Source organism: Chitinophaga sp., from assembly GCF_035538455.1.
Lineage (GTDB): Bacteria > Bacteroidota > Bacteroidia > Chitinophagales > Chitinophagaceae > Chitinophaga.
Window position 1 is genome coordinate 1 of record NZ_DATLKJ010000021.1, and the last position, 57180, is coordinate 57180.

Here is a 57180-nt window from a genome sequence, read left to right on the forward strand (position 1 = left end):
GGTCGATTTGCCGGTGCCGGTATGCCTGGAGCGTTCGCATGAAATGGCGGTGGCGATACTTGGTATCATGAAAGCAGGCGGCGCTTATGTGCCCATTGATCCGGCTTATCCGGAAGACCGTATCCGGTTTATGTTGGAAGATACAGCTGCGACAGTTGTAGTTACCACCAGTGACCTTCAGGAACGTATACCGGCGTTTGCAGAAGCTGCGGCGATATTGCTGGATACCAACCAGGAGGTGATCAGCAAGTGTGCTGTAACAGCAATTAATGAGAAGCCGGTTCCTGGTAATCTGTCGTATGTGATCTATACCTCGGGCTCTACAGGTAAACCCAAGGGGGTGATGGTAGAGCATGCGGGCATGCTCAATCACCTTTATGCGAAGATCCATGACCTGCAACTGGATGAAGGTTCGGTAGTTGCATTGACGGCTTCCTATACTTTTGATATTTCCGTATGGCAGTTATTAGCGGCGCTGTTGTGCGGCGGCAAGACGGTGATCTATTCATCAGATCGTATTCTGCAACCGGTGCAGCTATTGCAGGGGGTAGAAGAAGATGGGGTAACGATCCTGGAACTGGTACCTTCTTATCTGAATGCCGTCTTACAGGAAGCTATCCCTGTCCATCTGTCTCAATTGCGTTACCTGCTGGTGACGGGAGAGGCGGTAAGCCAGGCGTTGCTGTCCCGTTGGTTTTCACATGCATATTATGGCCGTATTCCGGTGGTTAATGCCTATGGTCCTACAGAGGCATCTGATGATATTACACATTATATCATGGATGTAGCGCCGTCCGGCATCAATGTGCCGGTGGGCTCGCCGGTGCAGAACCTGCGTATCTATGTGCTGACAAGCGCTAACCAGTTATGCCCAGCCGGCGTTCCCGGAGAGGTTTGTGTAGCCGGGATAGGAGTAGCGCGGGGTTACCTTAACCGTCCTGATCTGACAGCCTCGAAGTTCGTGGCTGATCCTTTTCATCGGGATAGCCGGATGTACCGCACGGGGGATCTTGGCCGGTGGCTGCCGGATGGGAATTTGGAATACCTGGGGCGTATAGACGATCAAGTGAAGATCCGTGGTTTCCGCATAGAGCTTGGCGAGATAGAGAATGTCTTACAACAACATCCTGAAGTATCGCAGGCTGCTGTGATAGTGCGAACCGATGGAGAGGGGAACAAGCGGCTGGTGGCTTATGTGATGCCCGGCGCGACCTTTGATCGCGAGGCTACTGTAAGTTGGTTGAAGAGCCGGCTTCCGGAATACATGGTGCCGGCGTTGTTTGTGGCGATGGAGCAGTTGCCGTTAACAGGTAATGGTAAGATAGACCGGAAGGCGCTGCCTGATCCTGACGTCTCATCGTTGCCGGGAGGCAGTCATGTTGCGCCGCGTACGGAGGCGGAACATCTGCTGGCAGGCATCTGGCAGGATCTACTGAATAACTCACATATAGGTATATACGATAATTTTTTTGAACTGGGAGGCGATTCGATCATCACTATTCAGGTGGTGAGCCGTGTACGCCGCGCTGGTTACAACCTGCATCCGCGGGACCTGTTCCTGCACCAGACCATAGCATCGCTGGCCGGCAGGTTGCAGGCTGCGGACAACGCCGGGTCGTCCGGGGAACAGGGTGTGTTGGAGGGTACCAGCGGCCTGCTTCCGATACAGCAGCATTATTTTGATACTGTTGGGAGCGAGTTATCTCATTATAACCAGAGTGTGTTGTTATCAATTAACAAAAGCGTAGAAGAGTCGGTGTTATCATCAGCGATCAGCCGGCTGGTAGCGGTGCATGATGCGCTCCGCTATGCTTACCGTCAGGAGGAAGACGGTTGGGAACAATATTACAGCAGCTACATAGCATCGCTGGAAGTGAGCGATCTGAGCGGGATAGATGAATCTGAACTGGAAACGGCCATCGTGTCCCACAATGATCATTATCAATTGAGCCTCGATATAACGGGGGGTATTGTTTTTCGTGCAGTACTGATACAAACGCCCTCCAGCACCCTCCATAACCGGCTGTTGCTTGTTATTCATCATCTGTCGGTAGATAGTGTTTCCTGGCGTATCCTGGTGGAAGACCTGGAACAGTTATTACAGGATCAACATTTATCAATCTACAAAACAGCCTCCTATCGCCAATGGTATCAGGCGTTGGTATCCTACGGATCGCGCGAGGGGGTACAGCAGCAATGCAGCTACTGGGCAGGTTCATTCCAACAGTATCACCCGCTGCGGACTGATTATGATTGGGAAGGATTGCTAACCGGTTTGGATATCCAGGAGTGGAACGCATCACTGAGTGCCCCCCTGACAAGACAGTTGTTACAGGATGTACCGCGTGCTTATCATACAGACATCAACGACCTGTTGTTGTCTGCGCTGGCCCTGACGCTCAGTCAATGGACCAATCATGCAACAGTAGTGATCGGTGTGGAGGGTCATGGTCGTGAAGACATTGTTCAAGGTATTGACATCAGCCATACAGTAGGTTGGTTCACGAGCCTGTATCCTGTTGTGCTGGAAGTACCGCATGACAAAGATCCCGGAGTACAGCTGAAATCGCTCAAGGAGCAACTGCGAGGGATCCCTGACAAAGGTCTGGGGTATGGTGTGCTGAAATATATTAACAAAGCAGCTTCTCTGCAAGGTAATGACCCCTGGCAGATAGCGTTTAATTACCTGGGGCAGCTTGACAATGTCGTGAAAGAAGCGGAAGGAGGTATCTTCACGGGCGCTGCCGAATCATCAGGTATATCCGCTTCGGTTAATCACCCTGTACGGGAGCTGCTGTCTGTGGACTGTCTGGTACAGGGAGGAGAGCTGCACCTGAGATGGAGTTACAGCTGCCGCCATTTCGATCCGTCTACCATCACCAGCATTGCATCGGGCTTCTTATCAGAATTGAAGCGGTTGATCAGTCATTGTGTAAGTGTGGAGGTCCCGGTATTCACGCCATCAGACTATAACTTGGGGGCAGAGATCAGTTATGAGGAACTGGACCAGTTCCTGGATGCGGATTACAATGGTATTCCGCGTCGTTTGCAACTGAAAAGCATGTCGCGCCTGAGTCCTTTACAGGAAGGCATGTTGTTCCATCATTTGTACGACAATCAGGCGAAGGCCTATAATAAACAATTTACGTGCGAGCTGGTAGCTCCTGATATAGATGCATTTATTCAAAGTTGGAATCACCTGGTACAGCGCCATACCATTCTGCGCAGCAGCTTTTGTTATGATGTGTTCAGGATACCCGTACAGTGTGTTTACGGTGATGTGAAAATACCCGTGACCAGATTGGATTACCGTGGGTTTGCCAAGGAAGAGCAGCAGAGGATGATTCGCAGCTATATGGAGACCGACAGTATAAAAGGCTTTGACTTCGCCATTGCTCCGCTGATGAAGATCAGCCTGATACAGCTGGATGAGGAGCGTTATCACTTCATGTGGAGTCATCATCATATCCTGGTTGACGGCTGGTCTATGCCGATATTGCTGGAAGAACTGCTGACCAGTTATGAGCTGCTGACATCCGGAAACCAATTGTCTGTTGTTACAGAAGACCACTATGAAGATTACATCCGCTACATAGAGCGGCAGGACAGGGAAGAAGCATCAGCTTACTGGCGCAACTATCTTAGTGGCTTGGAAGAGCCCACCATGCTGCCTTTTATCGGAACATTGGCGGATCGTACAAAAGTACAGGCTGAATATGGTGATCAAATATTGCGGTTTGATACCGGGTTTACTGCCCGTATAACCCGTTACGCACAACAGCACAGGATTACTGTAAACACACTGATGCAGGGGGTATGGTCATATCTGTTGTATCGTTATACAGGGCGCGGGAATAATGTTTTCGGTGTTGTTGTGTCTGGCCGGCCTGAAAGCCTGCCGGGCGTGGAAAGCGCTGTGGGCATGTATATCAACACATTGCTGCTGCATGCCCGGATAGATTTGTCGCAGGAAGTAAGCGCAGGATTGCAGCAGATACAGGCAGAACAACTACAAAGCCGTGAATACCAATATACCGGTCTTACTGAAATACAGCGACTGTCAAATATAACCGGCGAGCTGTTTGACAGTATTATGGTATTTGAGAACTATCCTGTAAGCGAAGCGCTGGACGCTCAGCCCTGGAAGTTACAGGTGGAAAATGTGGTGGCGGAAGAGTACAGCAATTACCCGCTTACAATCGTTATTGTAGCGGGTGCACAGATAGCTGTCAACTTTAATTACAGCTGTCTGCTGGGACCAGTATACGCCCGGACGATCTCCGATCATTTCAGAATCGCCCTGGAGCAGATTGTGTCAGCAGAAAAGCTGACGTTTGGAGAAGTGGATATATTCTCTGAGGAAGAGCGTGGGCGCCTGTTACATGATTTTAATGCACATGATATTTCACTTGAACCGTCAAATATTGTACTTACATATTTTGCTGCCCAGGCGTCTTCACAACCAGATGCTCCCGCTGTAATTGCGGGAAACACCACTCTTACTTATCAGCAACTCGATGAGCAATCTTCCCGCTTTGCGCATTACCTGCGTAGCAGAGGCGTTACGGCAGGAACACTGGTTCCTGTGTGCTTGCATAGGTCGGCAGACATTATAGTGAGCATGTTGGCTGTTTTAAAGGCTGGCGGCGCGTATGTGCCCATCGATCCGGGTTATCCGGCAGAGCGTATCATATACATGCTGTCTGATACAGCGGCACGTTTACTGATTGGCAGCAGCCAGATATTTTCAGTGCTGCCATCATTGCCTGATCTTGAACTGATAGATGCTGAGAACCGCGAGGCATTATCAGCTACTTGTCCGGTAACTATACAAACAGGTGATATTACACTGGAACAACTGGTGTATGTTATTTATACTTCAGGTTCCACAGGCGTTCCCAAAGGGGTGCAAATTACGCATGGTGGCTTATCTAACATGGTAGGTTGGTATCTGAAACGTTATGGACTTACAACCGGTAATCAAACAACTGCGGTGGCAGGTATTGGATTTGATGCGTTTGGATGGGAAGTATGGCCGTCACTGAGTGCGGGAGCCACCCTGCATATCCTGGATGATGAGCAGCGTCTTTCTCCGTCAGGTCTGGCGGACTATTACGGCCGTGAAGCGATCACGCACAGCTTTCTGCCTACTGCACTGGTGCCGGAGTTTGTGGCGGCAACAAGAGGCCGGGCACTATCGCTGAAATACCTGCAGGCAGCAGGGGAGAAACTGTCGGCGTTAAATCTTGACGGTTTAAGCTATAAGATTGTCAACAATTACGGACCAACGGAAAACAGTGTTGTAGCCACTACTTATGAGTTGTCAGGCAATGAAGATGCGGCGCCGCCGATAGGTATACCGGTAAGCCATACACGAATATATATACTCAATGAAGCTGGGCAGTTATGCCCGGTCGGGGTGCCGGGAGAACTATGCATCAGTGGTGCGGGACTGGCAACAGGTTACCTCAACAGGGCTTCCCTGACAGTAGAGAAGTTCGTGAAAAATGCTTACAGTGATGCCTATGGCGGACGTATGTATCGCAGTGGAGACCTGGCTCGATGGCTGCCTGATGGCAATATAGAATACCTGGGCCGTATAGATGATCAGGTGAAGATCCGTGGCTATCGCATAGAGCTTGGCGAGATAGAGAACGTATTACAACAGCATGATATAGTGAGACAGGCTGTGGTAGCCATGAAAACAGATGATCGCGGCAACAGGCAGTTGGTAGGTTATATAGTACCGGAATATGAATTCGATAAGGAGCAGGTGACGACTTACCTGAAAAGCCGCTTGCCGGAGTATATGGTGCCCGCACTGTGGATATCATTGGATAAGCTGCCGATGACCAGCAATGGCAAAGTGGACAGGAAAAAGTTGCCGGAGCCGGATATCAACGCCTTACACGCCGGCAGTTACGAGAAGCCGCGCAATGCCGCAGAACGGGCGCTGGCAGGTATCTGGGAGGAATTACTGCGAATAGAGCGGATAGGTATATACGATAATTTCTTTGAACTGGGAGGGGACTCCATCATCACCATACAGGTAGTAAGCCGGGCCAAACGCGCAGGATACGAGTTACAGCCTAAAGACCTGTTCGTTCACCAGACTATAGAGCGGCTCGCCGTACTGCTCCGTGACAGGAAAAGCAGAATCCAGACCGCTGAAGAAGGCCTTCTTTCCGGCAGATGTGGACTGCTTCCAATACAACGGTGGTACTTTGAGCTGGAGAATTCCGCAGTGTCTCACTTTAACCAACATCTGCTTTTAACTGTTTCAAAAAATATAGACGAAACGTTTATATCACAAGCTGTCCGTGAGCTGGTACAATATCATGATGCTTTGCGGTTTACCTATAGCTGTACTTCGTCCGGTTGGGAACAATACTATGGCGCTTATGAAAGTAACCTGGAAACAGTGGATCTGCGGCATATTACATGCGACGAGTTGGCTGCTTCCATAAAGGAATACGGAGAGTGTGTGCAGAGTAGTCTCGATATAGGGCAGGGCATTGTGTTCCGTGCTGTATTGTTCCTGACTCCTCAGCAGGAGCAGCATAACCGTTTGCTGCTGGTGGTGCATCACCTGGCTGTGGATGGCGTTTCCTGGCGCATCCTGCTGGAAGACCTGTCGCTGTTGATTGCACAACCGGGCAAGCCTGTATTGTCAGTGCTTGGCAGCAAGGGCGTATCTTACCGGCAGTGGTATAAAGCCCTGGAAGCATATGGTAACCATCCGCTTGTGTCCGGACAGTATGCTTACTGGAGTGATATTGCAGCGCATTACGTTCCACTCCCGGTGGATCATACCTATGAGGGAAAGCTCACTGTCAATGATACAGGCACAGCGGTAGCAAAGCTGGATGTGCATAATACGCGGCGCCTCTTGCAGGATGTGCCGCAGGCTTATCACACAGAGATCAATGACGTGTTGCTATGTGCGCTGACAGTGGCTCTCTGTGAATGGGCGCAGATACCGCATATTACGGTGGGTCTCGAAGGGCATGGCCGTGAAGATACGGTAGCCGGACTTGATACCAGTCGCACGGTAGGTTGGTTCACCAACCTTTATCCGGTATTGCTGAAAACAGCTGCAGGTAAAGATCCCGGATATTTGCTCAAATCTGTTAAAGAACAACTCAGAAGCGTTCCTGATAAAGGTATCGGTTACGGAGTGTTGAAATATATCAACAAGGAGGAAACATTACAGCAGAAAAATCCCTGGAATGTGCTCTTCAACTACCTCGGTCAGCTGGACAATATGGTAAGCCGCGAAGGCGTACTGGGAATGGCTACTGAAGCTGCGGGCAGCAGCGTAAGGGATAATTTCCCTGCGTCAGACAGCATTTCCCTCAATACGATGATACGGGGTGGCGAACTGTATTTCGACTGGAGCTACAGCACCAGACACCATGATGCAGCCGGTATCGAAAAACTTGCGGCGCTGTATATGCAACATCTGCAAAACTTGATCACGCACTGTGTTACGAGAGATACTGCCGAATGTACGCCGGCAGATTATGGACTGAATGGAGTGGTGTCTGTGGAAGAGCTGGACGGCTTTATGGATGACGCTTATGAAGGCGTGCCAAGAAGGCAACAGGTGGAAAGTATCTACCGCCTCGGCGGCCTTCAGGAGGGGATGCTGTTTCACGATCTGTACGGCGGACAGGGAGCTTTTACAGAACAGCTTACCTGTGAGCTGTTGTCCGTGCAGCCCGATGCTTTTATCCGGAGTTGGCAACTGCTTATACAGCAACACAGCATTCTGAGGACAGGCTTTTACCATGATGTGTTTGCTGTACCTGTACAATGTGTGTATGAGAAGGTAACTGTACCAACAACCACGCTGGATTATCGCAACATGAGCGAAGAAGAGCAACAGGAAGCTATTGCAGCCTATGAATATGCAGACCGGCGCAGAGGCTTTGATCTGAAAGCAGCGCCACTGACACGTATGTGCCTCATCCGGCTTACAGATGACCGGTATCGCCTGCTGTGGAGTTTCCACCATATCATTATAGACGGATGGTCTTTGCCCGTGTTGCTGAATGAGCTGCTGGCGGCTTATGAGCTGCTGGTGGCAGGAAAGAACGTAGAGCTATCTCCGGTAGATCGGTATGAAGATTATATCCGTTATATAGAACGACAGGATAAGGAACAGACCGCTGATTACTGGCGTAAATATCTGTCGGGTGCGGATGAAGGATGCCTGTTACCTTTTATTGGCGCTACCGCAGAACGTAATAAAGGCATTGGTATGAAGGAAGCCGTGCTGCATCTGGACGCAGATGATACCGTCAGGATTGCTGATTATGCAAAGCGCCGGCATCTTACTGTTAACTCTTTGATGCAGGGCGTATGGGCGTACCTGTTATACCGCTACACCGGCCAGTGTAATGTGGTATATGGAGTTACAGTATCCGGCCGTCCGGAAGATCTGCCGGGTGTTGAAAGCAAAGTAGGTATGTTTGTCAATACGATTCCTCTGCATATTAATGTGGATACCAACGTTGATATTACCGGCTGGCTGGACCAGCTCCAGACGGCGCAACTGGAAAGCAGGCAATATCAATATTCTACGCTGAACGATATACAAAGATGGACCAACATTAAAGGAGATTTCTTCGATACGTCCGTCGTCTTCCAGAACTACCCTATCAGCGAAGCTGATATGCAGAAAGAGGTAGCGCTGGAAGTGAGCGACCTGGTGCTGCACCCGCAAACTAACTATCCGCTTACCATCAACGTTATCGCCGGCCGCGAAACCACACTGCTCTTCATTTATAACGATGACCTGCTGGATGCCGCCTGCGTGGAAATGATGATGGCGCATTTCAGACAGGTGCTGCTTCAGCTGGTCAGTGGAAAGCTGAAGCGGTGGAACGAGGCTGATCTGCTCACACCGGCAGAAACAGAGCAGCTGCTGGTAACGTTCAACAATAAAATCGTTTCTTATCCTCATCATAAAACATTGCCCGAACTGTTTCTGCTACAGGCAGCACTCACACCGGAAGCGCCGGCCGTGGTGTTTGAAAACACCGTAGTGTCGTATCGCGAGCTGGATGAACGTTCGGGAAGACTGGCTGCTTACCTGCGTAGCAAGGGCGCTGGCAGGGATATGCTGATACCGTTGTATCTTGAAAAATCGGCTGAAATGGTGGTGGCGGCATTGGGCATTATGCGCGCAGGCGCAGCCTATGTGCCGGTGGATATAACGTATCCGGTGGAAAGAATTGCTTACCTGCTGAAAGATACCGCCGCTACCCTTGTAGTAACAACAGCAGCGCTGGGTCACAAGATCAATGCATCGTCGGAAGTAACAGTGATATTACTGGATGAAGCAGCAGCAGATTTCAATCATCATTTGCCTGCACTGCCTCAACCGGCAGTACAACCTGAAGATCTGGCCTATGTGATTTATACTTCAGGTTCAACCGGACAACCCAAAGGTGTAATGGTAGAGCATAGAGGAATGCTCAATCACCTATATGCAAAGATCAATGACCTGGGGCTTACCGGAGCCAGCGTAGTGGCCTTCACTGCTTCCTATACATTTGATATATCTGTATGGCAGATGTTCTCTGCATTACTGTGCGGCGGTACAGCTGTCGTGTATTCGTCACAGCTAATGCTACAGCCGGCTGTATTGATGGAAAAGGTAGATGACGACAAGGTTACCATTCTGGAGCTGGTGCCTTCCTATCTGGCAACAATACTGCGTGAACAGATAACAGTCGGTCTGAAGAAGCTGAAGTACCTGTTGGTAACGGGAGAAGCAGTAAGTCAGCCATTGCTGGCGCAATGGTTTGCACATCCGGCATGCCGGCATATTCCTGTAGTTAACGCTTACGGGCCTACGGAAGCATCTGATGATATTACCCACTATTTTATGGAAGATGCCCCTCCACAGATGAATGTACCATTGGGGAGCCCTGTACAGAATCTGCGCATTTATGTGTTTAATAATGACCTTGAACTATGTCCGGTGGGCGTTATGGGAGAGATATGCGTTGCCGGTATAGGGGTAGCCAGGGGATACCTGAACCGGCCTGACCTTACTGCTGAGAAGTTCATTCCAGATCCGTTCCATCCCGGCAGCGGCATGTATCGCACGGGGGATCTCGGCCGCTGGCTGCCCGACGGCAACATTGAATATCTGGGTCGTATAGACGATCAAGTGAAAGTAAGAGGTTTCAGGATTGAACCGGGAGAAATAGAAAATGTGTTGCAGCAATTCGATACTGTTCACCAGGCTGCAGTGATTATAACGGTTGATGCCAACGGTAACAAGCGTTTGGTAGCCTACCTCGTGGTCAAAGAGGGTTTCAATCGCGAAGCCTTGGCCGGTTGGCTGAAAGGATTGCTGCCGGAGTATATGGTGCCTTCTTTCTTCGTTACGCTGGATGAAATGCCACTAACACCCAATGGTAAAGTAGACAGGAAAGCATTCCCTGATCCAGATGCCAATGCTCTTTTAGCCACTGCCTATGAGGCGCCGCGTAATGAACTGGAAGCTAAGTTGGCAGTCATCTGGCAGAATGTGTTGGGTGTACAACGGGTGGGCATAAACGATAATTTCTTTGAGTTGGGTGGCCTCTCTCTGCTAGTGATCGGCCTGATTTCCATCATCAGGAAAGAGCTGGGGTTGAAGGCGCATGTGAAAGATATTTTCAGTTATCCCACCATCGCGTCACTCTCTACTGCATTGAATGTTCGCGGTGCTGAAGCCGCCGGGACCGCAGAAGAGCGCATCCTGTCGCTTAATGAAGGCCCTGCCCAATTTCCTGTATTCATGCTGCCGGGAGCCGCCGGTGTTAATGAAGTATATGCTGCTCTCGGAGAGGCGTTGAATAATACCTGCGCGCTGTATGGTATCCAGATGCCTGGTGTGTTTGAAGGAGAGACGCCGCTCGCAGATCTGCGTGAAATAGCTGCCCGCAACATTACATGGATGAAACAGGTGCAACCCGCAGGCCCTTATCGTTTCATCGGACATTCGCTGGGCGGTGCAGTACTGTATGAAATGACAAAGCAGCTCGAAGCCGCCGGGGAAATGGTGCAGACCGGTATTATGCTCGACAAAGACACCAGTACCAACAGCTCTTTCAATGGAGGTGACAAAAATACGGAGGTGCTGTTTAAGCTGGTGATGCTGGTGATTGAGTTGGGAGGCATGGTCAGAAAGCCTTATCCTGAATGGGTAAGTGAACTGAAACATGCGCTTTCATTTGCTGATACAGAAAGCATCATGCCGGAGGTTACTTCCATTGTGATGAACAACATCGGTAACAGGAAGAACTATGCCGCATTTATGCTGCGGGTGGTAGCATTGGTACTCGCCAATGCCCGACTGGAGTATGTAGTGGACGGAAGTATACAGGCGGAGCTACTGGTAGTGAAAGCAGCTGAGACGTCCTGGAGTGAAAACAGCGGGAGTCTGGGCTGGGAGGCATTTACACCGCATGCGTGTCATATCACCGTTCCCGGCGATCACGACTCGCTGGTGAGCAGTGACAATGTACATGTGCTGGCTGCCCAACTTGGGGATTATCTGCAGAAGTTCAGGAATAAATAACGATTAAAAAAATCAAAGCGTTACCAGATGCAAAGATCAGAACATGTTACGGTAAAGGATATGCGAAATACATCTCTGCAGCCATTGCGCCGCCTCTTTGGTTATGCGCGGCCCTACTGGCCTGAGTTTGCCGCAGGCCTGCTTTTCCTGCTGATGTCCAGCCTGTCGGGACTTGCATTGCCACGACTGCTGGGGCAGTTGGTGGATAAGGGCAACAAGTTGGGTATGGGAGCAGAAGTGGCGCGCATTGGCTGGGTGCTGCTGGCGATCCTGCTGCTGCAGGCTGCCGCTTCCTTCTTCCGGATAGTGCTCTTCGCAAGGGTGACAGAGAAAACGCTGGCAGTTGTCCGCCAAACTGTTTACAGCCACCTGGTGAAAATGTCGATGAGCGTGTTTCTGCAGCGACGTGTAGGAGAGCTCAGCAGCAGGATCTCTGCGGATATTACGTTGCTGCAGGAAGTCTTTAACACTACCTTATCAGAGCTGATCAGGCAGCTGGTTATGGTGACAGGGGGTATCGTACTGCTGTTGATAACTTCCTTTCAGCTGACTGTTTTCATGCTACTGCTGCTGCCTGTTATGGTAATACTGGCTGGGGTGTTCGGACGGTTCATCAGCAGGTATGCGATGCAGATACAGGACAAAGTGGCAGCGTCCAACACAATTGTGGAAGAAACGCTGCAAGGGATCCTGAGCGTAAAAGCCTTCGTCAGCGAGTTCTTCGAAATTGGTCGCTATCGTCAACGCACCAACGAAATGGCGTCACTGGCTATAAAGGGAAGTAAATACAGAGGCGCGTTTGACTCCTTCGTGATTTTGGGCATCTTTGGCGCGCTGGTCGCTGTGATCTGGCGCGGCGCTACGACCGGTGTGCCTGCCGGAGAACTGTTTTCCTTCCTGCTGTACTCAGTGTTCATTGCCAGCTCCATCACAGGATTGGGGGAGGTGTACACTTCCCTGCAGAAAAGTATCGGGGCCACCACCCATCTTTTTGAGCTGCTGAAAGAGCCGGTAGAGCCGTTGACAGAAATAACCGACGTTATGCCTGAAAACGTGCTGAAAGGCGGGATTGCTTTCCGGAATGTACAGTTCCATTATCCTTTCAGAGATGACATCAACGTGTTGCATGGCGTGTCCTTCCAGGTGGGTGTCAATCAGAAGGTGGCGATCGTGGGTCCGAGTGGGGCGGGTAAAAGTACGATAGTGTCCTTACTGTTACGGCTATACGATCCTGTCAAGGGAAGTATTCTGTTCGATGACAGAAACAGTCACGCCATACCGCTGTCTGAGCTCAGGATGCAGATAGCTGTCGTGCCACAGGATGTATTCCTCTTTGGAGGAACGATTGGCGAGAACATCAGCTATGGAAAGAAAGACGCTACCACTGCGGAAATTATTGCTGCAGCGGAGAAAGCCAATGCCTGGGAGTTTATCCGCAACTTCCCGCAGAGTCTTGATACGATCGTAGGAGAGCGTGGTATGCAGCTCTCCGGCGGACAACGACAGCGTATCGCTATTGCCCGTGCTGTATTGAAAGCTCCCCGCATACTGATATTGGATGAAGCCACTTCCGCACTGGATGCAGAATCAGAAAAACTGGTACAAGACGCATTGGATAAACTTATGGAAGGCAGAACCTCAATTGTTATTGCTCACAGACTTGCCACCGTCAGAAAAGCAGATAAGATCCTGGTACTGGACAACGGCCGCATTGTGGAAGCAGGTACTCACCAGGAACTTATAAGCATGAACGGAGGCTTGTATAAAAATTTAAGTGAAATGCAGTTTGCTCACTAACCACTAACCCTTTCCCTTTTTATCATGCCTGGCTGCCTTCAGTGTTACCCGCAGCTGTTCCTCTCCACCAGCCAGGCAAAAGATTATCCGCTCATGACACCCGTTATGGTATCCTATTTTTTATTTTCTAAAACTCATATTTATGTTGAAAACGCTCGAAAAGCTATCCCGGTTTATTGGTAATACCCCCCTTATGAACCTATCCAACGATAACTCAGACATGTACGCAAAGTTGGAGTACAACAACTTCTCCGGCAGTTCCAAGGACAGAGCGGGGTATAGTATTATCTACAACGGTATCAAAGATGGCCGTATTAATGAGGACACCACCATCATAGCCTCCAGCTCAGGAAACCTCGCCATTGCGGTGGCCTCTATTTGTAAACTGCTGCATCTGAAATTCATCCCGGTTATCGATCCCAACATCAACCAGGCATATGAAAGCCTGCTCAATATTATGTCTCACCGCGTGGTGAAAGTAACGGAGCGCGATAAGACTGGCGGTTACCTGCTCACCAGGATAGATACGGTCAACAGGATGCATGAGGCGATTCCCAATTCCTTTATCGCAGATCAGTACGGTGATCCCAATAACTTTAAAGGCTACTACGGTCTCACAGAAGAGCTGATTGAGTCATTCGACAGGCTAGATTATCTATTTGTAGCGGTAAGCTCCAGTGGCGCTATCACTGGTCTCTCCAAAAGTCTGAAAGCAAAAAGACCTGAAACTAAAATCATTGCAGTGGATGTGGAAGGTTCTGTGATCTTCAATGCCCGTCCGGTGAAAAGATACATCTCTGGCCTCGGCGCCAGTCAGGTACCGCCTATCATCAAAAATGCCATCATTGATGAGGTGATCATTGTTTCACAAACAGACATTATCAAAGGTTGCTTTGAATTGCTGAATGAGCAGGTGATCTTCGCGGGGGCTTCTTCCGGCGCAGTTTATTTCGCTGCGAAGAACTATTTCAAAGAGAATAACCACATCAACAAACCTTCGTCTGTGCTCATTTTCCCGGATAAGGGACATACCTACCTCGATACTATCTATAATAAGGAATGGGGGGATCAGTTAGCGGAGAAGTTGCAGGAAAGCGCACTGGCTAAATAATCGTAACAATTTTTCAACGGCATGCGACAATGTACACATGTTTAATCCTTTCTCAATAACCGGGTCTTCAGCCATTCTTGACTGAAGGCCCGGAACTACGTCATAAGGTGCATCAGTCGGGATGTTTCAATCCATGATGCAGCAGAAGCGTATTACTTCGTGTTTGCTGTGAGCTTGTCTAATATAGGTGTTTCCCGGCCTTCCAGTGCATTCTTAACAGGTCCGTTATAGTCAAGTACCACTATTTCGTTGACACCTTTTTTCAGCCAGGGGCCTGGTATGTACATCGTCTGCGTAGGACCAATGTTCCAGAATCTTCCGAGGCAATGCCCGTTCACCCACACAACACCTTTGCCCCAGGTGGACATGTCCAGGAATGTATCGCCGGTTTGTTGCAGCGTAAAGCTGCCTTTATGAAATGCGGGAAGGCTTGTCGTACCCTTGCTGTATTTCAGGTGCGCCGGCGCGCCGTCATTGCTAAGTGAAACAGTATACACTTTCCAGTCTGTAAGTGCGGTAGGAGTGGCGCTTCCGTTTTTGATGAGCACCTGTCCGTCAAGCCCTTTCCTGTCGTGTATATATTCTCCGTAATTCACCCGACCCATTGCGTCTACGAGTATATCGAGTACATCTCCTTTTCTGGTAGCGGATAGTTTGCAGCTTCTTTCTCCTTTTCTACGGTCGAGGGTAGCTGTTTTTTTGCCGTTGATGAATACCAGCGCGTAGTCATGTACTTCCGGAAGCAACAAACTGTCTGCGTGGCCGGGAAGGCTGGTACGGTAAAGAATACTGCCATAACCCTGATCGTATACCTCCATATTTCGTACGGCCTTATCTGTTATGTGCTTCGGAAGATTGGAAAATAGTGGTGCCGCAGCTGTGGTGGTAAAGGCCGGAATGTGTATCACGGGATTGCGTGCGGGTACAGAAGGAAGTGTTTCGCCTTCCTGGAGATAACCAGATAACAGTTTTCTCAGTGTATGGAACTTCTCTGTATCCCATCCTGCTTCACTTACCGGTGCATCATAATCATAACTGGACGTCTGTGGCAGGAATGGCGCGCAATTGGCACCTGACCACATTCCAAAGGTCGTACCACCATGCACCATGTAGATGCTGAAAGATGCCTGGTGATCCAGCATATATTTGATTTCTCTGGCTACGTGATCTACGGCTCCTGTATGGTGCTTGTTGCCCCATGAATCAAACCAGCCGGGATAGTATTCGCCACACATCAGCGGGCCTTCTTTCCTTATTTCACGTAATGCTTTGAAACTCTGCTCCGGGTTGCTGCCGAAATTCACCACGCTGAAAATATCATCACGCACGTCGTTCTTCAGCTGAGATGGTCCGTCGCAGGTGAAGAAAGGAACGTTGAACCCCGCTTCTGTCAGGTAATCGCGGATAATGCCGATATATTCCTTATCGTTGCCATAAGATCCATATTCATTTTCCACCTGTGTCATGATGATCGGGCCGCCATTGGTAACCTGCAGTCGTGCCAGCATTTTCCCAACTTCCTTCATATAGTTGCGGCATCTTTCCAGATAATAAGGGTCACGGGTACGTAGCTTCAGATCCCTGTTTTTAAGCAGCCACCAGGGAAAGCCGCCAAACTCCCATTCAGCACAGGAGTAAGGGCCTGGCCGCAGGATCACATACAAACCTTCCTCCTGAGCAATCCGGCAGAAAGCGGCGGCGTCCGCGATACCTTGCCAGTTGAACACGCCAGGACGCGGTTCATGCAGGTTCCAGAATAGATATTCACACACCGTGTTCAAACCCATAGCCTTGGCCATTTTCAGGCGATGCCGCCAATATTCTTTCGGTATGCGGGTAAAGTGCATCTCACCGCAACGTATTACAAAAGGATGGCCATTGAGCAGGAAGCTTTCCTTGCCGATAGCAAAAGATGTGGGTTTGGACGGATCCTGGGCTGATGTATGTGTATGGAATAGAACCATCAAAGCCAGTAACAGACAGTGTTTTTTCATTTATATAGTTGTAATTTTTCCAGATTACAGTATTTCGTTCACTTTTTACTATTAAAAAATAACGTGAAATTATATCTTGTACAAGCGTGAAGAGATAGATTAATGAATGAATTTGATGGAGAATGTTATTTTTTGCCCGAAATATACCCCTGGAGAAAAATTGTTGAAGTGTTTTTTAAATGAAAACGGGAAACAGTATTTTTGACCCTGTGAGAAATTGACCTGTTAATACAGGTGTAACTTTTTCCAGCATGTGACGAAGTTAACCCGTAGCCCTTAACTGTGAATTACTACACTTAATCTTAATAACAAGACAATATATCTATGAGAAAATTAATGTCGACAGTTGTGCTTACAGCCTTGTTGCTTGCAAAGCATCACTATTCCAGTGGACAAGTTGTACGTGAAGTCAATGGCAATGTTGGTATTGGCGTACCTAACCCGCTCTTCCAGTTGGTATTGCCCAATGACAAGTACATCACCTGGAAAAACCCCGATAATAGTAATGAAGATGTTGGTATTAAGACCAACGCTTCAAATGATCTTACGGTGTATGCATTTGGATCCAACCGTTTTTATGTACAGTCTAAAACCGGCTATATAGGATTAGGTAATTCAGCGCCTAAGGGCTATTTGCATATCAGTGCACTGGCCACTGCAGGAGTATCGTCATTGCGGTTCGGGATGCCCAATGACGCTGGTAATCTCAATGTGCCAACAGGGGCTGCTACCGGTGCCTATGATATTGACTTTCATAACTGGCGTGATAATGTGCCAGACCAAGTAGGAGCGAGAATAAGAGCAGAGAGGGTTAACAGTTGGATGTCAGGTAATGCATTACTGCAGTCAATGGATCTGGTGTTTTATACTTCCCGTGGTGAGTGGCAGTCTGATCTTACGGAGAGAATACGCATCAAAGGAAACGGAGATGTGGCCATCGGTACCAGTAACCCGCAAGGGTACAAGCTGGCCGTTGCGGGCAGTATGATAGCAGAGAGAGTAAGAGTAAAATTGCAGGGAGCATGGCCAGACTTTGTATTTCATCATAACTACCAACTGCCTTCTTTACAGGATGTGGAAAAATTTATTCAGGAAAACAGGCATCTCCCCGATATACCCTCCGCAACAGAAGTGGAAAAGAACGGAATGGATGTAGGTGAAATAAACCGTAAACTGTTGCAGAAGGTGGAAGAGCTCACGCTGTACATCATTGAGATGAAGAAGGAAATTGAACATCTGAAACAAGGTACTGCTGACAAGGCTACACCTGGGAAATAGTATTGAATGACGTATCTTCTGAAAAATAAGAGCCAAATTATATTTGGCTCTTATTTTTGTCTTATCATCACAAAAATTTTCCTTCAGTAAAATCCTGTTTACAGAAAATTACCGGTTATGAAAAAACTATGCTTCCTTCCTGTTCTCCTCTTTGCTACCATCGCCTGGGCACAAAAGAAGACCGTGAATGTACAACTGATTAATCCTTCATCAGTGGCTGCCCCCAGAGGATATTCCCATGCAGCGGTAATAGACCTCGGTACAGCCAGAATGATAATCCTGTCAGGGCAGGTAGCACTAGATAAACAAGGTAATCTCGTTGGTAAAGACGATATGGAAAAACAAACAGAACAGGTGTTTGCCAATATTAAAAGTATTGTGGAAGAAGCGGGAGGAACGATGGGGAATATTGTGAAACTCGGTTATTACCTCACAGATGTAAAACAGATACAGGCGGTGAGAAAGGTGCGGGATAAGTTTATTAACACGCAGCAGCCTCCCGCCAGCACACTGGTGGAGGTCAGCAGACTGTTCCGGGAAGATGTACTGATAGAGATAGAAGCCACTGCTGTGATCCCAAAGAAATAAGCGTTATTACATCCACAATACTTCGATACGGTCGTTGTTGTGTACTGCGAGTTTCTTCAGTGCTCTGTTGTAGGCTATTAACGGGAGATCCGCTTCCTTTACATGGTGGATAATAGCGGAGGTTTGCAGACCGGTTTTTATTTCTTCCATCTTATCCACAACTTCACCGCTGCGTATATCTACTATTTTGGGGTACTGGTAAAGGTTCCAGCAATAATGCTGATCAATGGCAATGAAGTTGCCTGGAACTTCCTGTGGTGCTACTGCATCGGAAACAGTGCCGTTGCTGATATTCCATATAGCTATATGTGATGGCGGTACTGGTGATGCCACATCGTCGTCCAACGACTCTTCGGAACTGGCGCCCAGCAGTATTCTTTCATTGTCAATGAAAGAAGCGGAGTTGAGCTCCGTATAGTTACCCGAAATAGAATGACCGTCGTCCAGCAGAACAGGGTTGGTTATGCAGGCGTTGATGTCAAACAACCTTACTATGTCCCACGGGTGCCATGCCCAACCTTTACTAAGGAGATATTTATTGTCACTACTCACTTCCAGCCTGGAATGAAATATATCATGCGGTTCCCTGCTGTTGGACCTGGTTATCACCTCGCCGGTTTCGGCGTCTTCAAAATCAAGCTGGCGATACTTTTCCGGACAATGTATCAGATAGGTTCTGTTGTTGATGATTGCAAAAGCTGCCGGATATTCATATACATCGGCCATGTAGTAGCTGCGATTAATTTCTCTTACTATCTCTCCGTTTTTCAGTAGTAGTCCTTTTGTGCCCAACCGCTTATAGATGAATGCGTAGGCGCCGTCGGGAGAAGTAATGGCAGCATCGAAGTTAAATCCAAAATGATAGGTATTCAACTGCTCCGTGTTACCGTCCAGCGAATAGGCGGTACCTGCGGAGGCCCAGTCTACAATGCGGTCGCCGAGCCAGCTGATTGTTTTGATGTATGCATCCTTTATCGTGTACCGGTTCATCGTTTAATAGTTGTTCCCGAAGTTAATTAATCTGCTTCGGATAATGACCTTTCGTTGGTACCTGAACGTTACAAAGATGCAGATATAAAAAATCCCGCTGCCATGCAGCGGGACTCCCATTACTTAGAATTAAAACAGTTAGAACAACGGGGTGTTCAGCCGGATGAAATATACCGTATTGAAATCCACCTTGCCGGTGCGTGGCAATATCTTGGCAATAAAATTATTGTTGGTTGGATCCGGAGGCAGGATACCGAAATCATCATCATTACTCAGGGCAATGAGGCTGCTATTGATGAGCACAATGCCTTCTGGTTTGTCGTGCGGATAATTAGGGAGATCCTTGATGATGTCTACTACGATCGACTTACTTACTGTTTTGATGTTGGCGGTCTGTAACTCTGCATCAGTGAGTACTTCCAGTGTTTTTCCGTCAATCAGTTTTCCGTTGGCGCCATCGGTCGCATCTGAGACATCGGTGGCGGAGCTGAGATCTATTTTGTAGATCCTTTTGATGGTAGAAGGCTTAACTGGGTCGCCAGGAAAATCGCCATCGCGTTCAAGCACCAGGAAAGTGGTATTACTGATTGCGGTGATCTCGCTGTTGGCCGTATTTTTATCATCCAGTTTGTAGAGGTATTGTTTGGTTTGACCGCTGGCGATATCGAAAGTGAGTATGCGTGTATACAGAGAGTTCTTTACAGCATCCTTGGTAGGATTGTATAAGGGCGACTGCATAATGCCTGCGAGTGTTTTGCCATCAGGGGTAATGGTAAGTCCTTCCATACCACGGTTGGCGCGGCGTGTAGCCAGCACCTTGGGGAGTTTTCTTCCGCCGGTGCCACTTCCGAAGGGATTAATCCTTTCAATGGTCCGGCCGCTTCTATCAAGGTGCAGGATATGCGGACCATATTCATCACTGATCCAGAAAGTGCCGTCAGCGGCCACTGTGAGGCCTTCGCAGTCGATGCCTTCAGGATCATTATTCAGGGTTTTGCCACTCATGTCGAGTGCCGTTTCACCGGTGCCACCAGTACCGGCTGGATTAGGTAGTCCGGTAACAGGTGTATTGGCGGCGGATTTTATGCCGATGGTCTCTACTAATACGAGCGAATCGCCGCTGAGTTTGAACTTCCCGATCTGTGGATTGAAGCCAGGAACAGGAAACACTTTTGAGTCTTTCAATGTGCCGTCAACGTTAGGGCCGCGGTCTGTCATCAGGTAAAAGGAGCCGGGTTCACCGGGAACGGTGCAAATGGAGGAGCCGTATCCGCCATTGTAGACATTGACGCCAGCTGTGTTGGAGGCGATCACTTTTGCGCCGGCCAGCCGCGCGCTTGCAGGGAAGGTAGTGCTGCCGTTGCCGTTGTCCGGGTTATCATCTTTCTTACAGGCAAAAAGAACAACAAAGGCCAATGGGGCGAGGCGTAACATTTTCATGTATCAGTTGCATTTAATGTGCAAAAGTTATCATCGAAAATGAACGGAGTATTATCAATCTGTTATCATTGTGTTATAAATGATAATACAGCAACGGCAGCGAACCGGTTTTTTATGTTTTCCCTGGAAATTCTTTGTTTATCAGGTATTCCACTACATGCGGAGGTAATTTACTTTTGTCAACAAAAATGATACGATCTGCTTCATCAGAATGTCGTAGATAGATACCCGTTAGTTGCAGGAATTGTTCATGGAACTCAGCACTGCCCGGGCTTTTACCATCTTCATATGTAGCATATGTACTCTTCTTTATACCCAGGGTGTCAGCTATCTGTTCTTGCTTAAGCCCCATTTCCGTTCTGATGATTTTGATAAACCTTGAAACAGTATACCGGCCTTCTGAATTTTTATAGTTCATTACGCTGTCTTTTGTATTGAATTGAATGAATTTTGATTTTTTGAGAGAAAGATGCTTGCGATATTACTATTGTAATCATAATTGATTATATTTGTATTGTAATATATAATCTCCTGATTTTTAAAATTATGAGGTGATATTTTTATAATCAATTTGACTTTTAAACGCATAAATATCCTGTTCCGGCTTTTACCAGAAAAGAAATTTATCAAATGAATAAAATGGACAATAGTTACCAGGTATTATAAAACCAGGCATTGTAATAACAGGTAAGAATGGCTACAGTCGGGAGGTACCCCGGCATGGAATTTTGAGAATAAAATAAGATTGGGTCAATCATAAGTCGTTTTTGGTGCCAAACTGAAAACATAGGGACTGTCTTCGTTCTTTCGAGGGGACTAGACAGCTCCCTTTTTTGCTTGCGCAAATATCAACCAAAGGTATATATAAGTATTTGTAAAAACAAGCAAAAAAGTCTTGTAAACTATTGTAAATCAGTTTGATATAAAATGTGTCAAGCTGATATTCAAAGTGTCATATTTCTATTAACAATTATTTCTTTCGGAATAAATTAAACTTTTTACTAATTTGCTGTCCGGGTAAAAAAGCTATCTGCTTTAATCAACCATATCAACTTATGCATCGCAGACAATTCCTAACCTTATCATCTGCAAGGAAAGCGCCAGCACCAGCTGCGGGCCGCACCCCAACAGGCATTGCCCCCTATACCGGATCATGGGGGATTCAGCAGTTGATACATCTCCTCAAACGCACCATGTTCGGTGCGGCGCCGGAAAATGTTAATGCCTTCAAAAGCATGAACATGCAACAGATTGTGGACACGTTGCTTACACCGCAGTCAGATCCGCAACCACCGGTGAATAACTATGGCACTGACTCTACCGGAGTAGCGCCTGGCGCCACCTGGGTGAGAGCTGTGCTTGGAGACAAACAGACAGAAAGAGACAGAATCGAATCCTACAAATCCTGGTGGACCGGTCAGATGATTAACCAACAGGCAAGCATACACGAAAAAATGGTGCTCTTCTGGCATAATCACTTCGTGACTGAAACTGGTATGGTGAACGACAGCCGTTTCATCTATCAGTACAATCTTACATTACGTCAGCATGCATTAGGGAACTTCAAAGCCCTCACTAAAGCAGTGACGCTGGATCCCGCCATGCTAGTATATCTCAACGGATATCTCAATTCAAAAGGAGCTGCCGATGAAAACTACGCTCGCGAACTGCATGAGTTGTTCACCGTAGGTAAAGGCCCTGACTCGCATTATACAGAAGATGATGTGAGAGCCACCGCCCGCGTACTCACTGGTTTCCGCGTGGATGTAAATAACATTGTCAGCACATTCAATACTACACAACACGATCTTGGCAACAAAGAGTTTTCTTCTTTCTACAGTAATAAAGTTATCTCCGGCAAAACAGGCCCGGAGGGCGCTACAGAGGTCGATGATTTACTGAACATCATCTTCGGACAGCCAGAAGTTGCCAAATTCATCTGTCGTAAATTATACCGCTTCTTTGTATACTACGATATAGATCAGGCTACAGAAGCAAATGTAATCGCCCCATTGGCCGATGTGTTCCGTAATAGTGGTTTCGACATCAAAACTACGCTGAGAACACTTTTTACCAGCGAGCACTTCTTTGATCCGCTGAATATGGCCTGCCTTATCAAAAGTCCCGCAGACTTCTGCATCGGTATGTGCCGTGAATACGGTGTGAAATTCCCAACCGACTTTACCACACAGTATCAGCGTTGGTCTGATATACGTACACGCATGGCTCTCATGTTACAGAACATCGGAGATCCCCCTTTGGTAGCCGGTTGGGATGCCTACTACCAGGAGCCTTCCTTCCATGAGCTGTGGATCAACACGGACACACTTCCCAAACGCAATCGCCTCAGCGATACCCTGATCAGCGACACGGGATTCAACGGACTGAATATAGATGCCATCGCATTTGCAGACAAACTGCCTAATCCATCTGATCCGGTTGCCCTGGTAAATGACTCGCTCGATATACTTTATCGTGTAGGAGTTTCCGATAACCTGAAGAATGCACTTAAAACAAATATCCTCTTATCGGGTCAGTCATCCGATTATTACTGGACCAATGCCTGGAACAATTATAAGGGTTCTCCCGGCAATGCCGTATATCGCGATGATGTAAAGGTGCGGCTGCAGTCGCTCTTCAGGTACATCATGGACCTGTCTGAATACCAATTATCCTGATTGTTGAAAAACATCTTATGAAAAGAAGAGATTTTCTTAAATATACTGCCCCTGCCACTATCCTGCCTACCATCATCAACGGCTTTTCAATAAAGGCTTTCGCCAGCTCGCCTATGCTGAAAGCGCTGAGTGGCGCTGCTGTGAACAACGATCATGTGCTGGTGATGATACAGCTCACAGGAGGTAATGATGGTCTCAACATGGTGATTCCGTTGGATGTATACGGAAAATACCAGGCCGCACGGACCAACATCGCCATTCCTGAAGGCAAAGTACTGCGGCTGGACAGCTACCTCAAAGCTGGGTTGCATCCTTCCATGAAAGGCATACAGCAGCTCTATAATGAAGGAAAGGTAACCATCATTCAGAGTGTGGGCTATCCTTCTCCCAACTTTTCCCATTTCCGCGCAACCGATATATGGCTCACCGGGTCCGACTCAAACGAAGTCCTGAACTCCGGATGGGCAGGGCGTTTCCTCGATGAAGAATATCCGGGGCCTGTTGAGAATTATCCTGATGATAACAATCCTGATCCGCTTGCCATACAGATAGGATCGATTGTTTCACCAGCCTTTCAGGGACAGACCTATAGCAGGGGAATGGCCATCACCAGCGCTACAGACTTTTACAACCTGATGAACGGGATCATGGATCCTGTGCCCAATACCAAGGCTGGAAAGGAACTGGCTTACATCCGTCAGATCGCCAAGCAAACCAACAAGTACGACAAAGCCATCATGAATGCGGCCTCGAATGTAACGAGCCAGGGACCATATCCAGCCAACAACTCGCTAGCCGATCAACTGAAGATCGTTGCCCGCCTCGTTGCAGGCGGTCTTAAAACGAGGCTGTATATGGTAACTATCGGTGGCTTCGATACGCATGCCAGTCAGACAGAAGGTGGCGATACAACAAAAGGCACACATGCCAGCCTGCTTGGCGGCCTTTCGGATGCGATCAAAGCCTTTATGGACGATCTGCGCGGCCTGAAGGCATCCCGCAGGGTGGTAGGGATGACTTTCTCGGAATTTGGACGCCGTATTAAGTCCAACTACAGTATGGGCACTGATCACGGCGCTGCCGCGCCTATGATCGTCTTCGGCGATTATGTGATGCAGGGTGTGCTGGGTAATTCGCCTGCTTTACCAGATACCACTACTGTTATCGACAACATTCCTATGCAGTACGATTTCCGTTCCGTATATGCTTCTATCCTGGAACAATGGTTCTGCGTGGATCAAACAGAGCTGGGCCGCATTCTCCAGAAAGACTATCAGCGACTGCCGCTGATCAGCGGTGTGGCCTGCGGTGTGATTACCGGCCTGCCAGATGATCCAGGGGATAAACATCTTATATCCAACAGTCCCAACCCTTTTGCTCACGCCACAACGATTACCTACATTACTGGTAATGGCAATACCATGATCCAGATTTTCGATACCATGGGGCGCCTTATCAGTGTGCCTGTCAATAAAACGCATACGCCAGGAACGTATACTTTTATCTTCGATGCAGAGCAGCTGCCATCAGGTATCTACTACGCCCGTTTCCAGAATGGCTCCGTACAACAGGTAAGGCCCATGCTGAAAGTCCGCTGATCCTTATAATTCCATTAATATATTGTGCAACATTGTTGCAAATAGGTAAAGTTTATTACCTTTGCTCCTGTGTATAAAAACTGGATACAAAGGATTTTTGCAGTTATCCTGCTGGGAGTATTTACTATCAATACTATCCCACGGGAGTTTATACACCTGTTTGCCAACCACCAGGACACACCGGACCAACGCTGTGATACGGACGGGGTCACCATTTCATCCCATCACCGGCATTGTAGCTTCCTGCAGATAGGGGTAGAACCTTACGAACAATATCTTACTATATGCACAGCTCCTGTTCAGCAGGTGGTGTGGGTATTTTTTCTACAGCCGCTGCCAGAGCTGTCTCATTCCTCCCATCGGGAACTTTCTCCCCGGGCACCCCCATTCTTATTTTCCTGATTTTTACGACAGTCATCAACGTTTTGATGATTATACCTGTTATTGTGAAATACAGTAACGGCCCTTCCATATTTCCTGATCTTTTATTCTTCAGATATGCATTATTTGCGTGTTTTTATATTGAGCGTACTGAGCGCATTGCTGCTCATTCAACCATCTGTCTATGCCGGTGCTATCCCTGAAGAGGGACCTAATTCCAATGTTCTCAGCGGAAAAATAACTGATAAAAAATCTGGCAGCGTCCTGCCGGGAGCCACTATATACCTGCCAGACCTGCATGTAGGTGCAGCTGCGGACGCACAGGGTAACTATACGATTAAAAATCTTCCCAAAGGAAAATATGCCGTAGAAATACATTCTATCGGTTATTCAGCCATCACGGAAATTGTTTCCATCAACGGCACTACCAGCAGGGATTTCCAACTTTCAGAAACACTGATAGAAAAAAATGAAATAGTGATCACTGGCGCCAACCTGGCAACATCTGTCAAGAAAACACCTACTCCTATTAGTGTAATCCGCCGCGATTACCTCGATGACCAGATCTCTACCAACATTATCGATGCGATCGCGAAAGTGCCTGGTGTAAGTCAGTTATCTACCGGTCCCGCTATCTCCAAGCCCTTCATTCGAGGCCTCGGTTATAACCGCGTGGTGGTTGTAGGCGACGGCATACGCCAGGAGGGGCAGCAGTGGGGAGACGAACACGGCATCGAAGTGGACGACTACAATGTCAGTAAGATAGAGGTGCTGAAAGGCCCGGCCTCCCTGGTATATGGCTCCGACGCCCTTGCCGGTGTAGTGAATATCGTTCCTCCGACTCCGCTGCCATCAGGTAAAATAAAAGGCAACTTCGCGGCCAACTACCAGACGAACAACGGCCTGATGGCATATCATGCCGACATCGCCGGTAACAATAATGGCTTCAGCTGGGGAGCTTACATCACACAGAAACAGGCGCATGATTATAAAAATAAATACGACGATTACGTTTTCAACTCCCGTTTCAACAATACCAACTTCGGCGCCAACATTGGTATCAATAAGCAATGGGGCTACTCCCGCCTGAGCTTTACTTCCTTTAACCAGCACCTGGGACTGGTGGAAGGCGAACGCGCCAGCAATGGACATTTCATTAAGCCCGTGAATAATAACGGCACTGCAGGTGAAGAGGAAGTTACCAGCAGCGACAACACCTCTTATAGCATGACTGTACCCAAGCAGCAGATCAACCACCAGAAACTCGTATGGGATAATAGCCTTTACCTGAACAATGGCGGCCGTATCGGCCTAACATTGGGGTACCAACTCAACCAGCGTCGTGAGTATGGTGAAATATTACATCCCGATGAACCCGGGCTGTATCTGAAACTGCAAACGTTCAATTACGGATTGAAATATTACCTGCCTGAAATGAATGGCTGGCAAACTACGGTAGGCGTGAATGGTATGCAACAGAAGAACGAAAATAAGGGAGAAGAATTCCTGATCCCCGCTTACGATCTGTTTGATTTTGGGGCCTTCGCAGTGACCAGCAAAACATTTAATAAGCTGACCCTGACTGGAGGTGCTCGTTTTGATACACGTTCACTCAACTCCAAAGCGTTGTTCCTGGATGCTGACGGAAAGCCCGCCAACAGTGGTAATGCCAAGTTCGATGCATTTAAGAAGAATTTCTCCAACTTCTCTGCCAGCGCCGGCATCAGCTATGAAGCCAGCCAGCAGGTTACGCTAAAACTCAATGTGGCCAGAGGTTTCCGTGCTCCCAATATCGCAGAGCTTTCTGCCAATGGTGTGCATGAAGGCACTATCAAGTATGAATACGGCAATCAGGACCTGAAGCCGGAAGTAAGTACCCAGATAGATGGAGGCATTGACTTCAGCACACAGCATGTGTCGTTGACCGCTAATCTCTTTTACAATCATATCAATAACTTCATCTTCTCCCGTAAGCTGTTCAATGCAGCAGGTACGGATTCTATCCCTGCAAACGACAATGATGAAGGATTTTCCGCCTTCAAATATCAACAGGCTAACGCGAATCTCTATGGGGGTGAACTGATGCTGGATATACACCCGCACCCTATCGACTGGCTACATTTTGAGAATACCGTGTCGTATGTGAAAGGTACTGCTGCCAATGGTACCGATTCTACCAGGTACCTGCCTAATATCCCGGCAGGCAGATGGTTGTCTGAGTTGAAAGGCAAATTCAGGAAAGTGGGCGGCCCCTTGCATAATGCTTATGTTGGTGTTCAGATGGATATGAACTTTGCACAGAATGATGTCTTCTCTGCATATCAGACAGAAACGCCTACCGGCAGCTATACGCTGTTCAATGCAGGCTTTGGTTCTGATTTCGTGAATAAGAAAGATAAAGTATTATTCTCCTTGCATTTTGCGGTGAACAACTTTACCGATGTGGCATATCAGAATCATTTAAGCAGGCTGAAATATGCACCTGTGAATGAGGTTACCGGCCGCTCCGGTGTGTATAATGTGGGACGAAATTTCAGCGTAAAATTAGCAATCCCTATTGATTTCAAATAGTGATTTCGTACGCTCAGTTATGTTAAAGGGACTGGCTTTATAGCCGGTCCTTTTAATTTTTATTACTGTATCGTCTTGGTATAAGTAGCTTTGTTGTTCTTTATTTTGAAGAAAAAATGTTTGTTGTTGTATTGATTGGGAATATGAAAGCCCACCAGCGTATCCTTTCCTGAAACAGAGAGATAAGGCACGGGTATTGCTTTTTCAGCGCTATCCATCTTTCGGATGTAGTTGATCATCCGTTTTCCACGTTGTGTGATATGAATTGTCTGGGTTGAATCCGGTGAGATATTGAAGGATACTGTGATATCTGCTTTAGTGAACACGGCACTATCAAGCCCGGTGCCTCCGCTGATCAGCTTGAAGTCCTTTATACGCGCATCTTCCGGGATAACTTTCTCCGTTCCTTTAGGTCTTTGCTGACTATTATTCCTGCACGCTGCCACTACTAAAACGAGTATGAATAAAAATAAGGGTCTGTACACGATATACTGGTGTTTTGGTTATAAAACTACTATGATTTACTGTGATTCTGTTGATTTTTTTAGGGAGATTACCTCACCAATCCCGGTCATTATCGTCATCAGAAACATCAATAGCGTGAATGTTTAAAGGCACGGATGAGAGGTTTTAAAGGATACTAACGGAAATGAATGTACGGTTTCAGGCAGCGGGCCATGGATGTCTGTGTATGGAAGGATTCAGCTTCAGTTCCCTCGCAGACAGCTTTGCATAGGCTGCTCATCTGCATCCGTGAAATACACTGCGTATTTTATACAGTAAGCATTCGTGAACGCAGCTCTTTCAGTCTGGAATATGTATCCCGGCGGAGAAAGGTAATAACCTCATCCCGCGTTTGCCTGCCGGAAATTATCCGGTCAAATAACCCGATGGCGCCGCCAGATCCAACAACAATATGAGCAATGTCACCTCCGGGTTGTGTTGTCGGTTCTCCATTGTAATCAGTGGCCTGATGAAAGTAGAGATGACATTCCAGTGCATTCAGCTCCTCGTCGTTGACTGTAATGATTACTTTAAATAACACATGCTGCTGGTTTTTGTGTTAAAACAGCAGGCATAAAAGATGAATGACTGAATTTTTATACCGGTGGAAAGAACATTCGAGGTCTTTCGGGTGTTAACAGATGTGCACACCGGCTTATCTTGATCGCTATACTGAAAATACTATTTTTCTTTTAATGTCATGAGAATGAAGGCTCTTTTTTTTAATAAAAAACTGCTTATTACCATTTATATAATTTACGGGGCGTTATACGATTTCATTTCGTAGCTTAGCGCCACTTTTATAAGAGCGTGAGAATTGATTGTCCCACCACGTTTGCATGAGCAGTTTTCCCTCATTTCATTGATCTGGTTTTTGCAGAGTAAAGATTTTCTGACCACCATTGGTTCAGATTTTGGTTGAAAAAGAAAGGGGCTGTTTTCACAGCCCCAAATTGTTTTCACCTATAGATTTTTCTCAGTGATGATGTTCGTGTTGATGCGCGTCCTTCTGCAGGTGTGCGGTATCTTCATCATAATACACAAAGAAATATAAATATACCACCCTCGATATCCGCATCAGCCAGGGCTGGATCAATACCAGCAATACGCCATTCACACCCAGCCAGATAAAGATGCTGTTATCTCTCCACGACAACCCGAAAAATACGGCATACCAGATGAGGTTAAACACACTGAACGCCACAGACAGCGCATAACTTACATAGCCTGTCCCAAACCAGAAGCCCGTTTCCAGCTCATACTTCTGTCCACACACCGGGCAGTTGTCGTACATGTTGAAGATCTTCGAAAACTTCGCATGAAAGGGGTTCGTGTCTTTAAACATATCTCCTTTCCTGCACCTGGGACATTTCATTGTCAACAGGCTCATCATGTAATTAGGGCGTTTGGGCTGCTTTGTACTCATGGCAGCAAATTTAAGTATTTACTTTCTGATTGCTATGGATTTGACCCAAAAGCAGGAAGCCCGTCCGGAATACCTTCCAGGCGGGCTTCTCTCAATACTATCATTTAATTATCCTTCGATCATCTCACGCAACAAATCAAACAAATATCAACAGGAAAATCAAAGCATCCTTAAATCAGAGTCAGTTTACGTTCGCCAATCTGCTGGCGCCACATAGCATAATACAGCCCCTTTTCCTCCAGCAGATCTTCATGCCTGCCCGTTTCCACGATATTCCCTTTTTCCAGTACATAGATGCGGTCTGCATGCATGATGGTGCTCAACCTGTGTGCAATCATCACGGTGATATGCTGTTTGCTGGAAGTTACCTGCCGCACGGTTTTGGTGATCTCTTCTTCGGTAATGGAATCCAGAGCAGAAGTCGCCTCGTCAAACACCAGCAACCTCGGTTTGCGCAGCAATGCCCGGGCGATGGACAGACGCTGTTTTTCACCGCCTGAGATCTTGATACCACCTTCCCCGATGACAGTCTCCAGTCCTTTGTCGGCCCGTGCCAGCAAAGAGTGACAGGAGGCCTTGTGTAATGCTTCCATTACCTCGGCATCAGTGGCGCCTGGGTTTACGAACAGCAGGTTTTCTTTAATGGTCCCCGCAAACAGTTGCGTATCCTGTGTTACAAAGCCTACCTGGTGCCGCAGTTCCTCCATATCCACAGCATTGGCATCCACGCCGTTGTACAGGATGTGCCCTTCATTGGGTTTGTAGAGGCCCACCAGTAACTTCACCAGCGTGGTTTTTCCAGAACCTGAAGGCCCTACGAAGGCAATAGTTTCTCCCACCTTCGCTGAAAAGTTCACCTTGTCGAGCGCCTTGGTCGTAGCTGTCAGGTGCTTGAATCCCACACCTTCAAATGAAAGCTCGTCGATATGCCGCACCTTCACCGGGTTGGCGGGCATCTCTTCTACGGGTGTATTCAGGATGCTCTGAAAATTGAGTAGCGATACTTGTGCTTCGCGATAGTTGAGGATGATATTGCCTAACTCCTGCAAAGGCCCGAAAATAAAGAAGGAATACAACTGTAATGTCATCAGCTGACCGATGGAAACAATGTCACGGTAAATGTAAAATAAGAGGAGGAAGAGAATCGCCTGGCGCATGAAGTTCACGAAGGTTCCCTGCACAAAGCTGATGCTGCGTATGCTGCGCACTTTCTTCAGCTCCAGTACCAGTATCTTCAGCGTGGTGGAGTTCAGGCGCCTGATCTCTTGCTGAGTAAGCCCGAGGCTTTTTACCAGCTCAATGTTACGCAGTGATTCTGTTGTAGAACCCGCCAGCGCAGTAGTTTCCTTGACAATGGTTTTCTGTATCACCTTGATCTTCTTACTCAGCACATTCATCAACATGCTAAGCAAAACAGACCCTCCCAGGTATACGAGCACCAATGTCCAGTGTACGCTGATGGCATACACCATTACAAAGATCACTCCTATCAATGCAACAAAAAGTACATTCACAAAGGAAGTGATAAATTTTTCACAGTCGGTTCTTACCTTCTGCAATATAGCCAGTGTTTCCCCGCTACGCTGATCTTCAAACTGCTGGTAAGGCAGACGTAGCGAGTGTTTCAGCCCATCGGTATACACCTGTGCGCCAAACTTCTGTACTATTACATTTACGAAATAATCCTGAAATGCCTTGGCAATCCTGGATACCATGGCCACGCCAATGGAAGCCGCCAATAATAACAATACACCATTCAGATAAGAGCCCTCCGAACGGGCCGTATCACTACCCTTCAATGTAGTGTGCGGATGAGAGGCAAACTGGTCAATAATCTTTCCGAAAATATACGGATCAAGCAGTGAGAACAATTGGTTGACAGCCGCCAGTAGTAAGGCTAACGCAATAAGCCCTTTATAGTTCTTTAAGTAACGTAGTAATAATTTCATATATCAGATTTCTCCGGCACAAAGGTACTGTATGTTGTAACATATTTCTGGTAAAAGTCCTGTCATTTTACCTCAAAAAACGTTAACTTAATAGTAAGTTCTTTGCAATGGATCAGTGATAACGATAACCTGACTAAAACTCCACATATGAAGACGTATGATGAAAAACATATCAAAAACATCGTACTGTTAGGCGCACCCAAAAGCGGAAAAACTACACTATCCGAAACAATGTTATTCGAAGCCGGCATTATCTCCAAGCGCGGGACAGTAGAAGAAAAAAATACCACCTCTGATTATCACGAAATAGAACACGAACGCAACAACTCCGTGTATGCGACAACGATGCATACTGAATGGCGGGACTATAAGATCAATATAATTGATACACCCGGCCTCGAAGATTTTATCGGGGAAGTAATTGCTGCCATTCGTGTATGCGACACCGCTGTATTGCTCCTCAACGCTCAGTATGGTGTGGAAGTAGGTACAGAGCTGATCTGGGACTATGTCGACAAATACAACAAACCCACCATCCTCGCAGTAAATCAGCTTGACACAGAACAGGCCAACTTCAACAAAGCTGTGGATGATGCCGCCCGCGTGTTTGGCAATGCTGTTACCATTATGCAATATCCCGTAAATCAGGGGCCCGGATTCAATGCCATCATCGACCTGCTTAAAATGACTATGTACCGATTCCCTGAAAATGGCGGTAAACCTGAAAAGCTCCCTATCCCCGACAATGAGAAAGCCAGGGCAGATGAACTACACAACGCCCTGGTAGAAAAGGCAGCCGAAAATGATGATACACTGATGGAGCAATATTTTGAGAAAGGCAATCTCGATGAAGATGAGCTAAGGGAAGGTATTAAAATCGGGATGATGAAACACCAGGTATTCCCGGTTTTCTGCCTTTCAGCGGCTAATAATATGGGCAGTGGCCGCCTGATGGGATTCATTGACAACGTAGCGCCATCAGCCATTGAAATGCCCGCAGAACTGACGGAAGAAGGTAAAGAAGTACCTTGTAATCCGGCTGGTCCCGCATGCCTGTTTGTTTTCAAAACCTTACAGGAGCCGCATATCGGACGGTTATCATTTTTTAAAGTAATGTCAGGCGAGATAAAACCAGGTATCGAGCTGGTCAATGAAAAAGGGAATACCACCGAGCGCATCGGACAACTCTTCATTGCAGATGGTAAAAACCGTAATAGCGTGGAGTCGTTGCGCGCAGGGGATATCGGTTGTACTGTGAAGCTGAAGAACACATTCACCAACCATACCCTCTGCGATAAAAGTTTCGGCGCCCAGATAGACCCCATACATTTCCCCGGGCCTAAAGTTCGTGTAGCCATTGAAGCGAAGAATAAGGCGGATGATGAGAAGCTGAGCGAAGTATTACAGGAGATACATATAGAAGACCCCACCCTGGAAGTAGAGTTCAACCGCGAACTGAAACAGGTAATCCTCCACGGGCAGGGCGATCTGCATCTGCTGGTGACCCGCTGGCGGCTGGAGAATATTTATAAGATGCCGGTGGAATTTTATCCCGCAAAAATACCTTACCGCGAAACCATCCGCAAACCTGCGCTCGCCTCATACCGGCATAAGAAGCAATCAGGTGGTGCAGGCCAGTTCGGCGAAGTGTTTATGAAGATAGAACCCTGGTATGAAGGCATGCCTGCCATGAAAGAGTATACCGTGCGCGAAACGGAAGAAGTTCCCTTGCAATGGGGTGGCAAACTGGTATTCAACAACTGTATCGTAGGCGGCGCTATCGACAGCCGCTTCCTCCCATCCATCCTGAAGGGGGTCATGGAAAAGATGCAGGAAGGCCCGCTCACCGGATCGTATGTGCGTGACATACGGGTAAGTGTATACGACGGCAAGATGCACCCGGTAGACAGCAACGATATATCCTTTAAGATAGCCGGCATGATGGCTTTTCGTGATGCTTTCCACCAGGCCTCACCGCAGCTCCTGGAGCCGGTTTTCGACCTCGAGGCCACCGCACCCGATGTAATGATGGGCGACATCATGAGCGAATTACAGAGCCGCCGCAGCATTATAACAGGTATGGATACACTGAATGGCTACCAGGTCATCAAAGCACGTACGCCCCAGGCAGAACTGGATAAACTGTTTTCGGCCCTGCGCAATGTAACCCAGGGCAAGGCCAAAATAAAAGCGCAGTTTGCCGAATATGCCGCTGTGCCACCGGAAATACAAAAGAAGCTTAGCGAAGAATACGAAAAGCTGGATACTGTTAAAAGCTGACAGCTAATTACCCCATCCTTCACGGTCCAGGCTGCGGAACTGTATAGCTTCGGCTATATGCACAGGCTGCACAGTTTCACTACCTGCCAGGTCTGCTATGGTACGGCTTACTTTTAGTATCCTGTCATAGGCCCTGGCAGAGAGTTTTAACCTGGATATGGCTTCCTTCAGCAGCGTGTGGCTGTTGCTACCTTGTATGCACACCGTTTGCAGCTGGCGGCTGGTCATCTGTGCATTACAATAGATGCCAGGTGTGGCAGCGTACCGCGCCGCCTGTATAACCCGCGCGGCAGTTACACGGTCACGGATACACGTACTTTTCTCACTTTCCTGTAATGATGATAAAGCCACTACCGGCACCGGCGTCACCTGCACATGCAGATCAATACGGTCCAGCAGTGGTCCGGATACTTTGTTCAGATACTTCTGCACCATACCCGGCTGACAGGTACAGGCTTTGTCGGGATGATTAAAGTAGCCACAGGGACATGGGTTCATCGCTGCCAGCAACATAAAACCTGCCGGAAACTCAATGGCAGTACGTGCCCGTGAGATCACCACCTTTCGTTCTTCTATCGGTTGCCGCATCACCTCCAACACCCTCCGTTTGAACTCCGGCAGCTCGTCAAGGAACAGTACGCCGTTATGTGCCAGTGAAATTTCTCCTGGTTGGGGAATACTGCCGCCGCCTACCAGGGCTGCATCACTCACGGTATGGTGTGGCGCGCGGAAAGGCCGCTGCGTGATTAATGAAATGCCCTGCAGCAGCTTGCCTGCCACGGAATGGATTTTGGTGGTTTCCAATGCTTCCGCCAGTGTGAGCGGAGGTAATATGCCCGGCAGACGCCTGGCCAGCATGGTTTTGCCCGCACCTGGCGGCCCCACCAGGATGGCATTGTGCCCGCCTGCCGCCGCAATCTCAAGCGCCCGCTTGATGTTATGCTGGCCCTTTACATCACTGAAATCCGCGTCAGCTGCTGTTTGTGAGGCAAATAACTGGTCGCAGGTATCAGTTTGTACCGGTTGCAGGCTGTCAGGCTGCCGGAGAAATTGCAACAGTTCCGAAATATGCGTAATACCATATATCCGCATTTCTTTTACCATAGCAGCTTCGCGGGCATTCTGTGCCGGTAATACAAAGCCTTTGAAACCTTCGCGGCAGGCCTGTATAGCCATAGCCAGCGCTCCCTTGATAGGCAGTACTGTGCCGTCGAGCGAAAGCTCCCCCATAATGAGATGATCTGCCAGTACATTGGTGGCCACATGTCCGCTTGCACAGAGTATCCCTGTAGCAATGGGCAGATCATAGGCGGCACCGGCCTTGCGGATGTCAGCAGGGGCCATATTCACCACCGTGCGTGTACGCGGCATCTTTAGTCCAAGATGATTAATGGTGGACTCAATACGCCGCTCGCTTTCTTTAACGGCATTGTCGGGTAGTCCTACAATAAATAATTTGTTTCCCTGTGAAGCAACGTTCACTTCAATAGTGATGGTGATGGCATCTACGCCCTGTATGGCACTGCCGTAGGTTTTAACAATCATATGGATGCGGGTTAACGTTTGCTTATGCAAGATAGCAAATAAAGAGCTACCAGCCGTTAGCCGATAGCTCAATGGAATATTATCTATTGGATTTTATCCAGAAGGTCCAGTACTTTTTCCTTTTTCAGAATAAGATATCCGATCTTTTCTTTCGCTATACCATCTTTCAGTTGATAGGTAAAATGCAGGTCATCGCTGATAATCTGCGATTCAAAATATCTGAACAATATTTTCTTCTCATTATTTAATTCTTCTGCAATTTCATACAGGTGGGTAGAGAGTATATACAAACAGTTGCTGCTGCGTAAAAGCCCCCTGATTACTGCCAGTGAACAGTTACGGGCATCTTCAATATTGGTGCCCTTAAACATTTCATCGATCAGCACGAGCCAGTTTTTGCCATTATTGATCTGCTGAATGGTATTCTTGATACGCAGCACTTCACTGTAGAAATAACTTTCCCCCTTGAAGATATTGTCCTGTACCTGGATATTGCTGACGATACCATGGAAAAAGCTCAGCTCCATCTGTTGAGCCGGTACGCCCAGGCCTATATGAGCCATGTATACAGATATACCCACCGCACGGATAAACGTGGTTTTACCAGCCATGTTGGCGCCGGTGAGGAACATGAAGTGATTGTTTTCATCCAGCCTGACATCGTAGGCCTGTGGCGCCGCAAGTATAATGTGGTACAGCTGCGTAGCCTTTATTACAGGACGTGTGCTGTCAGTAAAGGTGGGGAATTGCAGGTTGTAATGCTTTATCGCTTTAGCCATCGCATAAAAGGCGTCCAGCTGATGATACAGTGTGATCATCTCTTCCACCAGCTTACGGTGTTTCTTTCTCACATAGTTATCATATCTCATGATTTCCACGAAATTGAGCCTGCCGCTTTCTTCCAGTTCAAGTATATCGTTGAACTCCTGCCTGTGAAGCAGCAGTTGTGCCCTGTCCAGCAGGATCTTTAATACTGACGGTGTTTCATCGGAGTGGAATACCTGTACAAAGGTGCGGAAGCCACGGAGCAGGTTCACCAGTTGTGTAAAAGAGAACTTGATGTACCCGTAGTCAGGAGCATACAGTGTTTTGTGGATCATAGCCTGCAGACGGAGCATCGGGCCTTCTGTGCTGGAGATAGGTTCTATCTGCGCTTCAAGATAATTTTCTACGACCACAATAGTACCATTGGAAATAATGGACGGCCAGTTGCTTTCCTTATCCAGTATATATTTCAGGGCTTTCTGTCTGTTGCTGATCGCCTTGACGTCCTGTAGGGGAGTGCTGAACAAATGACGAAGATAATCTCTGCCGCCGGCTGTAGTTGTGAAATCGAGACGATGGAACAGGGAGAACTCTTCATCCCTGTTGAAGATGGAAAGATCGTAGAAGGATGTTTTGTCCAGCTGCATGCAACAATAGATTTGGTTAAATAAAGTTGGAGATGCAAGGATAAAAAAAATCCATAAAGCGTAGGTATTTATTTATTTTGTTATGTGGATATTTAAATATTGAGTAAGACCCTTTATTATATTTAAATAGCTACATAACAAAATAAATAAATCCCCAATATCTATCGGTTAAATGTTAACCTTTGCCCTTTTACCTCTTCGTTGAAGCGGCCGTTCTCATAAGCAAGATGGCCACTTACAAATGTATGTGTAACGGCTGCCGGGAAGGTATGTCCTTCAAACGGGCTCCAGCCGCATTTGTAGTAGATGTTTTGTTTATCTACTGCGGAGCTGCCGTTCATATCTACAATTACGCAGTCTGCAAAGTAGCCTTCGCGCAGGAAGCCTCTTTCATTTATCTGGAAGCATAATGCCGGTGCATGGCTCATTTTCTCAGCTACCTTTTCAATGGAGAGCGCACCTTTCTTCACATATTCCAGCATGAGCAGCAGGCTGTGTTGCACCAATGGCACTCCTGATGGCGCTTGCGGGTACGGTTGCTGTTTTTCTTCCCAGGTATGCGGAGCATGATCTGTGGCGATGATGTCGAGACGGTTGTCCAGGAGGCCTTTCCACAACGCAGTCTTGTTTTCCGCTGATTTAATGGCTGGATTGCATTTGATCAGGTTGCCGTATTGTTTATAATCATCAGCGGTGAAGTGCAGGTGGTGTACGCATACTTCCGCCGTGATACGTTTCTGCTCCAGCGGCATCATATTGGTGAATAGTTGCAGCTCTTTTTCTGTTGAGATGTGCAGGATGTGCAGGCGGGAATCGTGTTTCTTGGCAAATTGAATAGCTGTCCAGGAGGACTCGAAACAAGCTTCTACATTGCGTATTAGCGGATGGTCAGCAGCAGTGAGCTGATCGCCTTTTTCATTCTTAAAGGTCTCCATATTGCTGCGGATGATTTTTTCATCCTCACAATGTGTAGCAATAAGCAGTTCGCTGGAGGAAAAAATCTTTTCCAGGGTGAGATAGTTATCCACCAGCATGTTGCCGGTGGACGAACCCATAAATATCTTAACGCCGCAGACATCTTTCTTCCTGTCGTTCGTCCTTAGAACCTCTTCTACGTTATCGTTGGCAACACCCATGAAGAAAGAGTAGTTAGCCAGCGAGTGCTGGCGGCCAATGGCGTATTTGTCTTCCAGCAGTTCCTGTGTGAGGGCTGCGGGTTTGGTGTTGGGCATTTCCATAAAGCTGGTGGTACCACCGGCTACGGCGGCGCGGGCTTCAGTGTAAATGGTGGCCTTTTCAGTGAGGCCAGGTTCGCGAAAATGCACCTGATCATCTATAACGCCAGGAAGCAGGTGTTTGCCCTCTCCGTTGATTTCCGTATAGTTGCCGCTGATGGTGATATTGGGCGCTATTTTCGCTATGCGGCTGTCTTTGATCCATACATCCTGTACAGTAGTGGCGCCTTCGTTCACTACGGCGATGTTCCTGATGAGATAGTTTTGCATAGCGCAAAGATACTTCTTACCAGCAATTTAGGGTGGCTTATCCTTCCAGATGTATGGAGAAAACGATCATCCTTGATTGTAACTTGTCGATCACGTTGGCATACCGGAGATTGGGATCTTTCACAAGCATATTGCCCAAACCGTTGCTGATCTTGAATTCAGGGGAGAAGATAAAACTCTCGAAATAAAACTCGAAGCCTGCACCCACTTCATAACCATAATCGCTTTTCTTTATTTTGATCAGGTCTTCGGCCCTACGTGCACGAGCATTGGAGGCGAGATCATAGTCGTATTTCAGCCCGCCAATCACATATACACGCATATTGCCAATACGGTCTGATTTGAATTTGAGCTGCAGCGGGAAACTGAGCAGGATGGACTCTATTTTTTTATCGGTATCCTGTGGTTTGGGATAGGTTTCGCGATAGTAAAGATTTTTTGAAGCGAAGATCAACTGCGGATTAAAGCGAAGATCAAAATGCTCACTGAGCCTGGCATTAGCCAACAATCCCAGGTTGAAGCCTATTGTTTTCAAAGGCTCCGCTATCATGATAGAATCATCTGCCAGGAAAGCGGGCGAGTGGTTCAGTTTGAAAAATGACTGATTACCTGCTAGGGTAATACCGAAGTAATAGGGCTTGGAATCATGATCCAACATATTCATATTTGTCTGTGCTCCGGCCTGGAACACAAACAGCGCCGGTATAACTGTCAGTACGAGGCGCAATAGATGGAACATATGCCGAATGTGAGCGTTTTGCATGTAACGGCCTGAAAACCTGTGTTAGTTAATATGGTACGCATTGCTTCGCCCTGGGGAAACACTTTCACGGATTCTGGCAGATAGCTGTAGGCTGCTTTGCTCTTAGCTACAAACTTCCCGATCAGGGGTACGATATAACGAAAATACGAATTATATAATTGTTTAATGGGAAAAACAGTTGGATTGGAAAATTCCAGTATCACCAGTTTTCCTCCCGGTTTCAATACCCGCCTCATTTCAGCCAGTCCTTTTTCCAGGTTTTCAAAATTGCGTACTCCGAAGGCTACCGTTATCGCATCAAACGTATGATCCGGAAAGCTTATTGTCTCACTATCGCCCAGCTGCAGGGTTATTTTATTTTCGAGGCCCAGTTTTTTTATTTTCTCACGGCCAAAAGAGAGCATGCCTTCTGAAATATCAATGCCCACAATACTGTCGGGATTCAGGCGTTTCTGCGCCATTACTGCAAAGTCACCGGTACCGGTAGCAACGTCCAGAATCTTTTTGGGCTGCAATGACTTCAGGTAAGACAGTGCCTTTTTGCGCCAGAGTACATCAATACCGAGCGACATAAAGTGATTCAGGAAGTCATAACGGTAGGCAATATCATTAAACATGGAGGCTATCTGCTCCTTCTTGCTTAATTTTGACTCCACAAAGGGAACCATCTTCTGAACATTTGCATTTTCCGACATAGACCGCAAAGTTAAAGAAATGAGGGCATCTGTCAGCATGTAAAAAAAGCAGAAGTTGATTTTTAACGGAACAAAGTAATAAGATATGATCATCAAGTCAGCAGAATACCTGATCAGCAGCCCGGACTGGGAGAAATGCCCCAAGCCCGATCTGCCTGAATATGCATTTATAGGCCGCTCCAATGTTGGTAAATCGTCCCTTATAAATATATTGGCCAATAATGAAAAGCTGGCCAAAACTTCCGGTACCCCGGGAAAAACAGTGCTGATCAATCATTTCCTGATGAATGAGGCCTGGTACCTCGTGGATCTTCCGGGTTATGGCTTCGCCAAAAGAAGCCTGAGCCAGCGCAAGCAGTGGGAGAAGATGATTGAAGATTATCTCCGTAAACGTCAAAACCTTGTCAGTGTATTTGTGCTCATCGACAGTCGTCATACGCCACAAAAGCTCGATATTGATTTCGTGAACCAGCTGGGCGAATGGAATATCCCTTTCAGCCTGGTGTTCACCAAGGCGGATAAAAGCACGCAGGCAGAGGTAAGCCGCAATGTGAAAGCCTTCCTCAACAAGATGCGCGAAACCTGGCAGTTTCTGCCTCCGCACTTCGTGACTTCCACCGTTAAAAAATCCGGCCGCGACGCTATCCTCGACTATATTGAAGAGCTGAATATCCAGTTCAGAGCCATCGCCTGATAAAATATATTTTCCTGAAAGCCTAACGTTTAGCCATAAACGTTAGGCTTTCTTATTGGCCGCCGGAGATAGACATAGTAAAGGTCTTATCCAATTGCACACTGCCACCGGCTACTCCGCCTACGGCATGCAGTGGCGAAGGGAACCAGTAGCAGTAGCCAGCGTGTGACTTTCATAGCGAGGTGTTGGGATTATTGTAGTTTGCAGTTATCGAGGGTTTGCCGCAGGCGTTGCATATAACTGGTCATATACTCCGGCGGGCCATAGTCCCCATTTTTGTCAACATCTATCGCCACAGAATAAGTCACAGAATCATTCTGCTTCATGGTAAATGTAATAAACAAGCCATCCGCAGCCCCGAGCATACTGAGCGGCTTTTTGCCTTCTGCCTTTAACTTACTGTGCGGAAACTCCTTTTTATAAGGCTTCAGACTGTCAAATACGGCAGAAGATAGCTGTGTGATATGTCCGTCTTTTTTCTGGTAAGCGCCTTCATCACTGATGATAATCTCGCCGGCTCCAACGCCGGCCACATTATAGCCACCAGGCTGAATAGAAAGGCTTTCACTAACGGGCGGCCGGTTATTAACCTTGCGGTTACATGCCGTTATGCTCAGTACGATGACGAGGAATAAACAAGTTCTGATTTTCATAACAAAATAATGGGGCGATTTTGGTGATATAGTTATAGCGCTTGGGAGAGGCAGAAGTTACAGCAGGAAAGGAGAAAATTTTCCGGCAAGATAAGGGGAGAGAATCTCATCTGATGCGGGGCATCGCATCAGTAGTTTGAGAGAGGTACAACCCACAGGGCGATCAGTTCACGATCTTATTGGCGCAGCTGCTGCTGGCGAAGGCCTCCGGCTTGGCTTTGAAGGCAAAGCCCATACCCAGGATGTAACCCATTGCTTCACGCAGGGCCAGATTGCTTTTGAACTGAGGATTGGTATTGATATCGGCATGTACTTCCATATCTACGTCATACTCGGTAAACAGGTCGCAGAGCTCATACGCGATCTCAATACTTTTGGCCACTTCCACCAGCATACGTTCTTTGATGGAATAGCAGTCCTTTGTTTTTTCATTATGGATGAACATGAATCCGCCATGACCTTCCCGGAGGAAAACGATCACCGTAGCAAATTCAGTTTCCAGGCCCTTTACCTGAGAGTCAGTACCTATGCATACCTTCAGGCGATAACCTCTGCTGGTTTCGCGTATGATGGCCTGCCGTACCTCCTCTTTGACCGGAAGGTGAATCACCTCTCCATTAAATCTTCTCCATTGCATACTATATATATTTAAGGGTGAACATGCGGCGTGTCAGATCTTATACTTATAACCAACCAGATGAAGTAATGCCAAGCTATTGCAGGGAAAACAAACAGGATTCAAGAATCAAACAATTGGGGCTTATTGGTTAATAATGAAATGATATACGTTCCGAATATACGAAAAAAGGACTGTGATTTACGTGATTGTGTTGATTATCCTGATGTCCGGGTATTACTTTGGAGTGATTGACTTATAAAGATTGAGATACAAATATACTTCCACTGCGGAATTCAGGCCAATAGGGGCACTACTATCCGGTTATACTGGTAACAAAAAAATAACAGCTAAGAAAAAAACCTCTGCTTCAGTCTTTGCTCATCAGGACAATCATATAAATCAAATAAAAGTCACAGTTAATATTGACCGGTGCTCAGCAGCACTAACGTACACGCCTCTACCGGAGTGATATCATGTTGCGTGGCCAGCTGCGCCAGTTCGTCGTTTTCTGTGCCTGGATTGAAGATGATCCTTCGGGGATGCAACTGCAGGATATAGTCGTAGTACTCTTTCTGTAAGATGGGATTCAGATAAAGTGTCACGGTATCTACCTGCTTCAGGTCAGGATGTTCGGTAATCACGGGAATATCGCCTATGGAGGCGGCTTTCTTGCCGATGGCTACTACAGGGTGGCCTTTGGCTGTAAGTCTGTTTACTGCCAGGTTGCTGTATCTGTCCGGATTGGGTGAGGCACCCAAAACTACGGTGAGTTTTTTATCGGCTGAGGTTTCCATACTACTAAAGTACGAATTTCAGAACAAGTGATAAGCGCTTCGGGGCATATGCCGGAGGATGTCTGTTACTGATTCCTGTATGCGCGGAAACTGGAAAGAATAGCCTTCCTTTAAAAGTCTGGCAGGTACTACCCACCTGCTTTTCAGCAGCAATTCAGTTTCAGTGCCAATGAGTGCGGCGCCGATGGAAAGAAGAGGGGCGGGGGCGGGGAGGCCCAGTTTACGGCCAGCGCTGCTGCGGAGCGTTTGCATGAAAACCTTGTTGGGCACAGGATTAGGTGCCGTGCAGTTGAATATGCCGCTAAGCTGTTCCTGGGTATAGAGCCAGTTAATGATGCCACATAGGTCCGTAATATGTATCCAGTTGAGCATTTGCCGGCCATTGCCCTGCTGGCCTCCAAGCCCGTATTTCACAAGGTTGAGGAATGGTTGCATTACGCCACCGGGTTGCCATCCCAGGGTAATGCCTATGCGGAGTATGATTTTTCGTGTATGGGGCAACGTTATATCGTTGAAGGTTTGTTCCCAGCGTTTACATACCTGCACAGAAAAGTCGTTCTCTATCTCCCCGGTGAACTCATCCATCGGGCGGTCTTCTGCGTGGCGGTAGATGGTGGCACTGGCTGCGTTGATCCATAGCTTTGGAGGCTGTTGCAGTTGCTGTATGGCCTGTCCCAGCGCCTGAGTGGCATATACCCTGCTTTCGAAGATCTCCCGTTTGTTCTTTTCATTGTAGCGACAGTTCACACTTTTGCCGGCGAGATTGATCAACAGGTCGGCACCCTCCAGCGCCGATGTCCAGTTACCGGTGGTTCTGGCATCCCAGTGCACGTAGCTCACACGGCCATGTGCGGTGTGAGGCTGCCGGGTGAGTATCACAATGTCATTGTCTTCTCCGAAATATTCAATCAGGCTTTTGCCAATGAAGCCAGTACCAGCCGCTATAACAATGCGTTTATTTTTCATTTTGTTTTATATTTCTGAACTTTCAGGAAAAATTGAAATAATAATACAAAAAAATTTATTTGATAAGCTTCAGCAGGCTGCTATAGAACCAGTTTTCTTCAGACTTGATGAATGCGCTGATGGTTTTATCTGTCTGCTGTGCAAACTTGTTGATACTCTGAATAGACTCTTTGAATGATTTCAGCTCTTTGTCTTTGGGATCGCCATCAGCCTGTTGCAGCTGCTGCAATACTTTCATGATAGGGTCCAGCTCGCGTTTCTTCCTTTCGCGGGCAATGTAAGTGGCTACTTTCCAGATGTCTTTCTCCGCTACAAAAAATTCCTTTCTTTCTCCTGGTATCAATACACGTTCTACCAATCCCCAGTTGATCAGCTCACGCACGTTCATATTGGTATTACCGCGGGAGATGTTCAGCTCCGCCATAATATCATCTGCACTGAGTGGATCTGGCATTACCAGCAATAGCGCATGGATCTGCGCCATGGTGCGGTTGATGCCCCATTGTGCTCCCAATGACCCCCATGTTTGGATAAACTGCGCTTTGGCTTCTGCTAAGTTCATGACAGATAATTGTTATAGCGTTTGTCTTAAAGAAGCGAATTTATGTCAAGTTTTTGAACTTTCAAAAGTTTATGAAACATTTTTGACAAAAAAAACCGCCCCTGTAGTGAGACGGCTTTCTTGTATAGCTATTATCGTTTGTAAATGGTTATACCAGCATGGTCACCGGATTTTCCAGGTACGTTTTCAGCGTGGCCAGGAAACGTGCGCCTACAGCGCCATCCACACTTCTGTGATCGCAGCTCATCGTGAGCTTCATGATATTAGCGATCTTCACCTGGCCATTTTCCACAACAGCAGTTTCCTTGATGCCACCTACAGCGAGGATAGCGGAATCCGGTGGGTTAATGATGGCGGTGAATTCATCTATACCCAGCATACCGAGGTTGGAGATAGTGAAAGTATTGCCGCTGAAGTCCTGTGGTTGCAGTTTCTTGTTTTTGGCTTTGTCGTACAGACCTTTAGCTTCTCCCGCTATCTGGCTCAGTGACTTCTGATCAGCGAAGCGGATCACCGGTACAATCAGGCCATCTTCAATAGCTACGGCAGAACCGATATGCACATGATGGTTATGACGGATAAAGTCGCCCATCCAGCTGGCGTTTACATCGGGATGCTGACGGAGTGCCAGTGCAGCGGCTTTGATCACCATATCATTGAAGGAGATCTTCACTGGAGAAATCTCATTGATAGCCTTGCGGGCTTCCATGGCTTTATCCATGACAACATCTATCTTCAGATAGAAATGAGGCGCAGTAAACTTGCTTTCGCTCAGGCGACGTGCAATCACTTTACGCATCTGTGAGAGCGGAGTATCTGTATAACCTTCCTGACCTGAAGGTACAAAGGCCGGAGCAGCAGGGCCTTGTGCAGCCGGAACTGTTGCTGTAGCAGGAGCGGCAGATGGAACGTAGCTATCCACATCTTTCTTCACGATACGGCCATTGTCACCGGTGCCTGTAACCTTGTTGATGTCAATACCTTTTTCAGCAGCCAGTTTTTTGGCGAGCGGAGATGCTTTCACACGGCCATCGGCAGAAGCGGCGGTTTCAGCAGCGGGAGCTACGGCGGCGCCATTGGCAGCAGGTGCTGCTGCCTCTGCTGGTGCAGCAGTTTTGGCGGCAGGAGCTGCATTTTCAGCAGCCAGAATAGCGTCTACATTAGTACCGGCCTTACCTACTATGGCAATGATTCCGTTCACTTTGGCAGCATTACCTTCTTTTACACCAATATATAAGAGCGTACCGTCAGCGTAACCGATTACTTCCATGGTAGCCTTATCGGTTTCCACTTCAGCCAGTACGTCATCGCTTTTTACAGTATCGCCTACTTTCTTATTCCATGCTACTATCTTACCTTCCGTCATAGTGTCGCTCAGGAGCGGCATACGGATAACAGTAGCGTTTTTCAGTGCTTCTTTCACTGCTGTGTCATCTGCAGCAGGTGCAGCGGCAGCCTGAGGAGCTGGAGCAGCTTGCTGTGCAGGAGCTTGTGCCGGTGCAGCAGGAGCGCTGTTATTACCTTCCAGTAATGGTTTATAATCTTCGCCTGGTTTTCCTACAATGGCAATGATCTCATTAACTTTTGCTGCTTTACCTTTCTCTACACCAACATATAACAAGGTACCTTCCACATAACCCATCACTTCCATTGTTGCCTTGTCTGTCTCCACTTCAGCAATTATGTCGTCTGCTTTTACTGTATCGCCCACCTTTTTATGCCATTCCGCAATCACCCCTTCCGTCATCGTATCACTCAGGAGGGGCATTCTGATAACTTCTGCCATAGTGTTTATTCAAAATTTTGTTCAAACCTACATGTTTTTGCGCAAAAACGCAAAGAAGGAATGGTAAACTGTTTAAAAATGTCTATTGATAGTTAAAATTTAATAATGACTTATTTCTGCTAAAAATCCAGCTCCATATTCAGTCTGTCCTTCAGTTCTTTCACCAATGGATATTTGTCGGCCATCAGCTGAAATTGCTCCCTGCTCGACAAGGGGGCAGGACCGGTATCCTGTACCTGCTGACTCTCGTCCAGCTGAAGGGTAAGGATCAGCATACTGTTGTTGAATTTCTGTTTGAAGAAATCTGATATGCCCAGCTTCTCTTCCTCCATGAACCGGAACTGTACGATATTCCGGCTCACAATGCCTATCTCTGCGGTATCCAGCAGCTTCAGCGTTGCGAGCTGAAGGTTGCTCACCACCGTCATTTTATTGGCTTGCCTGAATCTATCGATGAACTCATCCCAGTACACATGCAGCGCGCCCAGGGTCAGTGGGATGCTCTGGGTAGTAGTGTTGTCCTGCTGTTTGGATGCCAGGGCTTCTTTCATGGCTGCCAGCCCTGTGAGTTTGCTGGCGCCTGCCGCTGTGGGGCGGCTTTGTGTTGTAGCCGGCTGGGTATTCACGGTACCGGAGGCTGGCTGGCTGGTTACTGTATGTGCAGGCTGACTGGCGGGAGCCGGTGCTGTAGCGGTTGTGGCGTTATTCGTAACCGGCGCTGGTTGCGTTGTGGTAACAGGGGCTGTTGCAGCGGCCTGTGGTACAGGTGGCGCAGGTGTTTCCACAGTCAACCTGGCCGTTTCCGGCGAAGCTGCAGCTATACTTGTGCTGGTGGCGGGTTTCTCAGTGAGGCTTTTAGCCGTTAGAGGCTGTGCTGCCGGGGCTCTCAGTTTCTGCGGAGGCGTACCGTCAGCTACCAGTTTTTTTTTTGCTACTTCTCCGTTGCTATCATCACTAACCAATGTTACTGCCTGTTGCAGGTAACAGATCTTGATTAATGCCATCTCCACATGCAGGCGCTTGTTGCGCGCCATACGGTAATTGATCTCGGTATCATTGAGCAGGTGAAGCGCAGAGACCAGGTAAGCCGGACTTAATTTGCCGGACAACTGCCGGTAACGGTCCTTCAGGTTACCCGATACTTCTACCAGATGAAATGCCTTATCTTCCTTGCTCAGCAACAGGTTTCGCAGAAATTCAGATAACCCGTTCAGGAAATTGTCTCCCTCAAAACCTTTCTGCAATATCTCATCAAATATCAGCAGGGCATTGGCTACGTCCTGTTGCAGAACGGTATCCATCACCTTGAAATAATAATCGTAGTCGAGGATATTCAGGTGCTCAAGCGTATTCTGATAGGTAAGATGACCGCCTGTAAAGCTGACGATCTTGTCCAGCGTACTCAGGGAGTCACGCATACAGCCGTCAGTTTTCTGCGCCACCAAATGCAGGGCATCAGCTTCAGCTTGTATATGTTCTTTGTTGCAGATCTCCTGCAGGTGATCTACCGTGTCCTGGATCGTGATCCTTTTAAAATCAAAGATCTGGCAACGGCTTAATATAGTGGGAAGGATCTTGTGCTTTTCTGTAGTGGCCAGGATGAAGATCGCGTAGGATGGCGGTTCTTCCAGTGTTTTCAGGAAAGCGTTGAACGCGGAGGAGCTCAGCATGTGCACCTCGTCTATGATATAGATCTTGTATTTTCCTGCCTGTGGAGAAAAACGCACCTGTTCCACCAGTGTACGGATATCATCCACAGAGTTGTTGGACGCGGCATCCAGCTCGTGAATATTGAAAGAGCTACCCTCATTGAAAGACTTACAGGAATGACATTCATTACAGGCTTCCCCATCCGGCTGCAGGTTCTCGCAGTTAATGGTTTTCGCCAGGATGCGGGCGCAGGTTGTTTTACCCACTCCACGCGGACCGCAAAACAAAAAGGCATGCGCCAGCTGGTTATTGCGGATGGCATTTTTAAGGGTCGTGGTAATATGCGCCTGTCCTACAACAGTTGAAAAGTTCTGTGGACGGTATTTACGGGCTGAAACGATAAAATTCTCCATATGACTGCAACGCTTTCGCGAGCGTCGAAAATACGCACAAATTCAGTAAGAGAAAAATGGCCGCAACAGGCGCAGCTTTCAGGGCTATTCCGGAGATGATTCGAGGGTCAGGATAAACTCCAGGTAATCTTTCTTCAACCGGATCACATCATTATTATATTTTTCTATCACGGCAGTGATCAGTTCATGCAGCTCTTCGATGGCAATATAATCCGGCACATGATCATGCAGATATACACAGCCGTGTTGCCGGAACTGCTGCACCTTAACCGCCATATCATCGGTGAGCGTACCGGTGGATTGCCAGCAGTCTGTAACCTCCTGTAGCATCAGCCTGAAATTACGGCATTCAGCTGCCAGTTCTTCAAATGCCGGGTGGATATCCGCAAATGCCAGGTCTTCCGCATTGAATATTCTGCTGATGCAATGAACTATTTTCACCATCTGTTCATTCAGCCTGCTGGCATATTCCTGGCGCAGCGTAATCTTCAGGTACTTTTCCTTGATGGCCTCTTTCATTGCGGCGCCTTTGATCGTTGCTTTCATGTAATGGTAACGGAATGCCAGCCGGTCGTGCTCCAGCAGCCATTTCTGTTCGCCGGCAACATGCTCCGCCAGCCTGTGCGCCAGCAAAGGTGCACTCTGCGCCTGATATTGCCGGCCTTCAAATTCAAAGACCCTGGTCTGAATTTGACCGGTAGCAATGGCTTGCAGTGTTTCCAGATCCTGTTGGTCCCGGTAAAAGCATTGCATGCGCCAGACAGCGTCAGGATGGTAGAGTGCTGTGATACTAAGCGTTGTAGCAGATTCCGGTGGCAGTGGAGTGAGATAGCTTTCATTCATCGCCGGGAATGAGCGGTTGTCGTAATACTCGTTAAATACACGTGGATATTCAAACTGCTGATGACGTTCCGACAACTCACTGACGTACACTGATGCATCCAGCGGCTCGCAGGAAACATTACCGGGAATATATTGTGAATAGAGGGAAGTAGTCAGCCGTTCCTGCAATATTTCGGTTTCCTCAAAGAGATTCCAGGCGCTGGCGGTATCAGTCGGACAGAAGATCCCTGCCTGCCTGCAGCGCTCTTCCCGGTCTATCCTGGAAGGATGGCTTGTCCATTGATCGCGTAGTTGTATCCTGCTTTTTACAAACGTGCGGAAATAGGTATCCGTGATAACCGGCAAACCCTCTTCATCTGGCAGAAGATGATTTTGTGCCGCAAAATAAGTCATCAGCGCGCGTTGTACACTGTAGATGTTCCGGAAGCAACGTGCCTGTTCAGCCAGCTCCGGCAGCCGGTGCAAACAGTGATCCATGCTGTAGCTGCCCAGCTCTATGCGGCGCATACTGCTGACAGCTGCTTCCACACCAACCAGTGATACTGCAACTGCGTCGGCATGGAATTCCATCTCGCGGCTCAGTTCCAGGTATTGACGGTGAATGAGCGGGTACACTTTCCGGAGCAGGTAACGGATGCCCCGTATCACCATGGCTGTCAGATGTGTAAAAAAGCCCAACAGTTGGCTATGGCGGTTCCACCGCGTGGCGGCAGATTCCAGGCTCTCATTTTCATAAAGCATGTTATACAGGACACGGTTTACTGTATAAACATAGCTCGCCATCTTCATACTGCGCTGGGAGAAATGTGCAAACTCCTGAGCCATCTTCGCCTTAAATTCACTGATACTCACACTGTTCACCAGCCCCAGCCCTATCTCCAGATTTTTGCCCACCGGCCAGAATAAACCCGACAGACTGGAGTTGTAGAACACCGTAATGTTCACTTCCGGTACTACAAACACTCTTTTGGGAAAGCTGATCCTGGTTTCTTCTGCCAGCTCAGCAATAAACTGAAACAACCGGGGATGGTTGCTGGCGCTTATTTCTGTTCTGCATGGATTGTCGGCAGCCCTTTTGTAGAAAAGAAAACGTGCCAGGAAAAATAGTATCAGTCCGCCCAGTAATATGAGGCCAAGACCAGGGATAACCGGCAATAAACCAGAATGGTAACGAAGCAGAGATACACCCCATGCCATGCATGCGGTGGCGATAGATGCTGCAACCAGTAGCAATAAAATATACAACAGAAAAAAGAGTGCAATGTAACTGATCACTTTTACTATCTGTTGCTTAAACAATACGTTGGGCTGCAGATACGCTGTATATGCTTTTTCCGGGCTTCCGGGATAAGGGTTGGACATAACAGGTCATCAGATTAAAACAGTATGAACAGCTCATTGGACACTAAATATAGATAAATATCCAGAGATTAAGATCCTGCCGGAGGATGTTGATACTATTTTGATAAGATGATCTGTTATGGTTTTTATGAAAATATCGGATGACGTTGGAACGGACGGGTACGATCAAACAGATAGCGATAAGTTGTGAGCTGCCTTGATGGCGATGCGCCCAGGCTGGCGGCCATATTCAGCATCTTGGGATTGAAATCGCCTATCCATTGCATTTCATAATCTTCATAAGTAAGCTTTTGCTGAATCACCTTAGCGCCTTCAATGATAATGTATGCATCCACACCCCTGCCCTGGAACTCCGGTATAATGCCGAAAATAATACCAGTCATTTTTTTATTGGTGCCGGTTATTTTCTCCCAGAGGAAATATAGTTTCTGCCGCAGCCCCAGTTTTCCGTTCATGTGCTTCACATACTGGTTAAAGTCAGGAAGATTCAGCCATATAGCAATGGGTTCATCTTTGTAGTAGGCAAACCACCCGATCCTTTCATCCATCAGTGGCTTCATCTGTTTGAAGATGGCCAATGCCTGTGATTTACCCATTTCTTTGCCGCCTGCATGCTGTGCCCATGCCTTATTGTAAACAATGCAGAAGTCGGTGGCAAATTTCTCCAGCTGGCTCTTTCGTATATGCCTGGCTGTGAAATCCGGATCTTTGCTGATGGCAGCATGACGCTCGCTGAACTTGGCCTGCAACTGGTCTCTTACTAACATTCCGTAACAGATCTGGTGAAAGAACACCTGGAAACCATAGTCTTCAAACAGGCGCATATAGTAAGGAGGGTTGAAGTTCATCGCATATAGCGGCTCATGGAATCCTTTCGTCAGCAGGCCCCACCAATTGTTGCGTTCCCCGAAATTAATCGGGCCGTCCATCGCTTCCATGCCTCTTTCTGCGAGCCATTGCCTGGCGGTATCAAACAGTAGGTTGGCAGCCTCCTGGTTATCAATACAATCAAAGAAGCCAATGCCGCCAACCGGGCCTTCGTCCCCTTTGTTCTTGTACTTTTTGTTTACAAAGGCAGCTATTCTGCCGATCAGACGTCCCTGGCTGTCCTTCACGATCCATCTCACACATTCGCCATGCCTGAAGGCTTTATTCTTATTAGGGTCGAATACGTCGTTAATATCCTTATCCAGTGGTCTTATCCACCCCGGTACATTTTTGTTGAGTACTATATGTACCTGTAAAAATTGAGCGGCAGTCTTTTCGTCGGTTACTAGAATTAATTCCATTGGGATCATTTGTACAAAAATAATTAAATGTGAGAAAAACAGCCATTGGCACCATTTTTTCTGCTGGCTCTTTATGAAACGTAACTATATCTATCCCCTCATTATATTTCTCCTTATCATTATTTTCTCGCTGGCATGGTGCGGACAGCAGCGACACGTAAGGGGCATCCTCTCTGAAAACCAGCGGCTGTGGAATGAGAACCGTGACCTGCGCAAAAGCCTGGAACAGTCGGGCCAGGTGTCACAACAGATCGATGACCGTCGCGAAACGCAGCAGCGCACCGCCGCGAACTTCATTGAAAGACGCACCTACTACCGCCGCAACTGGCAGCAATTCATTACTGTGAATGCAGGAGATTACCGCACCGGCTTTTTCGGAGGTATCCGTGACCTCAGCATCGCCGTCAGGAATCAGACCGAATATCCAATTGACAATGTGGTAGTACAGGTGCAATACATGCGTAACAACAACGAAGTTTTTAAAACCGAACAATACACTATCAGTAATATACCTGAGAAAGGCACCCGCAGCGTAGCGGCATCCAACAGCCGTAAGGGCAGTAAGGTAAGCATAAAGCTGCTGGGTATTACCAGCCAGGCAATGAACTTTTGCTGGTCCGCAGGTAAACCCGTTCCTGCAGGAGATCCTGATCCCTTCCAGTGTGTGCCCGCTGCCCGGTAATGCTTAACTTCGCGGCATGATAAAGATGATACCGGCACATACAGCAACGGAGGATATCCGGGAGTTGTATGAAGACACTTTCCCCCACGAAGAGAAGAGAAACTGGAGCCGCCAGCTGCAGTTGATGGCGGCAGGAAAACTGCAACTACTGCGGCTCCACGATGATAACGATGTGTTTGCCGGGTTCATATTCTACTGGAACCTGCATGATTTCATCTTCATAGAATATTTTGCCATTCATCCTGCCATGCGTGGCGGTGGAATGGGTAGCCAGATTATGCAACAGCTGGATGAGCAGTTTACTCATATAGTACTCGAAGTAGAACCACCTATAACGGAAACGGCCATACGGCGCATTGTATTCTACGAACGACTTGGATATATCACATTCCCACAGATCTATCATCAGCCTCCCCACCACGATGGCTATCCTCCGCTGGAGCTTCGCCTGATGCAGAAAGGGCTGGTCATGGATGAGAAGGCCTTCAGCCGTATCAAAGAACGGTTGTATTGTGAGGTCTATAACATAAAAGAACAGGGGTGATCAGTTACTGACCACCCCTGTTCTTTATACAGGTTGTTTATTCATTGTAGTTTATGATTACCTCATAACCCTGCTGGGTCTTCCGCTGCTGTTACCATTGTTTGATTCATTTACGCGGCGGTCCTGTTGCGGCTGTGGCGGAGGAGCCTGTTGTTGCTGACGCATTACACGCTCGTATTGCTGTTGCTGCTGTTGCTGCTGTTGTTGTTGCTGTTGCTGCTGTTGTCTCATAACCCTTTCCTGTTGTTGCTGCTGCTGTACCTGCTGGATACGTTGTTGTTCCTGTTGCTGCTGACGCATTACGCGTTCCTGCTGCTGTTGTTGTTGTATCTGTTGTTGTTGCTGTTGTCTCATAACCCTTTCCTGTTGCTGCTGTTGTTGTATCTGCTGGATACGCTGTTGTTCCTGTTGCTGTTGACGCATTACGCGTTCCTGCTGTTGTTGCTGTTGTATCTGTTGTTGTTGCTGCTGGTCATTACCGGCGCCTACTCTCGAAGGTCGTCCGTAACCGCCGTTGTTATTATTGCTGCTACCGTTGTTGATGGGCTGGTTATTCCTGTTGCCATCATAAATTATACGGCCATTATTGTTGTTGCTGTTTCCATTATTACCGTTGTTGATTGGCTGGTAACGGCTATTGTCATTATTGACTACACGGGACGGCCTGCCGTTGTTGTTATTGCCGTTATTGTTATTGTTGATGGTACCGTTATTACCATTGTTATTATCCATTACGCGGGATGGACGGCTATAACCATTACTGTTACCACGTTCAATCGCGGTAGCATTCGGGCGGTACACCTGCAACTGGTTATTCACCACACGGTCAGAAGATGGTCTGCCTGAGTTGCTCACACTCACCCGGTTAATAGGGGAGTTCACATAGCGCTGCACCTCATTCACACTAGGTCCTGAGATCACGCGGTTATTGTAACCACCGTCGCGGATTACCCTGTTGTTATTGATAATAGTGGTATTGTTGATGATCGTCACGTTCCTGCTGTTATCAATGTAGTAGTTATTGAGACGCGGGCTGCAGATATATTGTCTGGGTACAAAAGCCCAGTAAGAATTCGGGAGGGAATAACCACCCGGGCCCATTGGCGCCCAGCCGTAGTAATCACCACCACCTCTCCAGTCAACCCACGCTGGTCCCCACTCATTACCTGGTAACCACATCCATCCGTTGTAGTTGTCGTACATCCAACGGCCATAGTGGAATGCGGCCCAGCCCCATGAGTAATCTGAGGCCCATGTCCAGCCATAATCAGAATATACCCAGCGGCCATTGCTGTAGTAGGGCCTGAAGCCTGCACCGGCGTTTGGTATCCACACATTGCCGTAGTTGCCGTAGTTTGTCCAGCGGCCATATGGACTTAATTCATCATAGAAAGAGATAGAGGCTCCTATCTGCACCTGGGGGTTGGACGCATATGGAGAATATGTAGTGGCGCAACTGCCCAGAAAGAATGATGAAATAAGTATCAGAGATAATCCCGTATGTTTTATTGTACTGTTCATACTCCTGTTTTTTTAGACCTATAGGTTAGGTGGTTGCTGTTTATCTGACTCTTGGAGATGTGATAGCTACTTTTGACTTAATAAATCCTGTTTTTATCGGTAATTGATTTTTTAACCTGACAACACTCATCTGCAAACACATGGCTCTTGTAAAGCCGTCTAAACGCAATTGTTTTTTATAAGATGTTAAAGAAAATTGTTAAAAATTTTATAACGCTTTTATTTTATATCAGCATTATATATAGTGTAAAACAAAAATGGTTCCAAATAATTTCGCCTGCCTGAAATCATTGCTGGATCTGCTTTTATTAACATTATCTTTGGAAATTATCATTGGAGCTATGTCAGATTTCTTTAGTATCGACCATTATTTTTTTACTGTCCTTGGATATGCTGTCAGCTATGTGGAATTCATTGGCACCGCCACAGGGTTATTATGTGTTTGGCTGGCCGCCCGGGACCATATCCTTACATGGCCGGCGGGGCTGATCAATGTGAGTTGCTTTTTCATTCTTTTCTGGCAACATCAGCTATATGCAGATATGTTTCTACAGGTCTATTTCTTTGCCACCAATGTGTACGGCTGGATATTCTGGTATGGGAAGAAACCTGAGCACGAACCGGTCTATGCCCTCCGCAATCCCCGACGGTGGCTGCTTGGCAGCATGACCTTGGTACTGACGGTGCTGTTGGGTTGGGCTATCAGCAGGTTGCACGTCTGGTGGCCACAGGTTTTCAGTCAGCCGGCTGCATACCCCTATACAGATTCGCTGGTGGCGGTAATGAGTGTGGTGGCCAATATCCTGTTGGCCAGGAGAATCTGGGAAAACTGGCTGTTGTGGATATTGGTAGACATTGTTGCCACTGCTATCTATTTCAGCAAGGGCGTTAAATTTCTTGGGGTAGAGTATTTCATTTTGTTGATCATAGCCATTATGGGCCTGGTCAGATGGCTGAAAACGTACCGCAAACAGGCAGTAGCCTAACGTAGAGAGCCGCGCCATCAGCGCCGGCCCTCCATAATTTTATTGATGTCCTGCATGCGCTTTAAGTTCCACTCGAATTACCCGAAAACCCGCATCAGGTCTGCGTTAAGGCTATGTTACCTCTGTTTCAAGTCCGCATCAAGTCCACGTTATGCCCGTATTTCGTTCGTGTTAAGCTCGTTGTGCATATAGGTTATCTATACTTTATACTCCCCTACCTTGGTACCATCGTCTTTCAACATGGTGAGTATAAGCTGTTTCTGATCCGCCTTCACCTTAATCAGCGTACGGTTGCCATCTTTCGGCCCACCACCGATGATGATCGGATAATTGTGAGTGCCCGGTTCAGGGGGATGTACGCCATACGTATGCGTATGGCCGCAGATCAGTATATCTATCTTGTGCTTATTAAAGAGCCCGCCGAACATTTCGCGGCAATGAACCGTTCCATGCCATTCGCCGCCGTGATAATGAGGAATATGCATCATCACCACCTTGTATCTGGCTTTTTTATAGGCAGGGCTTTGCAGTTCTTTTTCCAGCCATGCGGCCTGCTGAGCGCGGTATGCATCGAAGTCCACAATGCCTGCATATACAGGATGGTTGTCTTCCTTGTCTTCGCCGGTATCCAGCACGATGGCGTGTACAGGTCCCCAGGTGAAGGAAAAGTAATTGGCATGGCCCGGATTATCGAAATACTGGTGCCATTCGCGGGCATATTTTCCCCTGGTTTCGTGATTACCACGCACATACATGAAGGGCGTCTGCGGAGCGAAGGTATTGCCGCAGGGCGTCAGCATATGATTGATAATCTGCTGTTCGTCGGATTGGTAGTCGAACACATCCCCGTTGAAGAACACGAAATCATAGGGGGCTTGGCCGGAAAGGCCCATCAGGTGTGGGATAGACTCTGGCCTGTCGTGTATATCGTTGATGATCACCCAGGAAACTTCTTTTGCTTTTGGATCGGGTGCGGTGAAAGTATAAGTCTCGCTTTCAATGGTGCTGCCATAGGTGAGCTTGTAGGGCTGGAACTCGGCGATGTCTTTTGAGAATATTTTGTAGCTGTATTTTTTACCTGGTTCCAGATGTGTCAGCTGAATTTTATGCAGGCGGTTGTTGGCATCCACGAGGCCATTGGTAACGCTGTGCGCTTTTCTGGCTGGCTGGCCTTCAGCGCTGTACTCCACCCAGCTATAGCAGGGGCGGGTAGTAAGCCATGTTACTGTAATAGTGTCTGGCGCCGGGTGCTGAAGATAAGGCTTACAGAGAAAGGCATGTGCAGCCGGTTCCTGTGGGCTGGAAGGCGTCAGGAGGCTACCTGCCTGGGCAGCTACGGGCGACAGGCCGGCAACGCCCAGTATTCCTGCTTTGGAAAGGTTACCGAGGAATGTTCTGCGGGAAAGTTCACTGTTGGTCTTTTTCATATTTATATTAATGGATATATAATGAATGGGTTTAAAAATAATGTCTGTGAGCAGGAAAGCAGGTTATTTTACATGAATGGAAAATGGGAAGAAATATGAAAAGTTATAGATAGAAAAAATAAATATTTGATAGGCTACGCTTAAAACTGCCGGGATATAGAGATCAAATAACAATGGAAAGGTTATGGTGGTTCCTGAACTGATCGAGGATGAAACCATTCCCACGGTTCTTCCCGCCTCGCCCCCTGCGCCCGCTGCTCCCGGGTGGGTTGCCGTGGCCCTCAACGATACCCCTAAACCACC

Annotated in this window: 38 protein-coding genes; 13 read left to right on the forward strand and 25 right to left on the reverse strand. The window is 47.6% G+C overall.

Going from position 1 to position 57180, the window contains the following annotated elements:
* The first annotated feature begins 13 nt into the window (after positions 1-13).
* The 3 genes from VM802_RS01965 to VM802_RS01975 all read left to right on the forward strand — a co-directional run bounded on the left by VM802_RS01965 (position 14) and on the right by VM802_RS01975 (position 14489).
* Positions 14-11581 carry a non-ribosomal peptide synthetase gene (locus tag VM802_RS01965; RefSeq protein WP_325527409.1) on the forward strand — a complete coding sequence of 3856 codons (11568 nt, stop codon included), beginning with the start codon at positions 14-16 and terminating at the stop codon, positions 11579-11581.
* 27 nt (positions 11582-11608) lie between these two features.
* On the forward strand, positions 11609-13378 hold the full coding sequence (locus VM802_RS01970; RefSeq protein ID WP_325527411.1) for an ABC transporter ATP-binding protein: 1770 nt from the start codon (positions 11609-11611) through the stop codon (positions 13376-13378).
* A 142-nt stretch (positions 13379-13520) separates the two neighbouring features.
* Entirely contained in the window at positions 13521-14489 is a 969-nt protein-coding gene (locus VM802_RS01975) for a pyridoxal-phosphate dependent enzyme (protein ID WP_325527413.1), read from the forward strand.
* A gap of 152 nt (positions 14490-14641) precedes the next feature.
* Here the strand turns inward: VM802_RS01975 and VM802_RS01980 are convergent, their stop codons facing one another.
* On the reverse strand, positions 14642-16483 hold the full coding sequence (locus VM802_RS01980) for a glycoside hydrolase family 35 protein (protein ID WP_325527415.1): 1842 nt from the start codon (positions 16481-16483) through the stop codon (positions 14642-14644).
* A gap of 324 nt (positions 16484-16807) precedes the next feature.
* On the opposite strand from VM802_RS01980, the gene VM802_RS01985 reads away from it, so the two are divergent.
* On the forward strand, positions 16808-17761 hold the full coding sequence (locus tag VM802_RS01985) for a hypothetical protein (protein WP_325527417.1): 954 nt from the start codon (positions 16808-16810) through the stop codon (positions 17759-17761).
* A gap of 117 nt (positions 17762-17878) precedes the next feature.
* The gene (locus VM802_RS01990) at positions 17879-18349 is read left to right on the forward strand and encodes a RidA family protein (RefSeq protein ID WP_325527419.1); all 471 of its coding nucleotides are present in this window, start codon (positions 17879-17881) and stop codon (positions 18347-18349) included.
* Positions 18350-18355: 6 nt separating this feature from the next.
* Here the strand turns inward: VM802_RS01990 and VM802_RS01995 are convergent, their stop codons facing one another.
* The 3 genes from VM802_RS01995 to VM802_RS02005 all read right to left on the reverse strand — a co-directional run bounded on the left by VM802_RS01995 (position 18356) and on the right by VM802_RS02005 (position 21197).
* On the reverse strand, positions 18356-19339 hold the full coding sequence (locus tag VM802_RS01995) for a hypothetical protein (protein ID WP_325527421.1): 984 nt from the start codon (positions 19337-19339) through the stop codon (positions 18356-18358).
* A 138-nt stretch (positions 19340-19477) separates the two neighbouring features.
* Positions 19478-20779 (reverse strand): esterase-like activity of phytase family protein, encoded by a 1302-nt coding sequence (locus VM802_RS02000; RefSeq protein ID WP_325527423.1) that lies wholly within the window; start codon positions 20777-20779, stop codon positions 19478-19480.
* Positions 20780-20891: 112 nt separating this feature from the next.
* Positions 20892-21197, reverse strand: coding sequence for a helix-turn-helix domain-containing protein (locus VM802_RS02005; protein ID WP_325527425.1), 306 nt, complete (start codon positions 21195-21197; stop codon positions 20892-20894).
* Between the two features lie 637 nt (positions 21198-21834).
* Between VM802_RS02005 and VM802_RS02010 the strand changes: the two genes are divergently transcribed.
* Together VM802_RS02010 and VM802_RS02015 are read left to right on the forward strand one after the other, a co-directional pair.
* Positions 21835-23457 carry a DUF1800 domain-containing protein gene (locus VM802_RS02010; RefSeq protein ID WP_325527427.1) on the forward strand — a complete coding sequence of 541 codons (1623 nt, stop codon included), beginning with the start codon at positions 21835-21837 and terminating at the stop codon, positions 23455-23457.
* 17 nt (positions 23458-23474) lie between these two features.
* Positions 23475-25055 carry a DUF1501 domain-containing protein gene (locus tag VM802_RS02015; protein WP_325527429.1) on the forward strand — a complete coding sequence of 527 codons (1581 nt, stop codon included), beginning with the start codon at positions 23475-23477 and terminating at the stop codon, positions 25053-25055.
* Between the two features lie 280 nt (positions 25056-25335).
* On the opposite strand, the gene VM802_RS02020 is transcribed toward VM802_RS02015, so the two are convergent.
* Positions 25336-25527, reverse strand: coding sequence for a hypothetical protein (locus tag VM802_RS02020; protein WP_325527431.1), 192 nt, complete (start codon positions 25525-25527; stop codon positions 25336-25338).
* A 26-nt stretch (positions 25528-25553) separates the two neighbouring features.
* Between VM802_RS02020 and VM802_RS02025 the strand changes: the two genes are divergently transcribed.
* Complete coding sequence (locus VM802_RS02025) at positions 25554-28007, forward strand: TonB-dependent receptor (protein WP_325527433.1); 2454 nt, start codon at positions 25554-25556, stop codon at positions 28005-28007.
* 62 nt (positions 28008-28069) lie between these two features.
* On the opposite strand, the gene VM802_RS02030 is transcribed toward VM802_RS02025, so the two are convergent.
* The 4 genes from VM802_RS02030 to VM802_RS02045 form a co-directional block, all read right to left on the reverse strand.
* On the reverse strand, positions 28070-28492 hold the full coding sequence (locus VM802_RS02030; protein WP_325527434.1) for a hypothetical protein: 423 nt from the start codon (positions 28490-28492) through the stop codon (positions 28070-28072).
* Positions 28493-28779: 287 nt separating this feature from the next.
* Positions 28780-29052: a type VI secretion system tube protein TssD gene (gene tssD / locus VM802_RS02035; RefSeq protein WP_325527435.1), complete on the reverse strand. Its 273-nt coding sequence runs from the start codon at positions 29050-29052 to the stop codon at positions 28780-28782.
* A gap of 435 nt (positions 29053-29487) precedes the next feature.
* Positions 29488-29937, reverse strand: a complete 450-nt coding sequence (locus VM802_RS02040) for a DUF983 domain-containing protein (RefSeq protein ID WP_325527437.1) — start codon at positions 29935-29937, stop codon at positions 29488-29490.
* A 170-nt stretch (positions 29938-30107) separates the two neighbouring features.
* Positions 30108-31886 carry an ABC transporter ATP-binding protein gene (locus tag VM802_RS02045; RefSeq protein ID WP_325527439.1) on the reverse strand — a complete coding sequence of 593 codons (1779 nt, stop codon included), beginning with the start codon at positions 31884-31886 and terminating at the stop codon, positions 30108-30110.
* A gap of 147 nt (positions 31887-32033) precedes the next feature.
* Between VM802_RS02045 and fusA2 the strand changes: the two genes are divergently transcribed.
* Positions 32034-34166 (forward strand): elongation factor G2, encoded by a 2133-nt coding sequence (fusA2, locus tag VM802_RS02050; RefSeq protein WP_325527441.1) that lies wholly within the window; start codon positions 32034-32036, stop codon positions 34164-34166.
* 3 nt (positions 34167-34169) lie between these two features.
* On the opposite strand, the gene VM802_RS02055 is transcribed toward fusA2, so the two are convergent.
* From VM802_RS02055 to ubiE, 5 genes are all read right to left on the reverse strand, one after another.
* Positions 34170-35711 carry a YifB family Mg chelatase-like AAA ATPase gene (locus VM802_RS02055; RefSeq protein ID WP_325527443.1) on the reverse strand — a complete coding sequence of 514 codons (1542 nt, stop codon included), beginning with the start codon at positions 35709-35711 and terminating at the stop codon, positions 34170-34172.
* An 83-nt stretch (positions 35712-35794) separates the two neighbouring features.
* Positions 35795-37123, reverse strand: a complete 1329-nt coding sequence (locus VM802_RS02060) for a MutS-related protein (protein ID WP_325527445.1) — start codon at positions 37121-37123, stop codon at positions 35795-35797.
* A gap of 161 nt (positions 37124-37284) precedes the next feature.
* Positions 37285-38628 (reverse strand): dihydroorotase, encoded by a 1344-nt coding sequence (locus VM802_RS02065; RefSeq protein WP_325527447.1) that lies wholly within the window; start codon positions 38626-38628, stop codon positions 37285-37287.
* A 37-nt stretch (positions 38629-38665) separates the two neighbouring features.
* Complete coding sequence (gene porT, locus VM802_RS02070) at positions 38666-39367, reverse strand: type IX secretion/gliding motility protein PorT/SprT (protein WP_325527449.1); 702 nt, start codon at positions 39365-39367, stop codon at positions 38666-38668.
* Positions 39340-40086 (reverse strand): bifunctional demethylmenaquinone methyltransferase/2-methoxy-6-polyprenyl-1,4-benzoquinol methylase UbiE, encoded by a 747-nt coding sequence (gene ubiE, locus VM802_RS02075; RefSeq protein WP_325527451.1) that lies wholly within the window; start codon positions 40084-40086, stop codon positions 39340-39342. The genes porT and ubiE overlap by 28 nt, the downstream gene beginning before the upstream one ends.
* 85 nt (positions 40087-40171) lie before the next feature.
* Here ubiE and yihA point away from each other — a divergent pair, with 85 nt between their 5' ends.
* The gene (gene yihA, locus VM802_RS02080) at positions 40172-40780 is read left to right on the forward strand and encodes a ribosome biogenesis GTP-binding protein YihA/YsxC (RefSeq protein ID WP_325527453.1); all 609 of its coding nucleotides are present in this window, start codon (positions 40172-40174) and stop codon (positions 40778-40780) included.
* Positions 40781-40971: 191 nt separating this feature from the next.
* Here yihA and VM802_RS02085 read toward each other — a convergent pair whose 3' ends face one another.
* The 9 genes from VM802_RS02085 to VM802_RS02125 form a co-directional block, all read right to left on the reverse strand.
* Positions 40972-41433, reverse strand: coding sequence for a hypothetical protein (locus tag VM802_RS02085; RefSeq protein WP_325527455.1), 462 nt, complete (start codon positions 41431-41433; stop codon positions 40972-40974).
* A 163-nt stretch (positions 41434-41596) separates the two neighbouring features.
* Positions 41597-42070: a ribonuclease H-like YkuK family protein gene (locus VM802_RS02090; protein WP_325527457.1), complete on the reverse strand. Its 474-nt coding sequence runs from the start codon at positions 42068-42070 to the stop codon at positions 41597-41599.
* Positions 42071-42468: 398 nt separating this feature from the next.
* Positions 42469-42846, reverse strand: a complete 378-nt coding sequence (locus VM802_RS02095) for a CoA-binding protein (RefSeq protein WP_325527459.1) — start codon at positions 42844-42846, stop codon at positions 42469-42471.
* 18 nt (positions 42847-42864) lie between these two features.
* Positions 42865-43812, reverse strand: a complete 948-nt coding sequence (locus tag VM802_RS02100) for a TIGR01777 family oxidoreductase (protein ID WP_325527461.1) — start codon at positions 43810-43812, stop codon at positions 42865-42867.
* A gap of 55 nt (positions 43813-43867) precedes the next feature.
* A complete protein-coding gene (locus VM802_RS02105) occupies positions 43868-44374 on the reverse strand; it encodes a GbsR/MarR family transcriptional regulator (protein ID WP_325527463.1) in 507 nt (168 codons plus the stop codon).
* A 148-nt stretch (positions 44375-44522) separates the two neighbouring features.
* Complete coding sequence (locus VM802_RS02110) at positions 44523-46160, reverse strand: pyruvate dehydrogenase complex dihydrolipoamide acetyltransferase (RefSeq protein WP_325527465.1); 1638 nt, start codon at positions 46158-46160, stop codon at positions 44523-44525.
* A gap of 119 nt (positions 46161-46279) precedes the next feature.
* Complete coding sequence (locus VM802_RS02115; RefSeq protein WP_325527467.1) at positions 46280-48223, reverse strand: DNA polymerase III subunit gamma/tau; 1944 nt, start codon at positions 48221-48223, stop codon at positions 46280-46282.
* 84 nt (positions 48224-48307) lie between these two features.
* Positions 48308-50428 carry a M48 family metallopeptidase gene (locus tag VM802_RS02120; protein ID WP_325527469.1) on the reverse strand — a complete coding sequence of 707 codons (2121 nt, stop codon included), beginning with the start codon at positions 50426-50428 and terminating at the stop codon, positions 48308-48310.
* 125 nt (positions 50429-50553) lie between these two features.
* A complete protein-coding gene (locus VM802_RS02125; RefSeq protein ID WP_325527471.1) occupies positions 50554-51717 on the reverse strand; it encodes a hypothetical protein in 1164 nt (387 codons plus the stop codon).
* A gap of 73 nt (positions 51718-51790) precedes the next feature.
* Between VM802_RS02125 and VM802_RS02130 the strand changes: the two genes are divergently transcribed.
* The gene (locus tag VM802_RS02130; RefSeq protein ID WP_325527473.1) at positions 51791-52399 is read left to right on the forward strand and encodes a hypothetical protein; all 609 of its coding nucleotides are present in this window, start codon (positions 51791-51793) and stop codon (positions 52397-52399) included.
* A gap of 16 nt (positions 52400-52415) precedes the next feature.
* The gene (locus VM802_RS02135) at positions 52416-52943 is read left to right on the forward strand and encodes a GNAT family N-acetyltransferase (protein ID WP_325527475.1); all 528 of its coding nucleotides are present in this window, start codon (positions 52416-52418) and stop codon (positions 52941-52943) included.
* A 57-nt stretch (positions 52944-53000) separates the two neighbouring features.
* Here the strand turns inward: VM802_RS02135 and VM802_RS02140 are convergent, their stop codons facing one another.
* Positions 53001-54464 carry a DUF6600 domain-containing protein gene (locus tag VM802_RS02140; RefSeq protein ID WP_325527477.1) on the reverse strand — a complete coding sequence of 488 codons (1464 nt, stop codon included), beginning with the start codon at positions 54462-54464 and terminating at the stop codon, positions 53001-53003.
* A gap of 341 nt (positions 54465-54805) precedes the next feature.
* Between VM802_RS02140 and pnuC the strand changes: the two genes are divergently transcribed.
* Complete coding sequence (pnuC, locus tag VM802_RS02145; protein WP_325527479.1) at positions 54806-55450, forward strand: nicotinamide riboside transporter PnuC; 645 nt, start codon at positions 54806-54808, stop codon at positions 55448-55450.
* A gap of 197 nt (positions 55451-55647) precedes the next feature.
* Here the strand turns inward: pnuC and VM802_RS02150 are convergent, their stop codons facing one another.
* Positions 55648-56877, reverse strand: coding sequence for a purple acid phosphatase family protein (locus VM802_RS02150; protein WP_325527481.1), 1230 nt, complete (start codon positions 56875-56877; stop codon positions 55648-55650).
* Between the last annotated feature and the right edge of the window lie 303 nt (positions 56878-57180).

Excerpts from the sequence above, each read along its gene's own strand:
- VM802_RS01980 (WP_325527415.1), bottom strand. The coding sequence starts at position 16,483 with ATGAAAAAACACTGTCTGTTACTGGCTTTGATGGTTCTATTCCATACA.
- VM802_RS02100 (WP_325527461.1), bottom strand. The coding sequence starts at position 43,812 with ATGAAAAATAAACGCATTGTTATAGCGGCTGGTACTGGCTTCATTGGC.
- VM802_RS02105 (WP_325527463.1), bottom strand. The coding sequence starts at position 44,374 with ATGAACTTAGCAGAAGCCAAAGCGCAGTTTATCCAAACATGGGGGTCA.
- VM802_RS02040 (WP_325527437.1), bottom strand. The coding sequence starts at position 29,937 with ATGAGTACAAAGCAGCCCAAACGCCCTAATTACATGATGAGCCTGTTG.
- fusA2 (WP_325527441.1), top strand. The coding sequence starts at position 32,034 with ATGAAGACGTATGATGAAAAACATATCAAAAACATCGTACTGTTAGGC.
- VM802_RS02055 (WP_325527443.1), bottom strand. The coding sequence starts at position 35,711 with ATGATTGTTAAAACCTACGGCAGTGCCATACAGGGCGTAGATGCCATC.
- VM802_RS02065 (WP_325527447.1), bottom strand. The coding sequence starts at position 38,628 with ATGCAAAACTATCTCATCAGGAACATCGCCGTAGTGAACGAAGGCGCC.
- VM802_RS02115 (WP_325527467.1), bottom strand. The coding sequence starts at position 48,223 with ATGGAGAATTTTATCGTTTCAGCCCGTAAATACCGTCCACAGAACTTT.
- pnuC (WP_325527479.1), top strand. The coding sequence starts at position 54,806 with ATGTCAGATTTCTTTAGTATCGACCATTATTTTTTTACTGTCCTTGGA.
- VM802_RS01995 (WP_325527421.1), bottom strand. The coding sequence starts at position 19,339 with ATGAACCGGTACACGATAAAGGATGCATACATCAAAACAATCAGCTGG.
- VM802_RS02020 (WP_325527431.1), bottom strand. The coding sequence starts at position 25,527 with ATGGAAGGGCCGTTACTGTATTTCACAATAACAGGTATAATCATCAAA.
- VM802_RS02090 (WP_325527457.1), bottom strand. The coding sequence starts at position 42,070 with ATGCAATGGAGAAGATTTAATGGAGAGGTGATTCACCTTCCGGTCAAA.
- VM802_RS01970 (WP_325527411.1), top strand. The coding sequence starts at position 11,609 with ATGCAAAGATCAGAACATGTTACGGTAAAGGATATGCGAAATACATCT.
- VM802_RS02010 (WP_325527427.1), top strand. The coding sequence starts at position 21,835 with ATGCATCGCAGACAATTCCTAACCTTATCATCTGCAAGGAAAGCGCCA.
- VM802_RS02060 (WP_325527445.1), bottom strand. The coding sequence starts at position 37,123 with ATGCAGCTGGACAAAACATCCTTCTACGATCTTTCCATCTTCAACAGG.
- VM802_RS02015 (WP_325527429.1), top strand. The coding sequence starts at position 23,475 with ATGAAAAGAAGAGATTTTCTTAAATATACTGCCCCTGCCACTATCCTG.
- VM802_RS02135 (WP_325527475.1), top strand. The coding sequence starts at position 52,416 with ATGATAAAGATGATACCGGCACATACAGCAACGGAGGATATCCGGGAG.
- yihA (WP_325527453.1), top strand. The coding sequence starts at position 40,172 with ATGATCATCAAGTCAGCAGAATACCTGATCAGCAGCCCGGACTGGGAG.
- VM802_RS02005 (WP_325527425.1), bottom strand. The coding sequence starts at position 21,197 with ATGAACTATAAAAATTCAGAAGGCCGGTATACTGTTTCAAGGTTTATC.
- VM802_RS02120 (WP_325527469.1), bottom strand. The coding sequence starts at position 50,428 with ATGTCCAACCCTTATCCCGGAAGCCCGGAAAAAGCATATACAGCGTAT.
- porT (WP_325527449.1), bottom strand. The coding sequence starts at position 39,367 with ATGTTCCATCTATTGCGCCTCGTACTGACAGTTATACCGGCGCTGTTT.
- VM802_RS01985 (WP_325527417.1), top strand. The coding sequence starts at position 16,808 with ATGAGAAAATTAATGTCGACAGTTGTGCTTACAGCCTTGTTGCTTGCA.
- VM802_RS02045 (WP_325527439.1), bottom strand. The coding sequence starts at position 31,886 with ATGAAATTATTACTACGTTACTTAAAGAACTATAAAGGGCTTATTGCG.
- VM802_RS02025 (WP_325527433.1), top strand. The coding sequence starts at position 25,554 with ATGCATTATTTGCGTGTTTTTATATTGAGCGTACTGAGCGCATTGCTG.
- VM802_RS02140 (WP_325527477.1), bottom strand. The coding sequence starts at position 54,464 with ATGAACAGTACAATAAAACATACGGGATTATCTCTGATACTTATTTCA.
- VM802_RS02085 (WP_325527455.1), bottom strand. The coding sequence starts at position 41,433 with ATGAAAATCAGAACTTGTTTATTCCTCGTCATCGTACTGAGCATAACG.
- VM802_RS02150 (WP_325527481.1), bottom strand. The coding sequence starts at position 56,877 with ATGAAAAAGACCAACAGTGAACTTTCCCGCAGAACATTCCTCGGTAAC.
- VM802_RS02125 (WP_325527471.1), bottom strand. The coding sequence starts at position 51,717 with ATGGAATTAATTCTAGTAACCGACGAAAAGACTGCCGCTCAATTTTTA.
- VM802_RS02130 (WP_325527473.1), top strand. The coding sequence starts at position 51,791 with ATGAAACGTAACTATATCTATCCCCTCATTATATTTCTCCTTATCATT.
- VM802_RS02110 (WP_325527465.1), bottom strand. The coding sequence starts at position 46,160 with ATGGCAGAAGTTATCAGAATGCCCCTCCTGAGTGATACGATGACGGAA.
- ubiE (WP_325527451.1), bottom strand. The coding sequence starts at position 40,086 with ATGTCGGAAAATGCAAATGTTCAGAAGATGGTTCCCTTTGTGGAGTCA.
- VM802_RS01990 (WP_325527419.1), top strand. The coding sequence starts at position 17,879 with ATGAAAAAACTATGCTTCCTTCCTGTTCTCCTCTTTGCTACCATCGCC.
- VM802_RS02000 (WP_325527423.1), bottom strand. The coding sequence starts at position 20,779 with ATGAAAATGTTACGCCTCGCCCCATTGGCCTTTGTTGTTCTTTTTGCC.
- VM802_RS02095 (WP_325527459.1), bottom strand. The coding sequence starts at position 42,846 with ATGGAAACCTCAGCCGATAAAAAACTCACCGTAGTTTTGGGTGCCTCA.
- VM802_RS01975 (WP_325527413.1), top strand. The coding sequence starts at position 13,521 with ATGTTGAAAACGCTCGAAAAGCTATCCCGGTTTATTGGTAATACCCCC.